The organism is Streptomyces sp. NPDC003300 (assembly GCF_040610915.1).
Lineage (GTDB): Bacteria > Actinomycetota > Actinomycetes > Streptomycetales > Streptomycetaceae > Actinacidiphila.
On the sequence record NZ_JBEXNE010000016.1, the window covers coordinates 1 to 57,671 of the forward strand.

A 57,671-nucleotide genomic window follows, 5' to 3' on the forward strand; every position below is an offset into this window, starting at 1 on the left:
CGGTTACATTCCGAACCCGGAAGCTAAGCCTTTCAGCGCCGATGGTACTGCAGGGGGGACCCTGTGGGAGAGTAGGACACCGCCGAACAATCTTTGTAGAAGGCCCCGGCCCCCGAGTTTCGACTCGGGGGCCGGGGCCTTTCTGCGTTCCCTGCTCAGTCGGTGGTGATGGTGACGCTCGCAGCCGCGTTCGCGTCCGCATCGGAATTCGCGGCCCGCATCAGCTCGATGTCGAGTGCCTCACGGCGGATGCGCTGGTCCATGTACAGCAGCGTGGTGACGCCGGCGCTGATCGGCAGGCTGAGCGTCGCGGCGATGGCGGCGCCGATTCCGCTGATGCCGAGGAACGCCCAGCCCGGGTTGGTGTCGCCGGAGAGGAAGGAGCCGAGGCTCTCACCGGTGATGCCACGAGCGATGAACATGAACGGCGTCTGGATGATGGCCGAGGCGATGTAGCAGAGGATCGCCGCGAGCGCCTGGACGCCGAGGACGCGCCACCAGGAGTTGCGTACCAGCTTCGCCGAGCGCTTCATCGCCGAGACGATGTCCTGCTTCTCGAGCATGAGGGCCGGTGCCGCCAGGCTCCACTGGATCATGAGCCAGAGCACGACGACGGAGGCGCCGATCAGGCCGAGGGAGGCAAGGGCGGCGCCGCCGCTCTCCGCACCCGCCAGGGCGATCAGTGCGCCGGGCAGGACGGCGCCCGCCAGGATTCCGGCGATGGCCAGCGGGATCAGCAGCGCGAGCCCGACCAGTTGGGGCAGTCGCGGGCGGGCTTCCCGCCAGACCTGGGCGGCCGTGACCGGGCGGCCGAGCACGGCGCGGCTGGTGGCCATGGCGACCATCGCGGTCGCGGTGATCGTGCCGATGAGCATGACCAGAATGGTCAGGCCCGAGCTGGCGAAGGCACCGCTGACGGCGTGCATGATGTCGCCGACGCTCGGGTTGGGGTTGTCCCTGAGGTTCTCCAACCGGGTGTCGTTGCTGAGGAAGAAGCCGTCGACCACCACCGCCAGGCCCTGGGTGACCACGGCGATGGCCAGGGTGAAGCCGAGGATCGCGCGCCAGTGCCGCCGCAGTACGGCCAGGGAACCGTCGAGGATCTCGCCCGCGCCGAGCGGGCGCAGCGGGATGACGCCGGGCTTGGGCGCCGCGGGCCTGCTCCAGGGGCCCTGCTGCTGCCAGCCGCCGCCGGGGCCGCCGCCCGGTGCTGTGTTGCCCCAGCGCGGGCCTGAGGGGCCGGGGTGGCCGCCTTGCGGCGGTTGCGGGGGTGACCACCGGGCCCAGCCGGCGCCGGGCGCCTGACCCGTACCCGTACCCGTACCGGAGGATCCGGCGGGGGGCGGGCCTGGGGCCGGTACGGTCGGGGGCCGGGTGTCGTGGGGGGTGTGCTGCCACTGGCCCGCGGGCGGCTGTTGGGCGGACCAGCCGCCGGGCGGCGGTGGCGTCGTGTCACCGGCGTCGGCCGTAGCGGGCCGGTCTCCCGTACCGGGAGCGGATGTGTCGCCGGAGTCGTCACCGGAGCTGTTGTCAGGACCGGCCGCGGACGTATCTGTTGACGTGTCCACGGGGGTGTCTTTCTGTGGTGCGGAGGAAGCGGGGCTGTCGCCGTCTTCCGGCTCGGAGGAGTCGGAGGATCCGGGCGAGGCCCAGCCCGGAGTGTTGGTCATCGGAGGCTGCCCCTTCACGTGGTGCTCGCTGTGGTACTGGCCGCCATCGTGCCATGGGCTGCCTTGGACCGGGCCGGGCAGGGCAGACTGGACGGATGGGTGATCAATACGTGCGACCTGTGACCGATGAGGCCGACGGTGCTTCCCGTACCATCCCCGCGCTGCGGTGGGAGGAACCCCCCGAGGGACCCGTGCTCGTGCTGCTCGACCAGACTCGACTTCCGCAGGAGGAGGTCGAGTTGGTGTGCACGGACGTGCAGGCGCTGGTGCAGGCGATACGTTCCCTCGCCGTGCGGGGCGCGCCGCTGCTCGGGCTCGCGGGGGCGTACGGCATCGCGTTGGCGGCGGCGCGCGGCTACGACGTGAACGAGGCCGCCGACCTGCTGGCGCACGCGCGGCCGACGGCCGTCAACCTCGGGTACGGGGTGCGCCGCGCGGTGACCGCTTTCCACGCGGCGCCTCCGCACCAGGGCGCCGCCTTCGCGTTGGCCGAGGCGCGGGCGCTGCACGAGGAGGACGCGGCGGCGAGCCGGGCGATGGCGGAGTACGGGGAGCGGCTGCTCGCCGAGTTGGTGCCGGGCGGGGGCTACCGGATTCTGACGCACTGCAACACCGGGGCCCTGGTGTCGGGCGGTGAGGGCACCGCGCTCGGTGTGGTCCTCGCGGCGCACAGGGCCGGGGAGTTGAGGCGTCTGTGGGTCGACGAGACCCGTCCCCTTCTTCAGGGCGCGCGGTTGACGGCGTACGAGGCGGCGCGGGCCGGGATGCCGTACACGCTGCTCGCCGACAGCGCGGCCGGGTCGCTGTTCACGGCGGGGGAGGTGGACGCGGTGCTGATCGGCGCGGACCGGATCGCGGCGGACGGCTCCACGGCGAACAAGGTCGGCAGCTATCCCCTCGCGGTCCTCGCCCGCTACCACCATGTGCCGTTCATCGTGGTGGCGCCGACGACCTCGGTGGATCTGAGCACGCCGGACGGCGCCGCGATCGAGGTGGAGCAGCGGGCCGGCAGCGAGGTGACCGACCTCGCGCCGTCACCGCTGGGCACTCAGGCCTACAATCCGGCCTTCGATGTGACGCCGCCGGAGCTGATTACTGCGATCATCACGGAGAACGGTGTGGTTTCGCCGGTCACCACAGAAGCTCTCGTAACTGTGTGTAATCACGAGACTCCCCGGGCAGGCTCTGACTAGGGGAGATCGGGCAGCGCATCTGCGGACATCAGCGGACAATGGTCGCGTAGCGTGACCTCGATCACCAAAGGTCACCGGTAACGATATGCAAATGGGATGATGGTCGGTATGAAGGGACGTGTGCTGGTCGTCGATGACGACACCGCGCTGTCAGAGATGCTTGGCATCGTGCTGCGCGGAGAGGGTTTCGAGCCGTCGTTCTGCGCTGACGGTGACAAGGCCCTGGCTGCTTTTCGGGAGTCCAAGCCGGATCTGGTGCTCCTTGACCTCATGCTGCCCGGACGGGACGGCATCGACGTATGCCGTCAGATCCGGGCGGAGTCCGGGGTGCCGATCGTGATGCTCACGGCGAAGAGCGACACCGTGGATGTGGTGGTGGGGCTCGAGTCGGGGGCTGACGACTATGTGATCAAGCCGTTCAAGCCGAAGGAGCTGGTGGCGAGGGTCAGGGCGCGACTGCGGAGGGCGGAGGAGCCGACTCCTGAGCAGCTCGCCATCGGCGATCTGGTGATCGACGTGGCGGGGCACTCGGTGAAGCGGGACGGGCAGCCGATCGCGCTGACGCCGTTGGAGTTCGACCTGCTGGTGGCGCTGGCCCGCAAGCCGTGGCAGGTGTTCACCCGTGAGGTGCTGCTCGAGCAGGTCTGGGGCTATCGGCACGCGGCGGACACCCGGCTGGTGAACGTCCATGTGCAGCGGCTGCGGTCCAAGGTGGAGCAGGACCCGGAGCGCCCGGAGATCGTGGTGACCGTCCGCGGTGTCGGTTACAAGGCGGGACCGGGCTGACATGTGCGCGTCGTACGAGCGGGAGCGGCTGGAGAGCCGGCTCGCGGACCCCATGCGGGGTCTCGCGCCGGTTTTCCGCTCGTTCGTGCGCTGGGCACGGCGACCGTTGCAGCCGGCGGTCCGGCTGTGGCGGCGCAATCTGCAACTGCGGGTGGTCGCCTTCACGCTGCTGATGTCGGTCGGCGTGGTGCTGCTGCTTGGCTTCGTCGTGATCGGGCAGGTCAAGAACGGCCTGCTCGACGCGAAGGAGAAGGCGGCTGAGAATCAGGCCACCACCGGCTTCTCCATCGCCCAGCAGCAGGCGAACAGGAGCCAGACGCAGGACGCCACCGGGGTCGGCTCGCAGAATCAGGCCGAGGACTCGGGCGCCTGGCTGACGACGCTGGTCCAGCAGTTCGCCAGCGGTGGCAACGGGGTGTACTGGATCGCCACGCTCAGCCCGGGCGCCGACGACGCGCGCTTCGGCGAGGGTGTCGTCAACGCGCACGGGCCGCGCAGCTCCGGCAGCCTGCTGCCGCAGGCGAGCATCCCCAAGTCGCTCAGCGACGCCGTCGAGTCCCACACCGGGGCGCTGAAGCAGTACACGACGGTGGTGACGGACGACGGGAAGGCGCCGCAGCCCGCGCTGGCCATCGGCAAGCGGCTCACGGACATCAACGGGAAGACGTACCAGCTCTACTACCTCTTCCCGTTCGGCCAGGAGGCCAAGACGCTCGGCCTGGTCAAGGGCACGCTGGCGACGGCGGGCATCTTCGTGGTGGTGCTGCTCGGCGCCATCGCCTGGCTGGTGACCCGGCAGGTCGTCACGCCGGTACGGATGGCGGCCGGGATCGCGGAGCGGCTCGCGGCGGGCCGATTGCAGGAACGTATGCAGGTCTCGGGTGAGGACGACATCGCGCGCCTCGGCGAGTCCTTCAACAAGATGGCGCAGAACCTCCAGGTCAAGATCCAGCAGCTGGAGGACCTGTCGAGGATGCAGCGCCGCTTCGTCTCCGACGTCTCGCACGAGCTGCGCACCCCGCTGACGACCGTACGGATGGCGGCGGACGTCATCCATGACGCGCGGACCGAATTCGATCCGGTGACCGCGCGCTCCGCCGAACTGTTGCAGAACCAGCTGGACCGTTTCGAGTCGCTGCTGTCCGACCTGCTGGAGATCAGCAGATTCGACGCGGGCGCCGCGGAGCTGGCCGCCGAGCCGATAGACCTGCGCGAGGTCGTACGGCGGGTGGTGGACGCCGCGGAGCCGCTGGCCGAGCGCAAGGGCAGCCACGTGGCGATACGCGGCGACGCGCAGCCGGTGATAGCCGAGGTCGACCCCCGCCGGGTGGAGCGCGTGCTGCGCAATCTAGTCGTCAACGCGATCGAGCACGGCGACGGCCGGGACGTGGTGGTACGGCTGGCCACGGCCGACGGCGCGGTGGCCGTCGCGGTGCGGGACTACGGCGTCGGGCTGAAGCCCGGCGAGGCGACGCGGGTGTTCAACCGCTTCTGGCGAGCCGATCCGGCGCGGGCGCGTACCACCGGCGGGACGGGCCTCGGCCTGTCCATCGCGGTGGAGGACGCCCGGCTGCACGGCGGCTGGCTCCAGGCGTGGGGCGAGCCGGGCGGCGGGTCGCAGTTCCGGATGACGCTGCCGCGGACCGCCGGCGAGAGCCTGCGCGGGTCGCCGATACCGCTGGAGCCGGACGATTCGCGGCGCAACCGCGGGCTGAATTCCTCGGGGCTGCCGGTCCGCGCCGCGACGGGGTCCGTGCCGGTGCCGCGGACCGCGGGCCCGGCCGGGCCGGGGCACAACGGGCAGCCGGGCTCGCAGATACCGCAGATTCCCCAGCGGCCGCCCGCGGTGCCGCGGTCGCCGTCGGCCGATCCCGCGGCGTTCCCCGGCAGCGGTGCGCGGGTCGTGGGACGGATGGACTCGGTCCGGGAGGACGACAGCTGATGGGTGCGCTGGGGGGCAGGGGACGCCTGCTGCGGAGCTGGCCGGGTGTGGTGTGCGCGGCGCTGTTGCTGGCCGGGTGCGCGGCGATACCCAGCAGCGGTGAGGTGCGCAAGGTCGGCGACGGACAGCACGCCGACGTGGACGCGCAGGTGCGGGTCTTCCCGTCGGCGCCGCACAAGGGCGAAAGCGCCTCCGACATCGTCAACGGCTTCATGGAGGCCACCACCAGCGGCGAGGCGGACTTCGAGACCGCGAAGAAGTACCTGTCCAAGGAGCTGGCCGGACACTGGGACCCCACCGCGAAGATCACCGTGCTCACCGGCACGACCCAGCCCCGGGAGGAGCCGGGCACGAGTCGCAAGGACTACGTGATGGTCGACCTCGCGGGCAAGAAGACGGCCGTCGTCGACGCCAAGCACGCCTACCGGCCGGACGAGGGCAACTTCGACACCTCGTTCCACCTGGTCAAGGAGAACAACGAGTGGCGGATCGACAGTCTTGAAGACGGCCTGGTGATCTCCGATCTGGACTTCAACCGGATATATCACCTGGTCAACATGTACTATTTCGCGGCGCTGGGCCCGGACGCGCATCGCTCGGGGAACGCCGACAAGACCCTGGTCGCCGACCCGGTCTACCTGCGCAAGCAGAGCGACTCGCTGGTGTCCACGGTCTCCGCGCTGCTGACCGGCCCCACGAACTGGCTGGCGCCCGTGGTCGAGACCGCGGCCCCCGAGGGCGCCCGGCTCTACGACAAGGCGCCCGACCACGGGGTGACGCTCGACGACTCCCAGCACCTCAGGGTGCGGCTCGACGCGCCCGCGCAGCGGTTCGCGGGAGAGCGCTGCGTGAAGCTGGCGGCGCAGCTCTTCACCACCGTGCAGGGCCAGGCCGCGCCCAAGGTGGACGCCGTCGACATCTCGGCGTCCGACGGCAGGACGGTCTGCTCCCTGCCCAAGGAACAGACGCTGGCGTTCAGCACGCAGAATCTGGTCGGCTCCTCGGACCACCAGTACTACATCGGCGCGCAGCCGCACCGGCTGCTGGAGGTGCCCTCGGACGGCGCCTCGACCACGGGTACGCCGGTGGCCGGGCCGTTCGGCGGGGCGAAGGCAGACCTGGAGTTGGTCGCGGTGCGCCGGGACGAGCAGATGGCCGCCGGGGTGAAGGGCGAGGGACGCCAACTGGTCACCGCCGGCCTGGACGCGGACGCCCAGCTCAGCGAGCCCGTGCTGACCAGCAAGGCGAAGGACGGTCTGAGCGCGCCGAGCTGGGACGGGCTCGACTACCTGTGGGTCGCCGACCGCGATCCGGGCGACCCCCGCGTGGTGGCGCTGCGCGACGGCGGCGGGCAGCCGATCCCGGTCTCCGTCAGCGGCCTGACCGGCCGTGTGGACGCGCTGCGGGTCGCCTCGGACGGCGTGCGGATCGCGCTGCTCGTCCGGCAGCCCAACGGGCTGGGTAAGTTGCAGCTCGGGCGGATCGAGCGGGGTGGTACGCAGGCGCATCCGACGTTCGCGGTGACGAATCTGCGCACGCTGACCCCCGCGGCCGACGGCGTCAGCTCGGTCTCCTGGGCGGGGCCGAGCCGCCTGGTGGCGCTCGACAGCGAATCCGAGGGCGTGCAGCAGATCAAGTACATCAGCACCGACGGCTCCCCGAAGCTGGCCTTCGAGGGAATCAGTCAGGCATCGGTGGTGGCGGCCTCCGAGGACGTCTCGCGGGCGCTGCTGGCCTCGTACAACCAGAGCGTCTACCGGCTGCCGCCGGACTCCACGGGCAAGCGGGTCGAGCCGAAGGGCGACAGCCCGGTCTACCCCGGCTGAGAAAACCACCGTCAGCCTCCTGACCTGCGAAACCGTGGAGTTATCCACAGGTTGGGAGGGGGGCTGGCGGCGGGCGCCGAAACGGGGCAGAGTGGACGTCATGCGGGGCTGGTGGCAGGAGATCACCGGGCTGGTCCTGCCGGTGGACTGCGCCGGGTGCGGGCGTCCGCGTACGGAGCTGTGCGAGCGGTGCCGGGTACTGATCGGTGGGGCGGCCGAATCGGTGCCGGTGCGGCGCGTGCGTCCGACGCCGGAGCCGCCGGGGCTGCCGCCGGTCTACGCGGCCGGGCGATACGGGGACGAAGTGCGGGCCGTGGTCCTGGCGCACAAGGAGCGGGGTGCGCTGGGTCTGGCCCGACCGCTGGGCACGGCGCTGGCGGCGGCCGTGCGGCGGGTCGGCGTCCCCGGGACGGTCCTGCTGGTGCCGGTGCCCTCGGCACGGCGTGCGGTGGCGCGACGCGGCCACGACGCCACGGCCCGCATCGCCCGTGCGGCGGCCCGGGAGCTGCGCCGGGGCGGCGTACCCGCCAGGGCGGTGGCCGCGTTGCGCCAGCGGCGGCCGGTGGCGGACCAGTCCGGTCTCGGCGCGGCCGGGCGGCCGGCGAATCTGGCGGGCGCGGTGGCGGCGGCCGGCGGGCCGGCGGCGCTGCTGACGGTGGCGCCGGTCGTGCTGGTGGACGACCTGATGACCACCGGAGCCTCACTGACCGTGGCGGCGCGGGCGGTGACGGCGGCCGGGGGCCGGGTCGCGGGGGCGGCGGTCGTGGCTGGTCCGCACGATCCGGAACTCCACTCGGATGCGCGTCGTTGCAGGTAGTAGCGACGCATATTCACTCGGAAGGGGGTATGGCGTCGCTGAGGATGCCGACCTCCACACTCCGGGACTATGTTCGGGGGATAGGGAAGTGAACACCATGGGGTGTTGATCTTCTCAGTGGGGCAGGAGGAGGTGAAAGCCGCAGCTTCGTGGTCCCCGGTCAGCCCCGGGAGGCGAAGCGGCAGCCAACGCAGCGCCGGACGGGACTGGTACCCGAGCTGGCCTCAGCGAAAGGGATCGCCTCCGGTAGCCCGGGGCGATCCGGGAACGGAGTTCTGCGTGGACATCGTCGTCAAGGGCCGCAAGACCGAGGTGCCTGAGCGGTTCCGGAAGCACGTGGCCGAGAAGCTGGACAAGATCCAGAAGCTCGACGGCAAGGTGATCAGCCTCGACGTCGAGGTGTCCAAGGAGCTCAACCCCCGGCAGGCGGACCACGCCGACCGGGTGGAGATCACCCTCAACACCCGGGGCCCGGTCGTCCGGGCCGAGGCCGCGGCGGCCGACCCGTACGCGGCGCTGGACATCGCTGTGTCGAAGCTGGAGGCGCGGCTGCGCAAGGCCGCGAGCAAGCGCCATACCCGTCGTGGGAACGGCCGGATCCCGGCGGCCGAGGTGGCCGCGACCGTGCCGGACGCGGCGACCATCAACGGGGACGGGGAGCTGGCCGTCGACCGGCCGAGCACGGACAGTGTGCCCACCACGAGGTTCGGTCCGCTGGAGGTGCACGGCGAGGGCCCGCTGGTGGTGCGCGAGAAGACCCACGCGGCCACGCCGATGGCACTCGACCAGGCGCTCTACGAGATGGAGTTGGTCGGGCACGACTTCTATCTGTTCGTGGACAGCGAGACCAAGCAGCCGAGTGTCGTCTATCGCAGGCACGGTTACGACTACGGCGTGATTCATCTGAACTCGGACGAGAGCACCGTGGAAGAACCGGCGGGCGCGGGCGGCGTACTGCGCCGCTAGCGGCCACGCCCGAGGGCGTGTCCGCGAAGTCGCGTCGTCCGCCCGGAGGGCGGGGCTGGCGGTGTCTGGTGCGTGCGATCGCAAGGCGGAGGGTCGTCCTCATAGTGGGCCTATTCGGATGAGCCCGACAACGCAGCGAGCGTGCGTGCCAGGCGCCGCCAGTCAGACGAGACTTCGCGGACAGGCCCTAGGGCTGCAACCGGTGCCCCCGGGCCGTCCCGGGGGCACCACCGTGCCTGGACGTGAAATGCTGGACCAGTGGTCAACTCTGGTCTGAGGGGGAGGATCTGATGCCGGAGAGCTTTGAGCGCGGAACCACCGGCGAGCGTGGTCAGATCCCGTACGAGGAACCTGCCGGTCCGGCGCGTGCGGAGCCCATCCGGGTGCTGGTGGTCGACGACCACGCGCTCTTCCGGCGGGGCCTGGAGATCGTGCTCGCGCAGGAGGAGGACATCCAGGTCATCGGTGAGGCGGGGGACGGCGCGGAGGCGGTCGACAAGGCCGCCGACCTGTTGCCGGACATCGTGCTGATGGATGTGCGGATGCCCCGGCGCGGCGGGATCGAGGCGTGCACCTCGATCAAGGAGGTCGCGCCCAGCGCCAAGATCATCATGCTGACGATAAGCGACGAGGAAGCCGACCTCTACGAGGCGATCAAGGCCGGTGCCACCGGCTATCTCCTCAAGGAGATCTCCACCGACGAGGTGGCGACGGCGATCCGCGCGGTGGCGGACGGACAGTCGCAGATCAGTCCGTCGATGGCGTCGAAGCTGCTGACCGAGTTCAAGTCGATGATCCAGCGGACCGACGAGCGGCGGCTGCTGCCCGCGCCCAAGCTCACCGACCGGGAGCTGGAGGTGCTGAAGCTGGTCGCCACCGGGCTGAACAACCGGGACATCGCCAAGGAACTCTTCATCAGCGAGAACACGGTGAAGAACCACGTCCGCAACATCCTGGAGAAGCTTCAGCTCCACTCCCGGATGGAGGCCGTGGTCTACGCGATGCGCGAGAAGATCCTGGAGATCCGCTAGGGCCTGTCCCGCGCCGGGCATCGCGGCCATCACGTGCTGGGCATTGCCGGGTCCGGGCGCGCCCCCGGGCCGCCCGGACCCGGCGCCGCCCGGACCCACCACCTCGGCCCCGCGGGGCCGGACCCGCTCAGCGGCGGTCGTGGGTCAGCTTCAGCGCCGCCTCCAGCGGCTCGCGCAGCGGCTCCGGCAGCACCCGCTCCACCCGCGCCTCCTCGCAGCCCACCCAGCCCGCCGCCTGCGCGATGGCGTCGGCCGCGGGCTGCACGGCCTTCGGGCCGTCGAGCGTGACCTGCCGGGCCACCAGCGTCTTCCCCTCGCGCGCCGGGTCGACGCGGCCGACCAGCCGCCCGCCCGCGAGCAGCGGCATCGCGAAGTAGCCATGGATCCGCTTGGGCTTGGGCGTGTACGCCTCCAGCCGGTGCGTGAAGCCGAAGATCCGCTCGGTGCGCGGCCGGTCCCAGATCAGGGAGTCGAACGGCGACAGCAGCGTCGTACGGTGCCTGCCGCGCGGCTCGCTCGCCAGCGCCGCCGGATCGGCCCAGGCGGGCTTGCCCCAGCCCTCGACCTCGACCGGCACCAGACCGGTCGAGTCGATCACCGACATCACCTGCTCGCCCTTGAGCCGGTGGTAGTCCGCGAGGTCCGCGCGGGTGGCCACCCCCATCGCCGCGCCCGCCTGGACGACCAGCCGCCGTACGCACTCGGTGTCGTCCAGGTCGTCGTGGAGCAGCGCGTCGGGCACGGCCCGCTCGGCCAGGTCGTAGATCCGCTTCCAGCCGCGCCGCCGGGTGCAGACCACCTCACCGGTGTCGAGCAGCCACTCCACCGCGATCTTGGTCTCCGACCAGTCCCACCACGGTCCGCCGTTCTTCGCGCCGCCGAGCTGCGTCGAATTCAGCGGCCCCTCGGCCTTGAGCTGGTCCAGGACGGCGGCGCACGAGCGCTCGGCGTCCTCCAGGACGTGCCAGCGGTGACCGCGGGCCCGCCGCGCCCTGCGCCGGAAGGCGAAGTGCGGCCACTCCTCGATGGGCAGGATGCAGGCCGCGTGCGACCAGTACTCGAAGGCGTGGTCGCCCGACCAGTACGCCTCCTCGACCTCCTCGCGGCCGACCGCGCCCAGCCGCGCGTACGGGATCAGCTCGTGCGAGCGGGCCAGTACCGAGATGGTGTCGAGCTGCACCGCGCCCAGCGAGCGCAGCACCCCGCGCGTCCCGGCCCGCCGGTCGGGAGCACCGAGGAAGCCCTGCGCCCGCAAGGCGAGCCTGCGTGCTTCGTCGGCGGACGGGGTGAGCTGAGGAGGCGGCAGCGGTGTCATGCCGGACAGCGTAGGACCGCCCACTGACAAGCCCCGCTGACCTGCGTCAACCTCGCGCGGCCCGCGGCCCCCCCGCTCCGTACGGAACCCCTCGGGCCCCGCGCCCGCCCCCCTCGTGACGAAGGAGCCTCAAGCGCCCGCCCCCCCGTGACGAAGGAGCCTCAGGCCCCCGCGCCCGGCGGATACGGCTCGTACGGCGTCTTGCCCTCGCGGTCCCAGTCCGTCGGCAGCAGGGAACCGCTCCAGGCGTCGCGGCGGGTGCCCGCGTAAAGGATCTTGGAGCGGACGGTGCCCTCCATGACGAAGCCGATGGAGCGGGCGACGGCGCGCGAGCCGTCGTTGCCCGCCTCCGCGTACCACTCGATCCGCTCGACGCCGAGAGCGTCGAAGGCCCAGGCGCAGACCGCGCGCCCCGCCTCGGCGGTGTAGCCCTTGCGGCGCTGCTCCCTCGCCGTCCAGTAGCCCAGCTCCGCCTGCCGCTCGGGCCCGGTCAGACCGGAGGCGCCGAACCGCAGCAGGCCCATGGAGCTGACGAGCGCGCCGCTGTCGGCGGTGAAGACGCCGAAGTTGTACATGGTGTCGTCGCGCCAGCCCTCGGGGCAGATGCGGCCGACGAAGTCCGCCGCGTTCTCGTGGGTGTAAGGCGAGGGCACCGCCGTCCAGCGCGGAATATCGGGATCCTGGCAGGCCACATAGAGCGCCTCGGCGTCGTCCGGGGTCAGCGGACGCAGCAGCAGACGCTCGGTGGTGAGGGTGATCGGCTCCATGGACGCAGTATTGAGGAGAGCCAACGGCTGTGGAAAACCGTTTTGGCACCTCGGGGCCTCCCGGCCCGCTGGTCTCCTCGCTTACGATGGCCGTTGCAGCGGGGCCATCGGCGGACAGCCACTGGCAGAAAGCCATCGGCAGACATCGGCAGATCAAACCCCGCTGTGCCGGGTGCGGGCCAACCGCGCCAGGCCCGACCGGCAAGGAGCCAGCCTACGTGTCCGTCTTCAACAAGCTCATGCGTGCAGGCGAAGGCAAGATCCTGCGCAAACTGCACCGCATCGCGGACCAGGTCAATTCCATCGAAGAGGACTTCGTCAACCTCACCGATGCCGAGCTGCGGGCCCTCACCGACGAGTACAAGGAGCGGTACGCCGAGGGCGAGTCCCTCGACGACCTGCTGCCCGAGGCGTTCGCCACCGTCCGTGAGGCCGCCAAGCGCGTGCTCGGACAGCGTCACTACGACGTCCAGCTCATGGGCGGTGCCGCCCTGCACCTCGGGTATGTCGCCGAGATGCGCACCGGCGAGGGCAAGACCCTGGTCGGCACCCTGCCCGCGTATCTGAACGGGATCTCCGGCAAGGGCGTCCACCTCATCACGGTCAACGACTACCTCGCCGAGCGCGACTCGGAGTGGATGGGCCGCGTCCACAAATTCCTCGGCCTCGAGGTCGGCTGCATCCTGGCGAACATGTCGCCCGCCGAGCGCCGCGCCATGTACGCCTGCGACATCACCTACGGCACCAACAACGAATTCGGCTTCGACTACCTGCGCGACAACATGGCGTGGTCGAAGGACGAGCTGGTGCAGCGCGGCCACAACTTCGCGATCGTCGACGAGGTCGACTCGATCCTGGTGGACGAGGCCCGTACGCCGCTGATCATCTCCGGCCCGGCCGACCAGGCCACCAAGTGGTACAGCGACTTCGCCCGTCTGGTGAAGCGGCTCAACCGCGGCGAGGCGAGCAGCCTCGGCAAGGAGGAGACCGGCGACTACGACGTGGACGAGAAGAAGCGCACCGTCGCCATCCACGAGAGCGGCGTCACCAAGGTCGAGGACTGGCTGGGCATCGACAACCTCTACGAGTCGGTGAACACCCCGCTGGTCGGCTACCTGAACAACGCGATCAAGGCCAAGGAGCTGTACAAGAACGACAAGGACTACGTCGTCATGGACGGCGAAGTCATGATCGTCGACGAGCACACCGGCCGTATCCTCGCGGGCCGCCGCTACAACGAGGGCATGCACCAGGCGATCGAGGCGAAGGAAGGGGTGGACATCAAGGACGAGAACCAGACGCTCGCCACGATCACCCTCCAGAACTTCTTCCGCCTGTACGACAAGCTCTGCGGCATGACCGGTACGGCGATGACCGAGGCCGCCGAGTTCCACCAGATCTACAAGCTCGGCGTCGTCCCGATCCCGACCAACCGCGCGCTGGCCCGGATGGACAAGCCCGACCTGATCTACCGCACGGAAGAGGCGAAGTTCGCCGCCGTGGTCGAGGACATCGTCGAGAAGCACGAGAAGGGCCAGCCGGTCCTGGTCGGCACCGTCTCCGTCGAGAAGTCCGAGTACCTGTCAGCGCAGCTCTCCAAGCGCGGCGTGCCGCACGAGGTGCTCAACGCCAAGCAGCACGACCGTGAGGCGTCGATCGTCGCGCAGGCGGGCCGCAAGGGCGCCGTGACCGTGGCCACCAACATGGCCGGCCGCGGCACCGACATCAAGCTCGGGGGCAACCCCGATGACCTCGCCGAGGCGGAGCTGCGGCAGCGCGGCCTCGACCCGGTCGAGCACGTCGAGGAGTGGGCGGCGGCGCTGCCCGACGCCCTGGAGCGTGCCGAGCAGGCCGTCAAGGCCGAGCACGAGGAGGTCGTCGACCTCGGCGGGCTCTACGTGCTGGGCACCGAGCGGCACGAGTCGCGCCGGATCGACAACCAGCTCCGCGGCCGGTCCGGCCGTCAGGGCGACCCCGGCGAGTCCCGCTTCTACCTCTCGCTCGGCGACGACCTCATGCGGCTGTTCAAGGCGCAGATGGTCGAGCGCGTCATGGCGATGGCCAATGTGCCGGACGACGTGCCGATCGAGAACAAGATGGTCACCCGCGCCATCGCGTCGGCCCAGTCGCAGGTCGAGCAGCAGAACTTCGAGATCCGCAAGAACGTCCTGAAGTACGACGAGGTGCTCAACCGGCAGCGCGAGGTCATCTACGGCGAGCGCCGCCGCGTCCTGGAGGGCGAGGACCTGCACGAGCAGGTGCAGCACTTCATGGACGACACCATCGACGCGTACATCGACGCGGAGACCAAGGAAGGCTTCGCCGAGGACTGGGACCTGGACCGGCTGTGGGGCGCCTTCAAGCAGCTCTACCCGGTGAAGGTCACCATCGAGGAGCTGGAGGACGCGGCGGGCGACCGGGCCGGGATCACCGCCGAGTTCATCGCGGAGTCCGTCAAGGACGACATCCACGAGCAGTACGCGGAGCGCGAGAAGAGCCTGTCCGAGGACATCATGCGCGAGCTGGAGCGCCGCGTGGTGCTGTCGGTGCTCGACCGCAAGTGGCGTGAGCACCTGTACGAGATGGACTACCTCCAGGAGGGCATCGGGCTGCGCGCGATGGCGCAGCGCGACCCGCTGGTGGAGTACCAGCGCGAGGGCTTCGACATGTTCGGCGCCATGATGGACGGCATCAAGGAGGAGTCCGTCGGCTACCTGTTCAACCTGGAGGTCCAGGTCGAGCAGCAGGTCGAGGAGGTCCCGGTGGACGCCGCCGTCAGCGACGCCCCGCAGGACGCGGCGCCTTCGCTGACCAAGGACGCCAGGCCGGAGATCCGCGCCAAGGGCCTCGACGCCCCCAAGCGCGCCGACCGGCTGCACTTCTCCGCGCCGTCCGTGGACGGCGAGGGCGGTGTGGTCGAGGGCGACTTCGCGGGTGTCGACGCCGCCGACGGCGGTTCCGCCGAGGAGGGCCAGACGCGCGCCGAGCGCCGCAAGGCCGCCAAGGGCGGGCGCCGCCGCAAGAAGTAACGCCTACGGGCGGGCTCGACCGGACACGGCCGCGGGGCCGGACCCCTTTCTCACGGGTCCGGCCCCGCGGCCGTGCCGCGTCCAAGACGCTCACCCGCGGGAGGTCAGCCCGCCTGGACCGCCGTGCACCGCCAGCGGGCCTGCCCGTAGCCCGCCGAGGGCGGCGCGGCGGGCCCCGAGGGTTCGAGCCGGAAGGCCAGGGCGCGGAAGACGTCCTGGTCCAGGGCGACGACGGCCGCCACCTCCAGGGCGCCGTCCGCGGTGCGGAAGCATCGGCACCGGTACACGTAGGGGGTACGGCCGCGGGCCCGCAGCCGCCAGTCGGCGCGGGCGCCGTGCAGCTCCCACAGCCGTTGGTACGCCTCGTCCCTGACGCGTCCGGCCAGCGACGTCACGGGGCTGCGCCCGGTCAGCACGTCGAGCAGGCGCCCGGCGAACCACAGGTGCGGCGCGGGCGGGCGCGGCGCCGTCCCCGGCCGCGTCACGACCGCCACGGACCTCGCCGGGACCGGAACCGAGCCGGAGCCCCCGCTCGCCGCGCCTCCCGCCGGCCTCGCCGCGGCGCCTGGACGCCCGCCTGGACGCCCGCCGGGCCGGCGGCTGTCTCTGCGTCCGGGCGGACCGGCGCCGCCCGCCGTGCGCCGCTCCACGCCCGCCGTACGCCGCTCCACGCCCGCGGCGCGCGGCGGAGGGGGAGCGGGCAGGGGAGGTGCCGGGGTTCCGGGTACGGGCACGGTTACGGGCGGCTGCGGCGGCGTCGTCTGCACGGGTGCTTCCCCTGTGGTCGCTACTGGCGGGTAGGGCGGTGACAGGGCGGTTCTAGGACCCTCGGGGAGGGGCTGGCAAGCGGGGTGCCGTCCGACGGAGGGCGCGGAGGAATTCACCTATTCGCGTGGTGGCGCACGTATGCTTCACGCCATGCGCGTCTATATTCCAACGACCCTGGCCGGTCTCGCCGAGGCGTACAAGGCGGGCGAGCTGGGGCCCGTACCGCTGGACGCCTACGCGGTGACGCCGAGCCTGCGCGAGTGGTACGTCTCGGACGACATCGAGGAGCTGGAGTACGCGGCCCTCAACCGCGCCGCCCAGGCGTCGCTGCGGCTGCTGGCCGTGCACCCGGACACCCCGCGCCGCCGGGTGGTCGTCGCCGTGGACGTGGACGACGCCGCCGTGACGTACGACCCGGACCACGGCCTGGACCCCGGCTCGCTCGGCGAGGTCCGCCTGGCGCGCGCCGTGCCGCTGTCCAGGACGGCCGCGGTGCACGTGGACGCCGACGACGCGCGGACCGATGTGACGGCCGCCGCGGCGGCCGTGGGCGCGGCCGACATGGGCGACGACGACGCGCAGTTCACCGTGGACGGCGCCGAGGACCACGACCTGCTCTGGTACGCGACGCAGGAGATCCCCAACCTCATCTCCTGACCCCGGCGCGCGAGGACCCGAGCGCGCGACCGGTTGAACGCCCGACCGGCTGAGCGCCCCGAGCGCGTGAACGTCCCGACCGCGTGAGCGCCCCGGCATCCGACCGGCCGGGCACCTGATCGGCTGAATCCGTTCGGCCCCCGCCCGGTCGTACGGCGGCCCCGCGTGGCCGGGACCCCACCCTCGGGCACCGGGCTGTCACACCCCGCGAGTACGGTTCGTGGAGTGAGCACGCATTCCGTAGGCACGCATCTGGTGTGGGACTGGAACGGCACCCTTTTCCACGACATCGACGCGGTGATCGAGGCGACGAACGCCTCGTTCGCCGAGCTGGGCCTGGCCCCGATCACCCTGGAGCGGTACCAGGAGCTGTACTGCGTGCCCGTGCCCCGGTTCTACGAGCGCCTGATGGGACGGCTGCCGACCGACGCCGAGTGGGAGGTGATGGACGCCGCCTTCCACCGCCACTACTGGGCGCTGGCCGGCCGCTGCGGCCTCGCCGAGGGCGCGGCCGAGCTGCTGGCCGCGCGCCGGGCCGCCGGGCTCACGCAGTCGCTGTGCTCGCTCGCCCCGCAGGACAATCTGCTGCCCGTGGTGACCTCGCACGGCATCATGGAGCACTTCGTCCGGGTGGACGGCCGTACCGGCCCCTCCAATCAGGGCAAGGCCGCGCAGATGGCCCGCCACCTCGCCGCGCTCGCCGACGTCGCCGCCGACCCCGGCCGGATCGTGGTGATCGGTGACGCGCTCGACGACGCGGTGGCCGCCGCCCACGTCGGCGCGCACGCCGTGCTGTACACCGGCGGCTCGCACAGCCGCGCCAGCCTGGAGAGCGCCGGGGTGCCGGTGGTCGACAGCCTCGCCGCCGCCGTCGTGGAAGCCGAGCGAATAGCCGCGGGCTAGAGCCTGTCCGCCGGACAGGCCCTGCCGCCGGGCTCCCGAATCGACGCTCGGGCCCGGTCCGTGCCCCGCTCCAACGCCGGAATCATCACCTCCGCATCGACTGTTCGCCGTCTCGTCCCGGTCCTGTTCCCGCCCGGTTCCTGTCCAGAGGGGCCAAAGGTGTGCAGTGCATTTGTACGAAGACGTCTCCTGACAGGCACCCGTGAGCGAGCGATAGCCTTGCGGCGTGATCAACGTTGATCAGTTCATCAGGGGCCACCGCGTGCGTACGGGCACGGCGGACCCCTCTTCCGGCATAGCGTCGTCCCGTAGCGGATACCCCGCGTCACGTGACGTCCTGCCATCACCCGACGTCACGCAATGGCGCGCGACAGGAGTCAGAGGACATGCAGACCAAGCTGGACGAAGCCAAGGCCGAACTGCTGGAACGAGCAGCCAAGGTCGCTGAGAACAGCCAGACGGGGGGACTACCCGGCCAGGGCCGCGACACAGAGGCGCTGACGGCGTTCCTCCGGGGTTACTACCTGCACAGCGCACCCGAGGACCTCAACGACCGCAATCCGGTCGACGTCTTCGGCGCGGCAGTCTCCCACTACCGGCTCGCGGAGGTACGCCCGCAGGGCAGTGCCAGCGTCCGGGTGCACACCCCCACCGTCGAGGAGAACGGCTGGCAGTCCAGCCACACCGTCGTCCAGGTCGTGACCGACGACATGCCCTTCCTCGTCGACTCGGTCACCAACGCGCTCACCCAGGCCGACCGCGGCATCCACGTCGTCTTCCACCCGCAGTTCCTGGTCCGCCGCGACGTGACCGGCAAGCTGCTGGAGATCGTCGCCCCGGGGTGCGGACCCGAGGACGGCTCGCTCCCGCACGACGTGCTGGTCGAGTCCTGGATCCACGTCGAGATCGACCGCGAGACCGACCGCGCCGACCTCAAGGAGATCACCGCGGACCTGCGCCGCGTGCTCTCCGACGTCCGCGAGTCCGTCGAGGACTGGGCGAAGATGCGCGAGTCCACCAAGCGCATCGCCGACGAGCTGTCCGCGACCCCGCCGCCGCTGCCCGAGCGCGAGGTCAGCGAGGCCGTCGAGCTGCTGCGCTGGCTCAACGACGACCACTTCACCTTCCTCGGCTACCGCGAGTACGAGCTGACCACCGACACCGAGCCCGACGGCTCCACCGAGGACGTGCTGGTCGCCGTCCCCGGCACCGGTCTCGGCATCCTGCGCTCCGACCCGGTGCACCCCGGCACCGACGGCACCGACCCGGGCCACCACACCCACCTCGGGCACCCCGGCTCCCCGTCGTTCAGCAGGCTGCCCGCCGACGCCCGCGCCAAGGCCCGCGAACACCGGCTGCTGATCCTCACCAAGGCCAACAGCCGCTCCACCGTGCACCGTCCCTCGTATCTGGACTACGTCGGCGTGAAGAAGTTCGACGCCGAGGGCAATGTGATCGGCGAGCGCCGCTTCCTCGGCCTGTTCTCCTCCACCGCCTACACCGAGTCGATCCGCCGGGTCCCGGTGGTCCGCCGCAAGGTCGAGGAAGTCCTCGAAGGCGCCGGATTCACCGCCCACAGCCACGACGGCCGCGACCTGCTCCAGATCCTGGAGACGTACCCGCGCGACGAGCTGTTCCAGACCCCCGCCGACGAGCTGCGGTCCATCGCCACCAGCGTGCTGTACCTCCAGGAGCGCCGGAAGCTGCGGCTGTTCCTGCGGCAGGACGAGTACGGCCGCTACTACTCGGCGCTGGTCTACCTGCCGCGCGACCGCTACACCACGGCGGTACGGCTGCGCCTGACCAACATCCTCCAGGACGAACTGGGCGGCCGAAGCGCCGACTTCACCGCCTGGAACACCGAATCGGTGCTGTCCCGGCTGCACTTCGTCATCCGCGTCGAACCCGGCGCGCCGCTGCCCGACATCACCGACGCCGACGTCGAGCGGATCGAGAGCCGGCTCTCCGACGCCACCCGCTCCTGGGCCGACGGCTTCGGCGAGGCGCTGACCGCCGAGTGCGGCGAGGAGCGCGCGGCCGAGCTGACCCGGCGGTACGCGCACGCGTTCCCCGACGGCTACCGCGCCGACTTCGCACCGCGCGTCGCCGTCGCCGACCTCCAGCACATCGAGGGCCTGGGCGCCGACGACTTCACCCTCAGCCTGTACGAGCCGGTCGGCGGCGCCAGCGACGAGCGCCGCTTCAAGATCTACCGCACCGGCGCGCCCGTCTCGCTGTCCGCCGTCCTGCCGGTGCTCCAGCGGCTCGGCGTCGAGGTCGTCGACGAGCGGCCGTACGAACTGCGCCGTTCGGACCAGACCCGCGCCTGGGTCTACGACTTCGGGCTGCGCCTGGACCCCAGCCTCGGCGACCTCGGCGACGACGCCCGCGAGCGGTTCCAGGCGGCCTTCGCCGCGACCTGGACCGACAAGGCGGAGAACGACGGCTTCAACTCCCTGGTGCTGCGCGCCGGTCTGGAGTGGCGCGAGGCGATGGTGCTGCGCGCGTACGCCAAGTACCTGCGGCAGGCCGGGTCCACCTTCAGCCAGGACTACATGGAGGACACCCTCCGTACCAACGTCCACACCACCCGGTTGCTGGTCAACCTCTTCCAGGCCCGCTTCTCGCCGGACCACCAGCGGGCCGGCAGCGAGCTGACCGACGGGCTGCTGGAGGAGCTGGACGGCGCGCTCGACCAGGTCGCCAGCCTCGACGAGGACCGCATCCTGCGGGCCTTCCTCACCCTGATCAAGGCGACGCTGCGCACCAACTACTTCCAGCGCCGCGACGACGGGCAGCCGCACGACTACCTGTCGATGAAGTTCGACCCGCAGGCCATCCCCGAACTGCCCGCGCCCCGCCCGGCGTTCGAGATCTGGGTGTACTCCCCGCGGGTCGAGGGCGTCCACCTGCGGTTCGGCAAGGTCGCCCGCGGCGGTCTGCGCTGGTCCGACCGGCGCGAGGACTTCCGTACCGAGGTGCTGGGCCTGGTCAAGGCGCAGATGGTGAAGAACACCGTCATCGTGCCGGTCGGCGCGAAGGGCGGCTTCGTCGGCAAGCGGCTGCCCGACCCGGCCGCCGACCGCGACGCCTGGCTGGCCGAGGGCATCGCCTCGTACAAGACGTTCATCTCCGGCCTGCTCGACATCACCGACAATCTCGTCGGCGGCGAGGTCGTGCCGCCCACTGACGTGGTCAGGCACGACGAGGACGACACGTATCTGGTCGTCGCCGCGGACAAGGGCACCGCGTCGTTCTCCGACATCGCCAACGAGGTCGCGGTGTCGTACGGCTTCTGGCTCGGCGACGCCTTCGCCTCCGGCGGCTCGGTCGGCTACGACCACAAGAAGATGGCCATCACCTCCAGCGGCGCCTGGGAGTCGGTGAAGCGGCACTTCCGCGAGATGGGCGTCAACACCCAGGAAGAGGACTTCACCGTCGTCGGCATCGGCGACATGTCCGGTGACGTGTTCGGCAACGGCATGCTGCTGTCGGAGCACATCCGGCTGGTCGCGGCCTTCGACCACCGGCACATCTTCCTCGACCCGAAGCCGGACGCGGCCACCTCCTACGCCGAGCGGCGCCGCATCTTCGAGCTGCCGCGCAGCAGTTGGGCCGACTACGACACCAAGCTGCTGTCGTCGGGCGGCGGGATCTTCCCCCGTACCGCCAAGGCGATCCCGCTCAACGCGCAGATCCGCAAGGCGCTCGGCATCGAGACCGCCACCGCGAAGATCACCCCCGCCGAGCTGATGAAGGCGATCCTCCAGGCCCCGGTGGACCTGCTGTGGAACGGCGGCATCGGCACCTACGTCAAGGCGTCCACCGAGTCGCAGGCCGACGTCGGCGACAAGGCCAACGACGCGATCCGGATCGACGGCGCGGAACTGCGGGTCAAGGTCGTCGGCGAGGGCGGCAATCTGGGCTTCACCCAGCTCGGCCGGATCGAATTCGCCCTGAACGGCGGCCCGGAGGGGACCGGCGGCCACATCAACACCGACGCGATCGACAACAGCGCGGGTGTGGACGCCTCGGACCACGAGGTCAACATCAAGATCCTGCTCAACAGCGTCGTCGCCGAAGGGGACATGACCGTCAAGCAGCGCAATTCGCTGCTCGCGGAGATGACCCACGAGGTCGGCGACCTGGTGCTGCGCAACAACTACGCGCAGAACGTCTCGCTCGCCAACAGCATGGAGCAGGCCCCGAGCCTGCTCCACGCCCACCAGCGGTTCATCCGCCGACTGGTGCGCGACGGCCACCTGGACCGGGCGCTGGAGTTCCTGCCGACCGACCGGCAGATCCGCGAGCGGCTGGCGGCCGGACAGGGCCTGACGCAGCCGGAGTTGGCGGTGATCCTCGCCTACGCCAAGATCACCACGGCCGAGGAACTGGTCCACACCGAACTGCCCGACGACCCGTACCTGCGCTCCCTGCTGCACGCGTACTTCCCAGTGCCGCTGCGGGAGCGCTTCGAGCGGCAGATCGACAATCACGCGCTGCACCGCGAGATCATCACGACCGTCCTGGTCAACGACACGGTGAACTCCGGCGGCACGACCTTCCTGCACCGCTTCCGCGAGGAGATCGGCGCCACCACGGAGGAGATCGTGCGGGCCCACACGGCCGCCCGCGCGATCTTCGGTCTCGCCGAGATCTGGGACGCGGTGGAGGCGCTGGACAACATCGTCGCCGCCGACGTGCAGACCCGGATCAGGCTGCACTCGCGGCGGCTGGTCGAGCGCGCCACCCGCTGGCTGCTCAACAACCGCCTCCAGCCGCTCCAGATCGCCGAGACCATCGACTTCTTCGCCGAGGGCGTCGCCGCGGTCTGGTCCCACCAGCCCAAGCTGCTGCGCGGCGCGGACGCGGACTGGTACCGGTCGCTGCGCGACGAGCTGACCGCGGCGGGGGTGCCGGACGAACTGGCCACCCGGGTCGCCGGATTCTCCGCGGCCTTCCCGGCGCTCGACATCGTCGACGTCGCGGACCGCACCGGCAAGGAGCCGCTGGACGTCGCGGAGGTCTACTTCGACCTCGCCGACCGGCTGGGGATCACGCAGCTCCTGGACCGGATCATCCTGCTGCCGCGCGCCGACCGCTGGCAGTCCATGGCCCGCGCCGCCATCCGCGAGGACCTCTTCGCGGCCCACGCGGCACTCACCGCCGACGTGCTGACGGCGGGCCCCGAAGGGTCCACGCCAGAGCAGCGCTACACGGCGTGGGAGGAGCAGAACGCGGGGCTGATCGGCCGCGCCCGCACCACCCTTGAGGAGATCCAGGGCGCCGAGGAGTTCGACCTGGCGAGTCTGTCGGTGGCGATGCGGACCTTCCGTACGCTGCTGCGCACGCACCGCTGAGCCGTACGCACCGCTGGGCCGTACGGTCGCGGCGGTGCGGCTGAACGCGGGCCCGGTGGGCGGCACTTGTGCGCAAGTGCCCGCCCGCCGGGCCCGACCGCGCTACGGCGTGGGCGCGTCCGGCATCTTCCACACCGTCAGCAGCGTGGAGTACGTCGGCATCGGGTCGGTCATCATGTTGCCGGACGGCGTGACGTCGGTGACCTTCAGCATGGCCAGATTGCCCTCCGAGGTCACCGTGCACAGCACCGTGCCCTTGGCGATGTACGTGTCCTTGGCGAGGTCGTCCCGGTAGATCTCGCCGGACAGCGCGTCGGCGCCGACCCCGTTCCTGCACGCCTGGTAGTCGGTGCCGTCGGCCCGGCCGAAGGTGGTGAGGAACCGCATGCTGCCGTCGGCCCAGTCCTGGTACTCGATCTCGTAGCCGTCGGTGTCGCCGATCTGGCCGTTCGGCTCGACCCTCGCACTGTCCAGGTCCACATGCGTGCCGTGGTTCCAGGCGGGCGAGCGGATGGTGAACTTGCGGTCCTGGAAGATGACTTGCGGCTGCCCGCCGCCGAGTGTGCCCGGGTCGGCAGAGGAGCCGCCGGGGGAGCCGGTCGGGGCGGTGCTCGCGGGGCCGGTGGTCGGAGCGGCGGCGGGGGACTGGGAGGTGGAGGTGCCGGGGCCGCCGCCGAGCGGCGACTTGCCCTGCGGGCCCTTGTCGTCGCCCTTGCCGTCGGAGTGGGTGAAGGCGTAGGTGAGCGTCACCGCGAGGATCACGGCCAGGACGCTGCCGCCGATGGCCATCACCTTCTGCGTCCGGCCGCTGGGGACCCGGCTCTGCCCGTCGTGCCCGTTCCCGTTCCCGTCGTGCCCCTCGTTCCCGTTTCCGGGACCGCGCCCGTGGCCGTTTCCGGGACCGCGCCCTTGCCCGTCTCCGGGACCGCTCTCGGGGCCGCTCGCCCGACCGCTTCCGTCCCCGTGGCCGGTGGCTCCGTGGGCGCCGGTCGCGGGGCCGTCCACATTCGTCGGCCCGAACATGCCCGAGGTGTACGGGCCTGACGCGTACGGACCCGGCGTGTACGGACCCGGCGCGTACGGGCCGGAGGGCGCGGCACCCGTCCCGGCGGGCGGTGCGGCCCGCGGCGCCCCCTGCGGCATCGCGGGCGGTACGGCGGGCGGTACGGCGGGCGCCGGTATGTGCGGCGGCGCGGCGGGCGCGGCAGGCGGTGCCGGGGCCGGCGGCAGGGCCGCGGCGGCCTCCCGCCGGGCTATCTCGGCCGCGAGCGGCTGCGGCAGCCAGCCGCTGAAGTCCCGCAGCGGGCGGCCCGCGCCGCGCTCGCACAGCTCGGCCAGCTCCGCGGGGGTGGGCCGGGCCGCCGGGTCCGCGGTCAGGCAGCGCTCCAGGACGGTCCGCAGCTCGTCGGGGTAACCGGACAGGTCGGGCGGCCGGACGGCGGTGTTGGCTATCTGCGTGGCGAGCGTGATCGCGCCCGCCGTGCCGTACGGGTGCCGTCCGGTGGCGGCGACCGCGGCGATCAGGCCGAGCGAGAACAGGTCGGTGGCCGGGGTGAGTTCGTGCCCGTTGGCGTGCTCGGGCGACATGTACTGCGGGGTGCCGATCAGGCCGCCGCTGCGGGTGAGCTGCGTGGAGTCCGCCGCGCGCGCGATGCCGAAGTCGATCACCCAGGGGCCGCCCGCGCCGAGCAGCACATTGCTGGGCTTGAGGTCGCGGTGGATGACGCCCGCCGCGTGCACCGCGCGCAGCGCCTCCGCCGCGCAGCCCACCAGTTGCAGCGCGGTGGCCACCGGCAGCGCCCCGTACCGGGCGAGCGCGTCGTCCAGCGGCAGTCCCGGAATGTAACTGGTCGCCAGCCAGGGCCGGTTGCCGGTGGTGTCGTGGTCGACGACCGGCACCACGTGGTAGCCCTGCACCCGGCGCGCGGACTGCACCTCCTGCTGGAAGCGCCGCCTGAACTCCTCGTCCTGCGCGTATTCGCGCCGGATCACCTTCAGCGCGACCGGCTGTCCGCCGCGGGTGTGTGAGAGGTAGACCGACCCCATCCCGCCCTCGCCGATCCGGGCCAGCAGCCGGTAACCGGCCACCTCGCGCGGGTCCTGCGGCTCCAGCGCCTGTAATGGACTCCCGCCCGGACCCTGATCAGAACCCGGTCCCGCGCCCGGCACCGGACCCGCACCCGCACCCGCGCCCGGCACCGGACCCGCACCCGCGCCCGGCGCCGGGCCACCGCTCGAACTGCTGTCGTGACTGGAGATTTCGGGCACCCCCCGGTAGGCGAACGGGGCACGATGCTACCGGGGGTGTGTACGAGGCGCGGACGTCGTATCGAACCCGCTGACGCCTTGGTGCCGTTCGGTGACATCACCCGCCGAGGACGGCCCAGGGCCGGAGGCCAGAACAGCATCGGGCCTCGCCCCGTATCCGCCTCAGGACTCGCCCGGCACCGGCGCCAGCCGCACCAGCCGGTCACCCGTCCTGGTCCCCGTCGCCACCAAGGTCCCGCCGGGCGGCACCTTCTGATATTTCGTCAACAGCAACCAGCCGACGCCGTACTGCCGTTGGACCGCGGCGCGCTGCGCCGCCGTCGACTTCGGGTCCAGATACGTGCGCACGGCGGCGAATCTGCGGTCGCGTTCGGCGGCCGGGGTGGACGGGTCGGGCCAGGTGGGGGCGACCAGGAAGAAGCCGTAGGCGGGCAGGACGTGCGTGGCGTAGTACCCGTCGGTGAGGATCACCGCGTCGGCGGGCATGCGGTCCGCGGCCCAGCCGTACCCCGGCCAGCGCACCGGGTGGTCGACGGTCACCGGCAGGAAGCGCTGCGGCACGACGGCGCCGATCTGCGCGGCCACGCCGAAGCAGAGCGCGACGGCGGCCACGGGCGCGAGCACCGCGCGCAGCCGGGTCCACGGCGGGATCGAGGCCAGTTCCACGGCGAGCGCGAACTGCGGCGGCACGAGCAGCAGCGCGAAGACCCGCCCGTAGGTGTAGTGCCCGCTCACCCACCCGTAGGCGACGATCAGGCAGAAGGCGGCGAACATCAGGACCAGCGGGTCGCGGACGCCGCGCCGGGCGCGCAGCAGCAGCGGCGGGAGGCCGACGAGCGCCAGCCCGTACCACTGCCAGGGGTGGATGTAGAGCCGCTTGTGCACCGCGTCGACCGTGGTGTCACCGGCCAGCGAGAACACGTCGTAGTACGGCCACGCCACGGCCACCAGCAGCGCGAGTGCGCCCGCCAGCAGCCAGCGCGCCGTCACCCGCCGCGACCAGCCGCGCTGCCGGGCCGTCAGCACCGCCACGATCCCGACGGCCGCGGCCAGCGCGGTGATCGGGTGGATGAGCAGCAGCAGCCCGCAGGCCACCCCGAGCAGGGCGTAACCGGCCCAGCCGGTGGTACGGCGGCGCGCCAGCCGGTCGGTGAGCGCCCACAGGTGGAAGGTGACGCCGACCGCGAAGGCGCTCGGGTACGAGGCGCCGCGGGTCAGCGACCACACCCCGCAAAAGCCGCTCCACTCCTTGCCCTGCACGCCCCACAGCAAGGTGAAGGCCAGCAGCGCGTAGACCGGCGCCATCGGCCGTCTGCTCAGCGTCCGCGCGTACACGCCGACGCCGGTGACCAGCACCGCCAGATTCACCGGGCCGCACCAGCGCACGACCTCCCGCCCGGCGGCGCCGGTGGCCCGCGCGATCAGGCCGAGTGCCACGATGTACGGCGAGAAGTACGGGCTGCCGGTGCCCGGCAGGTCGAGCAGCGGATTGGCCGGGTGCCGCCAGTCGGCCTTGACCCGCTCCACCGCCGAGGCGTGCTGCCCGAAGTCCGAGGCGATCGGCGTACGCCAGGCCGCCGCGGCGACCACCAGCCAGAAGAGCGTCCCGACGACGGCGTACGGCGTCACCCGCCAGGCCCGCGCCCGCTCCAGCAGCCGGGCCGGCAGACCGGCCCGCCCGGCCGCGACCGCGGCGCCGTCGGCCGTACCGGCCCCCGGCTCGTCGCCCGCGCCGTCGCCCGCGGTGACCTCTCCGGTCGTCAGTGACGGCAAGGCGCGGCCTTGAGGAGGGTGCGGTCGTGCGGCCGCGGCGGGTGTGCGGCGGGGGCCAATTCGCTCGATGTCATGACAAGCTCCGTGTTCCGGCGGCGGTTCGGTCAGGGTGTCAGGGGGTCAGCCGAGCATCAGGTCCGCCACGCGGGCGGCGGCCCCTCCGTCGTCCAGGTGGCAGAAGGCGGCGCGGAAGGCCGCGTAGGCGTCGGCGCGGCTCCGGACGGCGGCCTCCGGGTCGCGCAGCGCGGCGGTCAGCTCGTCCGTGGTGCGCAGCAGCGGCCCCGGCGCCTGGGCCTCGTAGTCGAAGGTGAAGCCGCGCAGCGTGTCGCGGTAGTGCGGCAGGTCGGGCGTGAACAGCAGCACCGGGCGGCCGGTGACCGCGAAGTCGGCGAGCACCGAGGAGTAGTCGGTGACCAGCACGTCGGCGACGAGCAGCAGCTCCGCGAGGTCGGGGTGGGCGGAGACGTCCCGCACGAAGCCGCCGGGCACCGCCGGGAGGGTGTCGGCGACCAGCGGGTGCGAGCGGACCAGCAGCACATGGCTGGTGGTCAGCTCCGCCGCCATCGCCGCCAGGTCGAGCGGCAGGTGCAGCCGGGCGTGCTCGGCGTCGTACGCCTCGTCGTCGCGGACCGTCGGCGCGTACAGCACGACCGTGCGGCCGGGCGGCAGGCCGAGCCTGGCCCGTACCTCCTCGCGCACCTTGTCGCGGTCCTCGCCGCTGAGCAGGTCGGTGCGGGGCAGCCCGGTCTCGGCGACCTCGCCGTCGAAGTCGAGGGCGCGGCGCAGGGCCGGGGTGCTCTGCGAGTTGGGGGAGAGCAGCACGCTCCACTGGTGGCCGAGGCTCGGCTGCGGCCACATGTGGGTGAGGTCGGCGCACAGCGTGCCCGCCAGGTCCTGGCCGATCCGCTTCACGGGCGCGCCGTGCCAGGTCTGGACGACCCGCTGGCCCTCGCGGCGGCGGAACCACGCGGGCAGATGCGTGTTGGTCACCACATGGCGGCCGCGGGCCAGCGCCTCGTACCAGTCGTCGCTGCCGCGCAGCACCGCGCGGGCGGTCGCGGGCACCGCCACGGTGTGGTCGCGCACCACCCACACATGGTCGAACGGGACGCCCCTGCGCACCAGTTCGTCGTGGACGGCGCGCGGCGAGTCCGCGCAGTCGCGGCCGTCGAAGCTGCTGTAGAGGACGGTGTCGGCCAACGGGCGGCGCAGCAGCACCGGATAGCGCCGCTCGCGCAGCATCCGCTGCCGGTACGGGCCGCGGTCCGCCGCGGGCACCGGCGATCCGGCCGCCACGAACAGGTTGTCGTGGAACCGCCGGTCGACCGTCACCGGCCGCGCGCCCGGCGCCGCCGGGAGCCGCAGCGGCAGCTCGGCGAATGCCTCCCGCGCGATCCGCACCGGGGCGTCGCCGCCGTCCGCCGCCCGCAGGTGCAGATACCAGCGCCCGGCGTGCGGCAGCGCCGACACGTCCAGCGCGGCGCTGAACCGGCGTACGGGGCCGGCCGGGCCCCGCCCCGCGGCTCCCTCCGCCGCCACGGCAGACGCCGTCCCCGCCACGGCCTGCGCCGGGGTTCCCGCCGCGACCGGGGCGTCGTCCCCCGCTGCCGCAGCGGCGCCCGCAGCCCCCACGGCCCCCGCCGCCTCGGCGGCAGCGGAGTCCGCGCCCTTGGCCGCCAGCGTCACCTCGACGCCGACCTCGGCCGCGTACGTGCCGTGCCGCAGGACCAGCCGGGCCGGGGGCGGGGTGTCGGCGGGGAGTTCACCGGTGACCAGGAGGGTGCCGTTGGTGGCGCGCGCCACATGGGTGGCCAGCGGCTGGGGCGTACGGTCGCGCAGCAGCAGATTGCCCGCCGCGGTGGCGTCGACGACCAGCTCGCGCCGGGCCCCGGCCAGCAGCGCGTCGCCGCCGAGGTCGTAACGCCCCTGCGGCAGCGGCCCGTCGGCGGCGATCCGCGCGGTGCCGCCGTCGGCGAAGACCGCCTCGAACGACCAGGCCGCGGCCGTCTCCGGCGCGACCTCCTTGGGCAGCCCCTCGACGTCGGGCCGCGCCCCCGCGAGGTCGGCCAGGACCAGGCGCGCCGTCAGCCGCGTCCAGCCGTCGATGCCGGTGCTCTCCGCGTCGGCGGTCAGCGGGTAGTCGAAGGCCGCGCCCGTCGTCTGCTGCGTGGCCCGCAGCGCGACCGGGGGCTTGCGGTCGCGGACGGCGATCCCGAAGACGACCCCGCCGTCGCCGTCCGCCCGGTGACCGGTGATCCGGCGGGTGACCGGCTCGACCGACAGGTGCAGCCGGCCGTCCTTGTACCAGGGCACGAGCCGGGTGTCGTCGTCCAGCGGGAAGGGGACGGGCGAGGACCCGGCGCCCGCGTCGTCGGCGCGCGGCGCCGCGGGGCGGACCACCGAGCCCGCCGCCACGACGATCCCGAGCCGCCACTGCCCGGCCGTCCAGCCCTCCTTGCCCCGCAGCCGCTTGGGGTCGACGGTGATCTCGAAGCCGGACCAGTCGTACGAGTGCCGCTCCTGCGGTCCGCCGTCGGTCACTTCGGGGACCCGCACGGTCCGCACCGGCAGCAGCAGCTTGCGGCGCCCGGACATCAGCACGGCCGTCTTGAGCGAGGTACGGCGCGCGCCCGCGTCCACATTGCGCACATACGCGTGGCCCCGGAGAATCAACTTGCCGTCGCGCCACTCCAGTTGGCTGAGCCGGGCGACCACCGGCAGGTCCTTCGTGCCGATGGCGGTCACCGCGCGCGGCAGCGGCACGGGCGAACCGTCGCCGCGCACGACCACCGCGCGCTTGCGCAGCGGCGGCCCCGCGATGTCGAACACGGTGCGCCCGCCGTGCTGTTCGTGCGCCAGCACCTCCAGCAGGTCCGCCAGCCGCCCTTCCCTGATCAGCTCCCAGCGGATGCGCAGTTCGGCGGGCAGCGCGGGGAAGAGCGTCGGGTCGACGCGGCCGAGGTAGTCGCGGACGCGGTCGAGGAAGACCTGGTGGTATTCCGGTCCCGCCATCGGCAGGGCCTCGATGAAGTACAGCAGGTCGTCGGTGAGCACCGACCGGTCGTAGTCCCGCTTGTGCTTGCTCCAGCGGGTGTTGGCCGGGTCGGCCAGGAACCGCGAGACCCCGTCGACGGCCGCGATCCGGTCGCGTACGCCCTTGACGTCGGTGCGGCGGCGGGTGATCGAGCCCTCGCGGATCCGCCAGTAGTAGACGTGCTCGTGCAGCACGTCCACGGCGTCGGCGAGAAAGTGCGCCGGAATGGTCAGCGGCGTGTCCTCGTACAGCACGCCCTCGGGGAAGGCCAGTTGGTGCTTGTCCCAGAAGGAGCGGCGGAAGACCTTGTTCCACGCCACCCGGTCGGACAGCAGGCCCAGGTCACGGGTGATGTGCGTGCGCCGCACGGTCTTGTCCATGCCCCGGTGCTGCCACGCCTGGCTGCGGCCCTGCGTGGTGAGCCGGTAGACGTTGCCGGTCGCGAAGTCGGAGCCCGACTGGTCGAGCAGGCCGACCAGCTTCTCGTACGCGCGCGGCGGCAGCACGTCGTCGCTGTCCACGAAGGTCAGGTACGACGTCTGCGGCGCCGCGTTCCGCGCCCCGGTGTTGCGGGCGTGGCCGAGGCCGCCGTTGGGCTGCGCGACCAGCCGGAAGCGCGGGTCGCGGTCGGCGAACGCCTGGGCCAGTTCGGGGCCCGAGTCCGTCGATCCGTCGTCGACCATCACCACATCGAGGTCGGTGAAGGTCTGCGCCGCGATCGACCGCAGGCACTCCTCCAGGTACTGCTCGACGTTGTAGACGGGGACGACGACAGTGAGGCGGGGCGTCATGGCGGGCAACGGTCCTTCCGGGACGGCGACGGCATACGGATGACGGCACGCGCGCGACGGCACGTGCACGACGGCATGCGAATGCCGTTCCTTCAACTCGCCGAAGCGCCTTCCGGTCACCGCGAGTGAGCCGAACGAGCGAAAGGATGAACCGCCGCAGGGTGTCCGGTTGGTACGCTCGGACGCTATCCCGTACCGGTACGTCTCGATCTGTCCAGGATGGTCATGCCCCGAATCACCGTCGTCGTCCCCGTCCACCGCGCCCAGGGCTTCCTGCGCGCCTGTCTGGAGTCGGTGCTCGGGCAGTCCTTCACCGACGTCGAGGTCGTCGCCGTCGACGACGCCTCACCGGACGCGAGCGGCGCGATCATCGCCGAATTCGCCGCCGCCGACCCGCGGGTCAAGCCGCTGCGGCTGGACCGCACCGGCGGCACGGGACCGGCGCGCGACGCGGGCGCGGCCCTCGCGACCGGCGACTACCTGCTCTTCCTGGACGCCGACGACCTGATGACGCCCGGCACGCTGGCCGCCGCGGACGCCCGGCTGCGCGCCACCGGCGACCCCGATGTGCTGCTCTTCGACCACGAGCGCTTCACCGTCTGGGAGAACATCCAGGAGAGCGACGACGCCGACTTCCTCGGCGAGGCGGGCGACTCCGTCTTCACCGCGTCCGACCGCCCCGAGTGCCTGGGCACCTACCCCGCGGTCTGGAACCGGCTGCTGCGCCGCGCCTTCTGGGAGGAGCGCGGCTTCCGCTTCGGCGAGGGCGCGTACGAGGACGTCGCCGTCGCCTCCCGCGTCCTGCTCGCCGCCACCGGCATCGCGTGCCTGGACCGGGTCGGCGTGCGCTGGCGCAAGCGGCGCGGGATCAGCGTCGGCACCACGCCCGGCCGCCACCACCTGGCCGTACTCGACCGGTACGAGGCGCTGTTCGCCGAGATCGACGGCGGTGACGAGGCCGAGGACCGCAAGCGGGAGCAACGCGCCGCGCTGTACGGGCGGATGGCCGTCCTGCTCGCGGCCGTCGGCGAGGACGGCTCGCCGCTGACGCCCGACGCCCGGCCGGAGTACGTGCGCCGCGCGGGACGGCTGCTGGGCCGCTACCGGCCCGCGGGCTGGACCGCGCCCGACAGCAACGAGGGCCGCTGGCTGCGGGCCGCGGGCACCGGCAGCTACGGCCGCTACCGCGCGGCGCTCGGCGGCCAGGCGTGGACGCGCAAGCTGGCCCGCAGGATCAGGGCACGCAAGAACGCGCTGGGCCGCGCGGTCTACCAGCGCTACTACCGGCTGCGGCTGCGCCGCCCCGTCGACCCCAACCTCGTGGTCTACGCGGCCTATTGGAACCGCGGGGTGTCCTGCAACCCGGCGGCCGTCTACTACAAGGCCCAGGAGATCGCCCCGCACCTGCGCGGGGTGTGGGTGGTCAACAAGAAGGACCGCGAGGCGATGCCGCCCGGCGTCGACCACGTCGTGGTCAACTCCCGCCGCTACTGGGACGTGCTGGCCCGCGCCAAGTACCTGGTGAACAACGCCAACTTCACCGGCCAGGTCGTCAAGCGCCCCGAGCAGGTCTACCTCCAGACCCACCACGGCACACCGCTCAAGCACATGGGCATGGACCTGCGCGCCCGCCCGGCCGTCGGCAAGGGCATGAGCTTCGGCCGCCTGCTCGACCACGCCGACCAGTGGGACTTCTCGCTGGCCGCCAACCAGCACTCCGCGGAGGTCTGGGAGCGGGTCTACCCCAGCGGCTACGAGACGCTGCCCAGCGGCTACCCGCGCAACGACGTGTTCCACACCGCGGGCGCCGACGAGGTCCGCCGCGCCCGCGAGAGCCTGGGCCTGGCCCCCGCCACCACCGCGATCCTCTACGCGCCCACCCACCGCGACTACCAGCGGACCTTCGTCGTCCCGCTCGACCTGGAACGGCTCTGCCGCGAACTGGGCCCCGGCTACACGCTGATGGTCCGCGCCCACTACTTCTACGGGCAGAACGACGCGCTCGAGGCGCTGCACGCGGCGGGCACCATCATGGACGTCTCGCAACACCCGTCCGTCGAGGAACTGAGCCTCGCCTCCGACGCGTTGCTCTGCGACTTCTCCTCGCTGATGTTCGACTACGCCAACCTCGACCGGCCGATCGTCGTGCACGCCGCCGACTGGGAGGCGTACCGCGCCGCCCGCGGCGTCTACTTCGACCTGCTGTCCGGGCGGCACGGCGAGACGCCGGGCGTGGTGGCGGGCGACGAGGCGGGACTGGCCCGCGCCTTCCGTTCGGGGGCCTGGCGCGGCCCCGAGGCGGCGGCGCTGCGGGCCGCCTTCCGGCAGCGGTTCTGCGCGTACGACGACGGGCTCGCCGCCGAGCGCGTGGTGCGCCGGGTGCTGCTCGGCGAGCCCTCGCTGCTGCCGTACCGCCCGCTCCAGGACCGCCGCCCCGCCCCGGCCCCGGCCGGTGCGCGGGACGCGGACCCGACGGCGGGACCCGCGGGGGAGCGCCCGGCGGTCCCGCTCGGCTGAGGCGCGGGGGCCGCTGGAGCCAAGGCCGATCGCGTGAACCGCCCGGCCCGCGTGAACCGCCCGGCCCGCGGGAGCGGCCCGACCGGGTGAACCGCCCGCGCCGCCGGGGCCCTTGGGGCCGCTACACGCTGCGCGGGTCGGGCCCCGAGGGCTCCAGCGGCGGCGGGCCGGACGGATCGGAGGCGTCCGCCGCGAGCGGGGCCAGCGCGCGGGCGCGGGACGGCGGCGGGGCCAGGTGCCGGTCCTCCGGCGGGATCACGGGCGGCAGCCCGCCGTCCTCGCGCAGGAACACCCGGCGCACCACGCGCTCGGCGGCGAGCCCGTCGTCGTAGGGACAGAACCGGCGCCGGAAGGCGGCCCGCAGTTCGGCCGAACGCGGGCCGCGCCAGGCCCCCGTGGCGAGGATGTCGGTCAACTCGTCCTCGCCGCGCGCCACCAGGCCCGGCGGGTGCGCGGTGATGTCGAAGTACGCGCCGCGGGTGGCCCGGTAGGTCTCCCAGTCCGCGGCGTGCAGCACGATCGGCCGGTCGAGGCCCGCGTAGTCGAACATCAGCGACGAGTAGTCGGTGATCAGGCCGTCCGAGGCCAGGCACAGCTCCTCCGCCGACGGGTGCCCCGACACGTCGATGACCCGTGGGTGCGGGGCCCGGTCGTCCAGACCGTCGCGCGGGTCGCCCGGCGGGTAGAAGTGGTGGGTGCGGCGCAGCAGCACCACGTCGGGGCCCAGCGCGTCGGCCATCCGCGCCAGGTCGAGCGCGGGCCGGTAACCGCGCTGGTAGTCGCGGTGCGTGGGCGCGTAGAGGAAGGCGGTGCTCTCGCGCGGGATGCCGAGTTCGTCGCGCAGCCGCAGCACGTCGCGCGCGGTGGCCCGGTGGAAGATGTCGGTGCGCGGCTGGCCGTACTCCAGGGCCGTGAAGCCCGACGGGTAGGCGCGCTCCCAGACCAGCGTGGAGTGGCGGCTCGCCGAGAGGCTGTAGTCCCAGCGGTCGACGTGCCGCAGCATCCGCTCGAAGTCGGTGGTGCCCGCGGCGGCCGGGTGCTCCTGGAGGTCGATGCCCATGTGCTTGAGCGGCGTGCCGTGGTGGGTCTGCACATTGATCTGGCCGGGCCGCTTGGCGTACCTGCGGTGGAAGTTGACGTTGCTGACCAGGTACGAGGCGCGGGCCAGCGCCGTCCAGTACGCGGCCGAGCCCGGCTCCAGGCGCCGTACGCCCGGCGGCAGGGTGTGCGCGTGCTCCGCGGTGGTCACCCACGCGGTCCGCATGTGCGGCGCCAGTTCGCGCAGCCGCTCCTCGACGGCCGCCGGATTGCAGGAGTAGCCGCGGTCCCAGTACGCGGAGAACACCGCCAGGTCCGGGTCGAGCGCGCGCCGCCGCTGCACCCGGTAGTGCGCGTGCAGCGCCGTCGTCCGCAGCCTGCCGTACAGCGCCCTCGCCCGGTGGGTGGCGCGCAGCCGCAGCCGGTGCGCCCGGCCGAGCGCCTGGAAGGTGCGCCGCGCGCCCAGCGCGACCAGCAGGTACCGCACCCCGCTGCGGCCGGTGGGACTGGCCCGGAAACCGCTCGGCCGCAGCCGCCGGTACTGGGCACGGCAGCGGCGGAAGTACTCCGGGCGCGACGAATTCGGCAGCCGGTCGGGGAAGTTGAAGACGGTGGTGAGGTGATCCAGTATCCGGCGGAAGAGCACCGGCCGCCACCGCTCCAGCTCCGGGTGGCTGTCGAGGAACGCGAACAGCAGGTCGTACTGCTTGAAGATGTCGAAGTGCCGTCGGCTGGTGGTGTGCAGGATGCCGCTGCCGCGCCGCTGCCGGTAGTGCACGCAGACCCGGTCGAGCAGCGCGATCGACCCGGCGGCCATCAGCACCGGATACGTCCACGGGGTGTCCTCGTAGTAGCCCGAGGGGAAGGCGATGTCGGACTTCTCGATGAAGTCGCGGCGGTACGCCTTGTTCCAGGCCACCATGATCAGCCGCAGCAGCTCGGGCCGGTCGTCCAGCGTGCAGACCTCGGGGCCGGTCTCGCTGAGGATCGCCGCGAACTGATTGCGGTGGACGTCGCCGTTCCAGTACGTGCGGGCGTAGTCGAAGACCAGCACGTCCGGCTCGCCGGTCCGCTCGATCCGGGCGGCGACGGCCTCCAGCGAGCCGGGGACCATGGTGTCGTCGGAGTCGAGGAACAGGACGTAGTCGCCGGTGGCGCGGGCGAGACCCGCGTTGCGGGCCCGGCCGAGGCCGATGTTCTCCGGCAGGTGCAGCACCTCGACGCGGGCGTCCCTGGCCGCGAACGAGTCGGCGATGGCGCCGCTGCCGTCGGGGGAGCAGTCGTCCACGACGATCAGTTCGACATCGGCGAAGGACTGGTCGAGCACGGATTTCAGACAGGCGTGCAGATACGCCTGCACCTGGTAGACGGGGACGACGACGCTGAAGCGGGGCACAGCACATCCAGGTTCGACACGGGGGCGAGGGGCGCACGGGCGCCCATGGCTTTCGCGCGGAGTGCCCGTTATATCCAGGGAACGCGTGGCCGCGCCGCTGGTTACGCTCCGGCGCGTCGCGAGTCGCGGATCCGTACAAGTGCTTTGGTGATGATCGGCGGCAGGACGTTGACCAGCAGACGGCGCGCCCGGGAGCGGCGCGGCGCGGGGGCGGCGGGGGAGGCGGCCGTCGGGGCCTGCGACTCGGCCCGCCCGGCGGGCCCCGCGGTCCGCGCGGCGGCGGATTCGGCGTGCTCAGCGGTCCGGGCCGCTGTCTGGGCCGCGGTCTGGCCTGCGGTCTGATCAGGGTCTTGTGCGGCGGCGGGCGCGTGCCGGGACGGCGGCTGCGACGGCGACACCGTACGGTCCCGGTCGCCCTTGACCCGCAGCAGCGGCGCGCCCGCCACCGTCTGCACCTCGTGCCACAGGTCGGCGCGGCCCGACACGTACGCCAGCAGCTCCGCGCGGATCTCGGCCGGATCCCCCCAGGTGGCGTACATCTTGCTCTCGGTCACGCAGATCGCGTGCAGCCCGCCGGAGGTGACCGCCTGCCAGACGGCGGCGGCCACGCCGGGACAGTGCGCCGAGCGGTAGTCGTCCAGCGCGACCACGCCGTGCGGGTGCAGCAGCTCGCGCGAGGTCTCGATGTCGGCGTGCACGTGCTCGTACAGGTGCGAGGCGTCGATGTGCGCGAACCGGCACGACACCGGCTGGACCCGGTCCCTGACCGTCGAGGACATGCCCTGGACGACCTCGGGCAGCTCGTCGTGGAAGGAGAGGTAATTGGCCTCGAACGAGTGACGGGTCAAGGTCGGGTACGACTTCTTCATCTCGGCGGAGTTGGCGTTGTCCTCGGCCGGGGCGTCGAACAGGTCGCAGACGGTGAAGGTGTCGCCCTCGCGCAGGTAACTCCCCATGAAGATGGCGCTCTTGCCGAGATAGGCGCCCACCTCCAGCAGGTCGCCGGGCTCGGTGCGGCTGACCTGCCGGGTCAGGAACCAGTCGAAGAGGACCTGGTCGACGGGGAAGAACCAGCCCTCGACCTGGGCCAGTTCGGTGGGCGCGGGAAGCCGGTCCTCGGCGGAGGTCATGGTCATGGGGGGATGTCCGTTCGGTACGGGTGTGGGGGGCGTCAGTGTAAAGCGCCCGACGCCCCCCGTTTCATACCGAATATCCCGCCGCCCCGCGCGTGCGCCGCTCCCCGGTGGCCACCCGGTGGCTCCCGGGCGGCTGTTGGACGGCCGCTGGACGGCTCCGTGGCGGCTACTTGACGGCGCCCGCCATCACACCGGACACGAACTGCCGCTGGAAGGCGAAGAAGACCACCAGCGGGACCACCATCGACACGAAGGCGCCGGGCGCCAGGATGTCGATGTTGTTGCCGAACTGCCGTACCTGCTGCTGGAGGGCGACCGTGATCGGCTGCGCGTCGCTGTTGGCGAAGATCAGCGCGACCAGCATGTCGTTCCACACCCACAGGAACTGGAAGATGCCCAGCGACGCGATGGCCGGGCCGCCCAGCGGCATGACCACCCGCACGAACAGCCGGATCTCGCCCGCGCCGTCCAGCCGCGCGGCCTCCAGCAGCTCGCGCGGGATCTCCGCGAAGAAGTTGCGGAGCAGGAAGATCGCGAAGGGCAGTCCGAACGCGGTGTGGAAGAGCACCACACCGGAGATGTCACCGAAGATCCCGATGTCGCCGAAGAGCCGCGCGACCGGGATCAGCGCCACCTGCACCGGCACCACCAGCATCGCCACCACGGCGATGAACCACCAGTCGCGGCCCGGGAACTCCATCCAGGCGAAGGCGTAACCGGCGAGCGAGCCGATCACCACGACCAGCAGCGTCGCGGGCACGGTGATCAGCGCGGTGTTCACCAGCGAGTCGGTGATCGCGTGATTGTCCAGCAGCGTGCGGTAGTTGGAGACCGTCAGCTCCGACGGCGAGGTGAAGACCTTCCACCAGCCGCTGGCCGAGATGTCGCTCGGCGTACGCAGCGACGACAGCAGCAGCCCGATCGTCGGCATCAGCCAGAACAGCGCCACCACCAGCAGGAAGACCCGTACCAGGCCGCCGCTCGCGCGGGCCGCGATCCGCGCGGCCACACTCTCCTTCGGCCTCGGCGCGGCCTCGGGCACCGCGTCGCCCTTCGCCGCCTGGCCGCCCGTCTCAGGACCGCCCGCCATGGCGGCCGATTCCGCGCTCATCGCCGTCCCTCCCTGCGCAGCCGCCGGATGTTGAAGATCATGACCGGCAGGACCAGCAGCAGCAGGATCACACCGATCGCGCTGCCCACCCCCTGGTTGTCGCCGCCGCCGAAGGACGACAGATAGAGCTGGAGGGCCAGGACGTTCGCGTCCGACTGGGTGTTGCCGGGCGCGATGATGTACACGAGGTCGAAGATCTTCAGCACGTTGATCATCAGCGTGACCGTGACGACCACCAGGACCGGGGCCAGCAGCGGCACGGTGATCCGGCGGAACACCTGCCACTCGTTGGCGCCGTCCACCCGCGCCTGTTCCATCAGCTCCCGCGGCACCCCGGCCAGACCGGCCGCGATCAGCACCATCGCGAAGCCCGCCCACATCCAGATGTAGCTGCCGATGATCGACGGCGTGATCAGATTCGGGCCGAGCCAGTTGACGCCGTTGTACTTGCCGGAGAAGTTCGAGGCGGGCAGCCGCAGTTGGGCCCCGGCGGCGGACGCGGGCAGCTTGTACGTGCCGTCCTTCCCGGACTTCGCCGTCGCCACCACCTTGCCGTCCTTGACCGCCTGCACCTTCACACCGGACAGCGCCTTCTCGCCCGGATCGATCACACCGGGCTTCCCGGTGCCGCCGGGCCTGAAGTCCAGCCATACGGTGCCGGTCACCGAATCCGGCTGCGAGGGCGCGGGCTTGGCGTCCACGGCGTTCGAGGGCAGCTTGTTCTGCGGGATGCCGATCAGCGGCAGATCCGCGGGACTGCCCTGCCGGGCCGTGGACTTGGTGGTGAAGGAGCCGCCCGCGCTCGGCGCGAGATCGCCGCCGGGCCGCGGCCTGGCGCCCGGATAGGCCGCGTTGTCGGTGAACGTGTCATGGACCGCGACCACCACGGCGTTCGCGACGCCGCGCCCCGGGTCCTGCTCGTACACCAGCCGGAAGATGATCCCGGCCGCCAGCATCGAGATGGCCATCGGCATGAAGATGACCAGCTTGAACGCCGTGCTCCAGCGCACCCGTTCGGTGAGCACGGCGAAGACCAGACCGAGGGCGGTCGCCACGGTCGGCGCGACCACCACCCAGATCGCGTTGTTGCGCACGGCGGTGAGGATGCCGTGGTCGGTGAAGACCGTGCCGAAGTTCTTCAGACCGACGAAGGCGCTGCCGTCGGCGTCGAAGAGGCTGCGCTGGACGGTGTAGACGATCGGGTACACCACGAGCGCGCCCAGCAGGATCAGGGCGGGCAGCAGGAAGAGCGCGGCCACCCAGGGACGGGTGCCCATCAGGCTCCTGCGGCGGCCCGGTCCCTTGGTGGGCGGCCCGGGCAGAGGGCCGGGCGGCGGCGGCACCGTCACAGCGGTGCCGCCGCCTCCCGCCCCCGCGGCGGAGTCAGCCATCGGGGGCATCTCGCCTCAGTTCCCGTACGCCTTGGCGGCGTCCGCTTCGAGCTTGGCCTGCACGCCCGCGACATCGGACGGCTTGGAGAGGAAGTCCTGGAGGTCCTTCCACTCGCCCTGGCCCTTGGTCCCGCCGAAGGCGGCCGGAGCCTGGTCCGACATGTCGAAGCGGAAGTCGTCGCCCGCCGCGATCAGCGCCTGCGCGATGGACCGCTGCACGTCGTCCGGGTACGCCGCGAAGTCCAGCGACTTGTTCGGCGACAGGTAACCGCCGCCCTGCGCCCAGATCTTGGCCGCCTCCGGCGTCGCGATGTACGTCAGCAGCGCCTGCGCGGCCGGGCTGTCCTTCAGCGCCACGCCCACGTCACCGCCGCTGACCACCGGCGCCTTGCCGCTGCCCACCGCGGGGAACGGGAAGACCTTCGCGTCCGTGCCCACCTTCGCCTTGGTGTTGGCGGCGATGAACGCGGAGACGAAGTCGCCCTCGTAGACCATCGCGCCGGCCGGCGGGTTGCCGGTGAAGACCTGCGTCACCGACTTCGGGAAGTCGGCGGCGAGCGCGCCGCTGTTGCCGCCCGCGAGCAGGTCCTTCTTGCCGAAGAGCTGCCCGAGCGTGGTGAGCGCGTCCTTCACCGACGGGTCGGTCCACTTGATGGTGTGCGCGGCGAGCTGGTCGTACTTCTCGGGTCCGGCCTGCGAGAGGTAGATGTTCTCGAACCAGTCGGTGAGCGTCCAGCCGTCAGCGCCGCCCACCGAGACCGGCGCGGTGCCCGACTCGAAGACGGTCTCCGCGGTCTTCAGGAAGTCGTCCCAGGTCTTGGGCACCGAGGCGCCCGCGGTCTCGAAAGCCGCGCTGTTGTACCAGATCAGCGACTTGTTGGAGACCTTCGCGTAGATGCCGTACTGCTTGTCCTTCCACGCCCCGAGCTTCTGCCATCCGGGCGAGAAGTTCTTCTGGAGTTGCGCGGTCGCCTCGGGGCCCAGCGGCTTCAGCCAGCCCTTGTCGGCGAATTGGTGCAGTACGCCGTTCTGCGCGAGGAAGGCGACATCCGGCGGGGCGCCGCCCTCGATCTTCGTGCCGAGGAAGGTGGACTGGCTGTCGCCGGTCGGGACGAACGTCGATTTCGCTCCGGTGAGCTTGTCGAACTCGTCCAGCACCTTCTGGAAGTTCTTCTGCTCCGGCCCCGTCCACACGGCGGCCACTTCGAGCTTCTGCCCGTGCAGATCGGGCAGCTTGACCCCCGAGGCGGAACTCGTGGCGGACGCGCTCGGCGATTTCCCGCCGTCGTCCTTCTTGTCGCTGTCACCGCCGCACGCGGCGGCGGTCAACGCCAGCGCGGTCGCCGTCACTGTGGCGAGCGCTATGCGCGTAGTGCGGTTGTTTCGGCTGGTGCGCGGATTCTTCAGCGTACGCATCTGGCCATCCCCTCAGTCCCGTGGCGTCTGTCCTATGCCTTCGCGAACCCCAGCCGCAAGGGAGTACGGGGCTCCGTGACAGCTATCGTGACCATGACGTGATCTTGAGCCAAACGCTTTAACAGGGACGGCTGTTGGAATATCGCCGCTTGTCCGTCACGCGCCTCCCGAATGCCGGGGCACGGGTGTGCCGCATGACGGGGCGTTGGCCAACGCCCCGTCAAATCGGCCTATCCGCACGAGAATCGACGGACGGCGTGCGCGATGACCGTCGGAACATCGCAGATCAGCCGTCTGACGCGGGCCAGTTGACCGCCGTCCGCCACCTGACCGGTTCAGACCAATGACGGTTTCCGCCCGCCGGACGGAATCGGATCGCCGTGCGGGTACGAATTGGCGGACGGGGCAGGATCAGGGCATCCGCGTGAAATCCGCGCGCGGACGCTTCGGACGCTTCCGACGCGTCGGTACGGGCGGATTCGGCGGGATGCCCGTCCGACGGGCCGTCCGACGGGCGCGCGATGTCAGATCAGCGGGCCGGGGGCGGAACCCGGCGCGCTCGCGGACGCGGCGCCTTCCGCGGCGCGCGCGCCCGCCTCCTCGGGCGCCGACTCCGCCGCCCGCTGCAAGGCACTGGCCAGCAGGGCGAGATCGGTCGGGCCGTTGCCCAGCTCGCGGACCTGGCGGCGGGCCGGAGGATCGCCCATCCGCTCCCACTCCAGCGCCACGACGGTCGGCCGGAGCGTCGCCGTACGCGGGATACGGCCGCTGACCCGGCCCGCCTGGAACGCCGTCACCGCGCCGCCGGGCCGCCGCAGATAGCCGCGCCCCGGCACCGTGTCGTCGAGCCCCGCCGGGTCCTCGACATGCACCAGCAGCGCCGCGGACTCCGCGTCCGGCATGCGCAGCGCGATCCGCAGCCGGGACCGCTCGTCGGCCTCGGTGGCCGCCGTACGCTCCGGGCGGCCGGTCGACGCGATGAGGTGCACACCGAGCCGCGCGCCCTCCCTGGCGACCGCCTCCAGCGCCCGGACGACACTGCCCGCCGCCGGTCTGCCGGTGCTGCCGAGACCGGGCGCGACCAGCTCGTCGAAGTCGTCCACGACCACCACGAGCCGGGGCAGCACGGGCTGGGTCCGCGCCGTCACCGCGCCCTGACCGGTGGGCTTGCGCGCCCCCGTCTCACCGGCGCGCGCCTCGTTCCGTCCGTCGGACCGGCCGCCTTGGTGCGGCCCGCCCTGGTGCGGCACGGTCGCGGCGACCAGCCGGTCCCCGTGCCAGGCCGCGAAGTCCTGCCCGTCGAGCAGCTCCGCGCGCCGCTTCAGCTCCGCGCCGAGCGCCTGCGCGAACTCCCGCATCCGCAACGGGTCCGAGGCCACCAGATGCGTGCTCACATGCGGCAGGTCGGCGCAGGCGCGCAGGCCCTCGCCGCGGTCCTGCCCCGCCCCGTCCACCAGCACCAGGGACAGCCGCTCGGGGCGGTCGCCCGCCGCGAGCGCCGCCGCGACCGACCGCAGCAGCTCCGTCTTGCCCGAGCCCGGCGCGCCGCCGACCATCGCGTGCGGCCCCTCGGTCACCAGGTCCACCGCGACCCGGCCGCCCGCGCCGACGCCCAGGACGGCCGTCGCCGCCCCGACCGCCGCGGGGGCCGCCGCCCACCGGTCGGCGATCTTCGCGGGCGTGGCCAGCGCCAGGTCCAGCTCGTCGAGCAGCCGTACGGTGCCGGGCAGCGCGTGCCGCGAACGGGCGCCGGACACCTCGCCGTCGGCCTCGCGCAGCGGCGCCAGGGCGCGCGCGAAATGCTCGGCCCACGCGGCCGACACGGCGTCCAGCACGATCTCGTCGGCGGCCGGTTCCGGCGGCGCGCTCGCGGCGGCCGGGCCCGCGGGCTCGATCCGCAGCGTCGTCGCCACGTCGCCCGACAGCCGGGCCACCACCCCGGTGTCCACGGCGGGCCGCTCCCCGCTCTCGGCCAGGCACAGCACATGCACCCCGACCGAGGGTCCGGCGACAGCGATCCGCGCCACGGTCTGCCGCAGCGTCGTGGACCCCGGATCGCCGTCCACCACCAGGAGCGTGAAGGGCCCTTCGTACGAGGCCGCCGCCGCCGAAGCCGCCTCGGGGGTCGCGGCGGCCCAGCCCGCGCCCAGCGGACCCGCCTCCAGACGGCGCGCCAGCTCGCCGGTGCGCGCGTCCGCCTGGTCCCGGTCGAAGGCCAGCAGCAGCCGGCAGTCCTGGCCGTGCGCGGGGCGCAGATGCGGCAGCCAGTTCAGCCAGGACCACTCCTCGGCGCGCTGGTCGGCGGTGCGGGCGCGGTCGGCGCTCAGCATCACCAGCTCAAGAGCGGCGGGGGAGTGCAGCGCGCAGAGCTGTGCCAGGACGGCGCGCGCCAGACCCGCCAGCCGCGGCCGGGGCCCGGCCAGGGTCAGCGCGGCCGTCCGCGGCGCCAGCAGGTCCACGGTGAACGGCACGGCCGTCAGCAGCCGCGTCCCGTCCTCGGACGGCAGATCCGCCGTCCCCAGCCGTACGGTCAGCGCGTCCGGATGGCCGGGACCGCGCTCCCACAGCCGCCGCCCCGGGCCCAGCGCCGTCAGCAGGACGGCCGCGGGATCGGGCCACCGCTCCCGCAGCGACTCGGCCTCCCCGCCGTCCCCGTCGTCCGCGACGCCCTTCGCCGCGCCGAGCCGCCGCCGCGCCCAGGCCCCTATCGACCCGACGACGCCGCCGCCACCGGGGCGCCGCGCGCTGTCGAATCCGGGCGCCCGGCGCTCACCGGTGGCCCGGCGGCCACTGCCCAGGGGGGCGTCGTCCTCGTCGCCGTCGTCGCCGTACACGTCGGCGGCGGCGCCCGGCGCGTCGTACGGGGCGCCGGGCGTACGGCCGTAGGCGTCGGCCTCGGGTGCCGCCGGGGGACGGCTGTGCGCCGTGCCGGACGTACCCGCGCCGGGGAGGCCGTCCGGCCGCGTACCGCCGAAGGCACCGGGGCCGGTGGCGGCACCCGCGCCTGCGTCGACGGCCGCGCCCAGGGCCAGGCCCGCGCCGTGCGTGACGGTGGACGAGGGGTCGGCGACCGGGAGCGGCGCGGAGGGCTCGCGCAGCGAGACGCGCAGGTGCCCGTCGGCGTCGGGCTCGGCGGCGAGCGCGGAGGGCCCGGTGGGGCTTCCCGACTCCAGGCGGAGCGTCGACTCGCCGATCCGGAGCAGGGCGCCCGGGGGCAGCGCGAGGGGGCGGGGGCCGACGGGCCGCCCGGCGAGGGTGGTGCCGTTGGTCGAGTCGAGGTCGGCGACGGTGATGAGCCCGTCCGCGCCGAAGGCGACCTCGCAGTGCAGACGGGAGACGTCCGGGTCGTCGAGCGGCACGTCGGCGTCGGCCGAGCGGCCGATCCTGGCCTGGCCGCCCTGGAGCAGGTGCACACCGCCCGCGTCGGGGCCGCCGACCACATGCAGCCTGGCCGTCTCGGCGGGCGGCTGCCCGTACTGCCCGAACCGGCCGTACTGACCGTGGTCCGCGACATGGCCGCCGCGCTGCTCCGCGGGCGCGTGCAGCGAGAGCAGGGCGCCGTCCACCAGGGGCGGCACGCCCAGCGGCGTGGTCGGCGCGAGCCGCAGCGTCCCGGCGAAGAGCGCGACGGACGCCCCGGCGGACCTGCCCGGCTGCCCGGACCCGGCCGCGGAGGCGAGGGCACCGGCCACCGCGCCCAGCGTGGTCCCCGCGGGCGCGGTGATGAGCACGTCGCAGGCGCGCACGGCCCGACCGCTGCGCGGCCCGAGGACGGTCAGCCGGATCTGCATCTCGTCCGCGCTCCCCTTCTGCCCTGACCCGCGGCGGGAAGTCCCCTCCCCGGCCGCGCGCGGGCGCGTCGACACGTACAAGCACGAGCGGTGGAGCCCCCGTTGCCCCAACCGGACCGTACGGGTGCATCCTCCCACCCGCCACTGACACCCCGTCCCCGGTCCCGCCCCGAGTGATCTTGAAAGTACGGCAGATGATCATCCCGCGACGGAAACCGTCCGGAAAGAGCGCCGCATCCGACCGGAAAGCCGCCGCTCGCGGCCGATCGCCGCCACAAACCGGGCGCGGGCCCTCCGTGCGCGATTCACCGCGCGCCACGGCACATGCCCGTGACACCACGTGACGCAACCAACAGCCCGGTCCTCGCGTCCTAGGTCGGACAACTGTTCTCGGACGTTCTCGGGCGTTCCCGGACCATCCGCGGGCCCTCGCCGGGCCGTCGTCCGGCCGACGGCGGGCTGGCGGCGGGCCGGCGGCGGGCCGGCGGCGGGTCGTGGGCGGGCCGGCGGCGGGTCGTGGGCGTGACACCGGGCACGGCACGGAACGCCGGACGGAACGCCGGACGGAACGCGGCACGGGCCGATTCCCGTGGCGCGGCCAGGACGCGGGTCCGCCCGGCGGCACTACGCTTGGCCGGAATCAGGGCGAGCCCGCCATGAGTACGGCCATGAGCACCGCCGCGCACGTGCCGGCGGCGCGCATGGTCAGGGCGGACACACTACGGAGCAGGGAGCGCATGACGTGCGGCCGGTAGGCAGCAAGTACCTCCTGGAGGAACCGCTGGGACGCGGCGCCACGGGCACCGTCTGGCGTGGCCAGGTGCGCGGCGAGCAGGGCAGCGCCGTCGCCGTCAAGGTGCTCAAGGAAGAGCTGGCCGGCGACCCGGACGTGGTGATGCGCTTCCTGCGCGAGCGTTCCGTGCTGGTCCGGCTGCGCCACCCGCACATCGTCCGGGTCCGCGACCTGGTCGTCGAGGGCGATCTGCTCGCCCTGGTGATGGACCTGATCGACGGCCCCGACCTGCACCGCTACCTGCGGGAGAACGGGCCGTTCAGCCCGGTCGGCGCCGCACTGCTCACCGCGGCCGTCGCCGACGCGCTCGCCGCCAGCCACGCCGACGGCGTCGTGCACCGCGACCTCAAGCCCGCCAATGTGCTGCTCGCCACGGTCACCGGCGAGGACGGCAATCCGCAGATGCACCCGATGCTGACCGACTTCGGCATCGCGCGGCTCGCGGACTCGCCGGGCCTCACCCGTACCCACGAATTCGTCGGCACCCCCGCCTACATCGCGCCGGAGTCCGCGCAGGGCCGCCCGCAGACCTCGGCCGTGGACGTCTACGGCGCGGGCATCCTGCTGTACGAGCTGGTCACCGGGCGTCCGCCGTTCCGCGGCGACAGCGCCATCGAAGTGCTCCAGGCGCACCTCAACCAGGAGCCGCGCCGCCCCACGACCGTGCCGGAACCGCTGTGGACGGTGATAGAGCGCTGCCTGCGCAAGGAGCCGGGGCAGCGGCCCAGCGCCGAGAACCTGGCCCGCGCGCTGCGCGTGGTCGCCGCGGGCATCGGCGTGCACTCCTCGCCCGCCGCGGCCGAGGCGGCCTTCGCCGTCGGCGGCCTCCTGGCGCCCGACGCGACGCCGACGCTGGTCCCCGGCACCGGCCAGGGCTCCGCCTCCGCCTCCGGAGACGCGGAGCCGACCCAGGTGCTGCCCTCCCGCCAGGGCGCGACGCCTTCCACCTACGACCCGAACGCCTCCACCACCGAACTGCCCGGCGACCCCGGCCCCGGCGGTGCCGCCGCCGAGGGCACCCGCGTCCTGCCGCCCATCCCGGACGAGGGCCCCGGCACCCCCCAGGGCCCGCACCCGTGGGAATCCCAGCTCAGCGCCCTGCGGCACCGCAACGAGCAGACCGAGCTGCGCTACCTTTCCCCCGAACAGGACCCCCTGCGCCGCGAGCCGCGCCGCCGCCCCCAGCCCCAACCCCAACAGCCCCCGCGCCAGCCGCACCAGGGCCAGGGGCAGGGTCGCCAGGGCCAGGGCCAGGGCCAGGGTCGGGGGCAGCAGGGCGGACAGGGCTACGCGCAGCCGTACCAGCAGCCCCAGCAGCAGCGCCCTCAGCCCCCACAGCCGCGCTACCAACAGCCGCAGCCGCAACGCTACGAGCCCCAGCGCCCGCCCGCCCCCGCGCCCGAGCCCCGCCAACGCGAGCCCCGCCAGCGCAGCGCCAACCCCATGAAGATCCCGGGCCTCGGCTGCCTCAAGGGCTGCCTCACCGTCATCCTCGTGATCGTCGTCATCTTCGTCGTCGTCTGGTACACCACCCCCCTCCCCGACTGGGTCAACAGCACCCGCAACCTCTGGGACGCCTCCTCCGGCTGGGTCAGCACCGTCTACGACAAAATCTCCTCGATCACGGGCGACTCCAACGGCAACTAACGGGCTCCGCCCGCCGGTTGACGCCGGGGTGCGCCGCCGGGGTGCGTTTGCGCAGGGGCTGCGCCCTTACGGCAGCGCTGGGCGGTGGGGTTCGCCGCTCGGGTGCGTTTACGCAGGTGGGGTTCGCCGGTAGCCAGCGAGCCGAAGGCGGCGCCGGTGTTGAAAGGGAGAACGCGCACAGCGACCGAGGAACGAGGGAGCGAGCACGATCGACCGTCGACACCGGATTTAAGCCGCCGGAGGCGAGAGGGCGGCAAAAAAGGGGATCGCGGTGAGCTGACGCAAGAGGGCTCGCACGCACGGTGAGGATGCGCGAGGCGGCTCCCCGCGCGGTGGGCTCCCGCAGAAGGGCTCCCACGCGCGGTTCGCCGTGGGTGGGTGCCGTCTCGCGCGGGCTCACCGTATGCGCGAACCCCCTCCCGTCGGCTCAGCGTTGCGGGTGAGGTTAGGTGGGTGCCGTCTCGCGCGGGCTCACCGTCCGCGCGAACCCCTTACCGTCGGCTCAGCGTTGCGGTGAGGGTAGGTGGGTGCCGTCCTGTGTGGGCTCACCGTCGTGCGAACCGCCTCTCGCATCCTCACCCTGCGGGGGAGCCGTCCTTTCTATGCGCACCCCGATCCCCTTTTTTTTGCCGCCCTTCCGCCTCCGGGCGCTTAGACCCGGTGTCGACAGTCGATCGTGCTCGTTCCCTCGTTCCTCGGTCACTGTGCGCGTTCTCCTTTTCAACACCGGCGCGCCCTTCGGCTCCATGGCTACCGGCGAACCCACCTGCGCAGCCGTACCGCAGGGGCGCAGCCTCTCGCGCAACCGGACCCCAGCGGCGAACCCCCCTGCGCACTCGCGCCCCACCGGCGAACCCTCCTGCGTAGCAGCGACCTTGGGGCGCAGCCCCTCGTGCAACCGGACCCCAGCGGCGAACCGTCCTGCGCGGCGGTGACCTGGCGGCGAACCCTCCTGCGCACCCGCGCCCCACCGGCGAACCCTCCTGCTTAGCAGCGACCTTGGGGCGCAGCCTCCTGCGCAACCGGACCCCAGCGGCGAACTCCCACCCCGCAGCCGCGCCCACCCCGCAGCCGCGCCCACCCCGCAGCCGCGCCCACCCCCTGCGCACCCACCCCCCCGGCACCCACCCCCGCCGCACCCCCCGCACCCACCCCCGAAGGCGGCGCCCTCTCGGCGAGGCACCCTTGCACCGGTGGGGTGCTTGGGGTGGGGATTTGTCGACTTCTGGAGGGTGATTTCTGTGGCGGAACGGCGCGTGAGGGGGCTCGCGTACCCCGAACGGCCCCTGATCCGCGTAGCTTTGTCGCCAACACGACGGACTGTCGGAGGAGTCGGAGCAAGCCTTGGCCAGGAAGATCGGCAGCCGGTACACCGCGCACCAGGTGCTCGGGCGGGGGTCCGCGGGCACGGTGTGGCTCGGCGAGGGCCCCGAGGGCCCGGTCGCCATCAAGCTGCTGCGCGAGGACCTCGCCTCCGACCAGGACCTCGTCGGCCGCTTCGTGCAGGAGCGCACGGCGCTGCTCTCCCTGGACCATCCGCACATCGTCGGCATCCGCGACCTCGTGGTGGACGGCACCGACCTCGCCCTGGTGATGGACCTGGTCCGCGGCACCGACCTGCGCTCGCGGCTGGAACGCGAGCGGCGCCTGGTGCCGGAGGCCGCCGTCGCGATCGCCGCGGACGTGGCGGACGGGCTGGCCGCCGCGCACGCGGCGGGCGTGGTCCACCGCGACGTGAAGCCGGAGAACGTGCTGCTGGACTCGGCCGTGGCCACGGGCCCCGGCGGCGCGCCGCCCGCGCTGCTCACCGACTTCGGCATCGCGCGGCTGGTCGACACCCCGCGCCGCACCCGTGCCACCCGGATCATCGGCACCCCCGACTACCTGGCCCCGGAGATCATCGAGGGCCTGCCGCCGCGCGCGTCGGTCGACATCTACGCGCTGGCCACCGTGCTGTACGAACTCCTCGCGGGGTTCACGCCGTTCGGCGGCGGCCACCCCGGCGCGGTGCTGCGCCGGCACGTCACCGAGACCGTCGCGCCGCTGCCCGGTCTGACCGACGACCTGTGGCGGATTCTCGCGGCCTGCCTGGCCAAGGCCCCCGCCTCGCGGCTGACCGCGGGCGAGCTGGCCACCCGGCTGAGGGACCTGCTGCCGCACCTCGCGGGCCTGCCCGCGCTCGATGTCGCCGCCCCCGGCACTGACGACGGCGGACCGGGCGCGGACGACCAGGACACGTACGACGACGGCTTCGCCGACCTGCCGCCCGGTGCACCGGAACCGCCCCGCGGCCCCGGCGCCGACCGCCCGCGCGGCGCCGTACCGCTGGTCAGGGGCGCCGCGCCGGACTCCAGCCGGGACACCCACACCAGCATCAAGCTGCCCACGGCGGAGGAGCTGGCCGGTTACGGGGCCGCCTCCCGCAACGGCAAGGGCAGCAAGGCGGCCCGCGACAGCCAGCGCCGCGCCTCGGCGCCGGGCCGCCCGGCCAGCCCCCGGCACCGCGCGGTCTCCGACGCCGTGCGCCAGCGCCGGATCAAGTTCGCCGCCGCGGCCGCCGCCGCGCTCGCCGTCGCGGGCATCGGCGGCTGGGGGATCGCCACCGCGGGCTCCGGCTCGGGCAACGACTCCGGCGGCACCTCGCGGGACGACGCCCCGCCCAGCCCGACGCCGACCGCCACCCGCGGCACCCCGACCGCGCCCACCGCGGGCGCCGCCTCCCCGCAGGGCCGCACCGGCGCGCCCGTCACGCTCCCGCAGTGGTCGTCGTACAAGGACGTACCGGCCGCGGGCGTCAAGCTGCTCGGCGGCCCGCGCGCCCTCACCATGGACGGCGCCACGTACGTCTTCGCCCGCGGCGCCGACAAGAACGTCTGGTACGTGATCCGGGACGGCTCCGGTTACGGCGCGTGGCACAAGCTCACCGGGATAAGCGTGGACGACGACCCGGCGGTGGCGTCCGCGCACGCCGGGCGGATCGACCTGTTCGGGCTCGGCACCGACGGGCTGCTCTACCGCCGCACGCTGACCGACGGCTACTGGAACGCCTGGTCGCAGGTGGACGAGCGGACCCGCTTCGACGCGGCGCCCGCCGCCGCGTCCTCGGAGTCCGGCCGGATCGACCTGGTCGGACGGGTCGGCGGCGACCTGGTGACCGCCTCGCTGGTCGGCGACCGCTGGAACGCCTGGGCGCTGGTGCCCACCGCGGGCCGGATCACCTCGGCCCCCGCGCTGATCTCCCGGTCCCGCGGCTCCCTGGACGCCTTCGTGGTCCGCAAGGCCGACGGCGCCGTGCTGCGGCTGCCGTACTCCGGCGGCGCCTGGCGGCCCAGCGAGGTCATCAAGGGCCTGGACACCTCCGCGCGCCCCGACGCGGTCGCCGCCTCGGGCCGGCTCTTCGCCTTCACACCCGGCACCCAGGCCGCCGCCGCGCTCGACGGCGACGCCGCCTCGCTGGACGGCGACTGGGCCACCGCGCCCTTCACCGCGCCCACCGACGCGGCCCTGGGCGCCGCCGCCTCCGCGCACACCCTGGAGCTGTACTCCAGGACGCCGTCGGGCACCCTCACCCGCACCACGGCCCACATCTGACGCGATCCGGCCCGCCCGGCACCGGATCGCGGGCCCTCCCGGCGGCCGGCGGGCTCCCGGCCGGGGCGGGTCCGCTCGACCAGCCGGTAGGCTGGAGCCGTGGCGATCGTCGATGTTTCCGAAGAGCTGAAGTCCCTGTCCTCGACCATGGGGTCGATCGAGGCCGTCCTCGACCTCGACCGGATGCGGGCCGACATCGCCGCGCTGGAGGAGCAGGCCGCGGTGCCGTCCCTGTGGGACGACCCGGAGAACGCGCAGAAGATCACCAGCCGGCTCTCCCACCTCCAGGCGGAGCTGCGCAAGGTCGAGGCGCTGCGCGGCCGGATCGACGACCTGTCCATCCTCTTCGAGCTGGCCGAGAGCGAGGACGACGCCGACGCGCAGACCGAGGCCGAGGCCGAGCTGGAGTCGGTGCGCAAGGCGCTGGACGAGATGGAGGTCCGCACCCTGCTGTCCGGCGAGTACGACGCCCGTGAGGCGCTGGTCAACATCCGCGCCGAGGCGGGCGGTGTCGACGCCGCCGACTTCGCGGAGCAGCTCCAGCGGATGTATCTGCGCTGGGCCGAGCGGCACGGCTACCCGACGGAGGTCTACGAGACCTCGTACGCGGAGGAGGCCGGCATCAAGTCGACCACCTTCACCGTCAAGGTCCCCTACGCCTACGGCACCCTCTCCGTCGAGCAGGGCACCCACCGCATGGTGCGGATCTCGCCCTTCGACAACCAGGGCCGCCGCCAGACGTCCTTCGCGGGCGTCGAGGTGCTGCCGGTCGTGGAGCAGTCCGACCACGTCGAGATCGACGAGTCCGAGCTGCGCGTGGACGTCTACCGCGCCTCGGGCCCCGGCGGCCAGGGCGTCAACACCACCGACTCCGCGGTCCGGATCACCCACATCCCGACCGGCATCGTCGTCTCCTGTCAGAACGAGCGCTCGCAGATCCAGAACAAGGCGAGCGCGATGAACGTCCTCCAGGCCAAGCTGCTGGAGCGGCGCCGCCAGGAGGAGCAGGCCCTGATGGACTCCCTCGGCAAGTCCGACGGCGGCAACTCCTGGGGCAACCAGATGCGTTCGTACGTCCTGCACCCGTACCAGATGGTCAAGGACCTGCGCACCGAGTACGAGGTCGGCAACCCCCAGGGCGTCCTGGACGGCGACATCGACGGCTTCATCGAGGCGGGCATCCGCTGGCGCAAGTCCCGCGAGAAGGCCACCGCGTAATCGGGAGCGGATCACCGCGTGATACGGCCCCGCGCCGTACGGCTGAGAGGGCGATACGGCCCCGCCGTACGGCCGTTGCCTTGATCCCATCTGTCTGCCGTGTCACAGACGTGTGCTGAAGTGCCGGGCAAGACGGGACAGTTGGGGCACTTTGCGCTTAATGACCTTGACGCTCCCGGTGAATGCCACAAAGGTGATGTCCGGCATGCGCGCGAAAGCGGCGTAATCGACCGTGCCCGCAGCGGCGCGTGCTTCAAGCCGACGTCTACCGGGGGTAGTTGAGACATGACCAAGCAGAGCACGAGGGTACGCGTCACGCGCGTGGCGGCCGTCGCGGTGATCGCGGCCGGTGCGTCCCTGACCGTGGCGGGGGCTGCTCAGGCGGCGGTGAGCAGCGACGCGCCGCCGTCGGCCGCCGCGGTGGTGGACCCGCCCACGACGGACCCGACGGACGAGCCGACCACGCCGCCGACCGACGAGCCGACCACGCCCCCCACCACGCCCCCGACGACGCCTCCCACGACGCCGCCGACCACGCCCCCCACCACCCCGCCGACGACGCCTCCCACGACGCCGCCGACCACTCCGCCCACCACGCCTCCGACGACCGCGCCCGGCTCCATCGCCGGTGTCAGCGGCGGCAGCGACGACGGGGGTCCGAGCGGTTCGCCGAGCCCCAGCGTCAGTCCGAGCGCGACGGGCAACAACAACACCTGCACCCTGACCGGTGACAGCGTCGACTGCGGGAACAACAACCCCGGCACCGACAACACCCAGCAGGTCCCGCAGAGCCAGACGACGCAGCAGCTCGCCGAGACCGGCTCCGACGGCACCACGTACATGCTCATCGGCGCCGCAGCCCTCGTGGCGGGCGGCGTCGGCTTCAAGCTGGCCCCGCGACTGAAGGAGCGCCGCGACGCCTCCTGAGGCGCCGCGCGACCGCACCTGACGCGCACGACGGAGGGCCCGGAACGCGATGCGTTCCGGGCCCTCCGTGCTGTCTCAGCTCGCCCACCCGTGAATGTGACGTACCTCTCACGTATTTCTCACGTGCCGCCCGCGGGACTGCTCTACGCGGTCGCGTGCTCCACCACGAGCACCACCGTCAGCAGGGCCACGAGCAGGGCTATCAAGGTCGCGGGGGAGATGTTGGACCAGGGATTCTCCCGCTCCAGGCGGGCGCGGTTCGCCCGGCAGACGGGGCAGCGGCCCTCGCTCACCGGACCCGCGCAGTTGGCGCACACCAGCCGGTCGCACGTCATGCGATCTCCTCCTCGTCCGGTGAACGCCCCGGGAGGCCGAAGTGTTCCTTGTTCCACTGTGCCAGCTTCCGCCGGATTCGGCGCGGCCCCCGGTGGACCGGCGGCCCGTACGGCGGCTCCGGCGGGGTCCGCGAGAGCGGGGCGGGCGGGGGAGCGGACCTCCGGTGGCGGCCGGCCGCGCTGAGGTGTAAGGGGTCAATGACGGGTTTGTCCGCGTGTGCCCTGTGGGCAAGCCCACCAACCCTCCCCGGCGACTGCGCACCCCTGGCTCGGTCGCGTAGTGTCGCCCCCACATCCCCTGTCCACCCGTCCCCGCAAACCTGGTGCGAACGTGATCCGATTCGACAGCGTCACCAAGACCTACCCCAAGCAGAACCGTCCTGCACTTCGGGACGTCTCGCTGGAGATCGAGAAGGGTGAGTTCGTCTTCCTGGTGGGCTCGTCCGGCTCGGGAAAGTCGACCTTCCTGCGGCTGATCCTGCGCGAAGAGCGCACGGACACGGGAATGGTGCACGTCCTCGGCAAGGACCTCAACCGGCTGTCGAACTGGAAGGTGCCGCAGATGCGGCGCCAACTCGGCACCGTGTTCCAGGACTTCCGGCTGCTGCCCAACAAGACGGTCGCGGAGAACGTGGCGTTCGCCCTCGAAGTGATCGGCAAGGCCCGCGGCACCATCCGCAAGACGGTGCCCGAAGTGCTCGACCTGGTCGGCCTCGCGGGCAAGGAGGACCGGATGCCCGGCGAGCTGTCCGGCGGTGAGCAGCAGCGCGTCGCCATCGCCCGCGCCTTCGTCAACCGGCCCATGCTGCTGATCGCGGACGAGCCGACCGGAAACCTCGACCCGCAGACCTCGGTCGGCATCATGCGCCTGCTGGACCGGATCAACAGGACCGGCACGACCGTGGTGATGGCGACCCACGACCAGAACATCGTCGACCAGATGCGCAAGCGCGTCATCGAGTTGGAGAAGGGGCGGCTGGTGCGCGACCAGTCGCGCGGTGTCTACGGCTACCAACACTGAGAGCCGCGCGTACGGCGTACGTACTGCCGTACAGCAGTAGTCACCACCCCCCTGAAAGGACAACCAGAGACCATGCGCGCCCAGTTCGTCCTGTCGGAGATCGGCGTAGGACTCCGCCGCAATCTCACCATGACCTTCGCGGTGATCATCTCCGTCGCGCTCTCCCTCGCCCTGACCGGTGGCGCCCTGCTGGCCAACAAGCAGGTCAAGTCCATGAAGGGCTACTGGTACGACAAGGTCCAGGTCACCATCTACATGTGCAACAAGGGCGACGCGTCGACGACGCCCAGTTGCGCCAAGGGCGCCGTCACCGACGACCAGAAGGCCCAGATCAAGGCCGACCTGGAAAAGCTCCCGATCGTGGAGAAGGTCTACTTCGAGAACGCCGAGCAGGCGTACAAGCACTACCAGGAGCAGTTCAAGAGCTCCCCGCTCGCGGCCTCGATCACCCCGGACCAGATGCAGGAGAACTACCGGGTCAAACTCAGGGACCCGACGAAGTTCACCGTCGTCGCGAGCGCCTTCGACGGGCGTCCGGGGGTGCAGTCCGTTGAGGATCAACGGGCCGTGCTGAAGAACCTCTTCTCGCTGCTGAACGGTATGACGCTGGCCGCCTGGGTGGTGCTGGCCTTCATGCTCACCGTCGCGATGCTGCTGATCGTGAACACCGTGCGCGTGTCCGCCTTCAGCCGCCGCAGAGAGACCGGCATCATGCGGCTGGTCGGCGCCTCCAGCTTCTACATCCAGATGCCGTTCATCATGGAGGCGGCCTTCGCCGGACTCGTGGGCGCGGGGCTGGCGTGCGGAATGCTGCTCGGCGGCCGGTACTTCATGATCGACGCGGGTCTGAAGCTCCAGGAGAAGATCCCGCTGGTCTCCTTCCTCGGCTGGGACTCGGTCGTCGCGGTGCTGCCGCTGGTGCTGCTGATCGGCGTCGTGATGCCGTCGATCGCCGCCTTCATCGCGCTGCGCAGGTATCTGAAGGTCTGACGCCCGCGGGCCGGGCCCGGCCGTCGCGCCGGGCCCTTCGCGGGGCCGTACGGCGGGGGACGGGTCCCAGGGGGGCGGTGTACCGGGTTGCGGATCATGCCCCGCCGAGGTAGCGGCAACTATCCGTATGCCGCCCGTTTCTGTCCTAGACTTCCGGCCATGTCCGGCCCGTCGCTGTTCGGGACGCCCCGCCGCTTGCGCCGCGGGGCCACTCTGACGTTGGTGTTCAGCACTCTGCTGGCCACCGGTGCGGCGGCCAGCGGACTCACCGCGCCGGACGCGCGGACCGCCGCCCGCGCCACCCGTATCGCCGCCGCGCCGGTCGCCGACGGGCGGCAGGACGACGGCAAGCCGCCGGCCCCGGCCCACGGCGGCGAGCCCGCACCGTCGTCCCCCGCGGCCTCCGAGACCCCCACGGGCTCGCGGGCGAAGCCGGACGGGACGAACGGCGACCACGTCGACACCGGCCGGATCGCCGAGGAGATCCAGGACGGCAAGGTCGGCTCGCTCGCCGCCGCGAAGCTCGTCAGCCGCAGCGGCGACCGCTGGTCGTCCTTCTACACCGCCCGCGAGTACGCGGGCCTCCAACAGGCGCTCGACGGCCGCTACGTCGGCGTCGGCCTGTCCGTGCGGCGAATCGACGACGGCCGGATCCAGATCGCCCGCGTCCAGCCCGGCAGCCCCGCCGACCGCGCGGGCCTGCGCGAGGGCGACCTGCTGGCCACCATCGGCCCGGTCAAGTGCACCGGCCTCGCGGTCACCGAGGTCGTCGCAGACCTGCGCGGCGACAACGTCCCCGGCAGCGTCGTACAGCTGGGAGTCCAGCGGGCGCAGCGTAGTTGGACGGTCACGGTACGTCGCGCCACGCTCGACACCGACGCCGTCACCGTGACGCGGTCCGCCGACGCGCCCACGGTCGTCAAGATCGACGCCTTCACGCTCGGCGTCGGCGACCAGGTGCGCGACGCGGTACGGGACTCCGAGCACGGCGTGCTGCTCGACCTGCGCGGCAACTCCGGCGGTCTGGTCACCGAGGCGGTCGCGGTGGCCTCCGCCTTCCTCGACGGCGGCCTCGTCGCCACCTACGACGTCCACGGCGAGCAGCAGGCCCTCTACGCGGCCGAGGGCGGCGACACCACCGTCCCGCTGGTCATCCTGGTCGACGGCGGCACGATGAGCGCCGCGGAACTGCTCACCGGCGCCCTCCAGGACCGCGGCAGGGCCGTCGTCATCGGCTCGCGCACCTTCGGCAAGGGCTCGGTCCAGATGCCCAGCACGCTGCCCGACGGGTCGGTCGCCGAGCTGACCGTCGGCCACTACCGGCTGCCGGACGGGCGCAGTGTGGACGGGCGCGGCATCGACCCCGATGTGACCGTCCCCTCCGGTGAGGACCCGCTCGCCGAGAGTCACGAGGTATTCGCTGGCCTCGGACCCCCCTCCTAGTGGGACAATGGCCCGGTTATGGCAAAAGAGACGGGTCGCAAACTGATCGCGCAGAACAAGAAGGCGCGGCACGATTACCTCATCCTGGACACCTTCGAGGCCGGGCTCGTGCTGACCGGCACCGAGGTCAAGTCCCTGCGCCAGGGACGCGCCTCCCTGGTGGACGGCTTCGCGCAGCTCGACGGCGGCGAGGCGTGGCTGCACAACGTGCACATCCCGGAGTACACCCAGGGCACCTGGACCAACCACTCCGCGCGCCGCCGCCGCAAGATGCTGCTGCACCGCGCCGAGATCGAGAAGCTGGTCCACAAGACCCAGGAGACCGGGCACACGATCGTGCCGCTCGCCCTGTACTTCAAGGACGGCCGCGCCAAGGTCGAAATCGCCCTGGCCAAGGGCAAGAAGGAGTACGACAAGCGGCAGACCCTGCGCGAGAAGCAGGACCGCCGCGAGTCCGACCGCGCCATCTCGGCCGTGCGCCGCAAACAGCGCGGCTGAGCCGCCCCCGGCCGCCGGCCTCGACGTGCCCGGGGGAGACGCGGGTGACACGACGTCACGACGTCGGCTCGCCCTGAAACGACGAAACGGCACCCTCCCGAAGGAGGGTGCCGTTGTCACATGGGGTGGTGGAGATGGCGGGAATCGAACCCGCGTCCTGTGGTGCGGAATCAGGGCTTCTCCGAGCGCAGTCCGCTGTGCTTTTCTCGGCCCCGGCTGTCACGCGGACAAGCTGCCGACGGGCTCAGTCACTGTTTGATTTCCTTCTGGGGCCCGTGACCGGCCCTAGAAGTTTAGATCCCTTGATGATGCCAGGATCCGGGTCGGGATCACCCCCGGGCTGACACTTCGCAAGTCGCTACTTAGGCAGCGAGGGCGAAGGAATCGCGCTTGGTGTTGGCGATTATTGGTTGCGACATATGGTTAACGAGATCATTGCCGCTTCCTCGGCTCGCTTCCCCTGCTTCGACATCCCCAGTCGAAACCGATCATCCCCATGTTGATTTTTCAAGGTGC

At 72.3% G+C, this 57,671-nt stretch carries 33 protein-coding genes, 1 rRNA gene, 1 other RNA gene and 1 pseudogene; 21 read left to right on the top strand and 15 right to left on the bottom strand.

Annotated features, from left to right (window positions below; genetic code table 11):
• Window positions 1-88, top strand: a 5S ribosomal RNA gene (rrf, locus tag ABZX65_RS22755); the annotation flags it as partial.
• A gap of 67 nt (window positions 89-155) precedes the next feature.
• Here the strand turns inward: rrf and ABZX65_RS22760 are convergent.
• Window positions 156-1,670, bottom strand: a complete 1,515-nt coding sequence (locus ABZX65_RS22760) for a hypothetical protein (protein ID WP_355342896.1) — start codon at window positions 1,668-1,670, stop codon at window positions 156-158.
• A gap of 95 nt (window positions 1,671-1,765) precedes the next feature.
• On the opposite strand from ABZX65_RS22760, the gene mtnA reads away from it, so the two are divergent.
• The 7 genes from mtnA to ABZX65_RS22795 all read left to right on the top strand — a co-directional run bounded on the left by mtnA (window position 1,766) and on the right by ABZX65_RS22795 (window position 10,231).
• On the top strand, window positions 1,766-2,863 hold the full coding sequence (mtnA, locus tag ABZX65_RS22765; protein WP_355342899.1) for an S-methyl-5-thioribose-1-phosphate isomerase: 1,098 nt from the start codon (window positions 1,766-1,768) through the stop codon (window positions 2,861-2,863).
• 96 nt (window positions 2,864-2,959) lie between these two features.
• Complete coding sequence (gene mtrA, locus ABZX65_RS22770) at window positions 2,960-3,649, top strand: MtrAB system response regulator MtrA (protein WP_188283097.1); 690 nt, start codon at window positions 2,960-2,962, stop codon at window positions 3,647-3,649.
• 52 nt (window positions 3,650-3,701) lie between these two features.
• Window positions 3,702-5,591 (top strand): MtrAB system histidine kinase MtrB, encoded by a 1,890-nt coding sequence (mtrB, locus tag ABZX65_RS22775; RefSeq protein WP_355343268.1) that lies wholly within the window; start codon window positions 3,702-3,704, stop codon window positions 5,589-5,591.
• Window positions 5,591-7,417 carry an LpqB family beta-propeller domain-containing protein gene (locus tag ABZX65_RS22780; protein ID WP_355342902.1) on the top strand — a complete coding sequence of 609 codons (1,827 nt, stop codon included), beginning with the start codon at window positions 5,591-5,593 and terminating at the stop codon, window positions 7,415-7,417. Before mtrB ends, ABZX65_RS22780 begins: the two co-directional genes overlap by 1 nt.
• Window positions 7,418-7,517: 100 nt before the next feature.
• Window positions 7,518-8,234 (top strand): ComF family protein, encoded by a 717-nt coding sequence (locus ABZX65_RS22785; protein ID WP_355342905.1) that lies wholly within the window; start codon window positions 7,518-7,520, stop codon window positions 8,232-8,234.
• A 279-nt stretch (window positions 8,235-8,513) separates the two neighbouring features.
• Entirely contained in the window at window positions 8,514-9,200 is a 687-nt protein-coding gene (raiA, locus tag ABZX65_RS22790; protein WP_355342907.1) for a ribosome-associated translation inhibitor RaiA, read from the top strand.
• A gap of 335 nt (window positions 9,201-9,535) precedes the next feature.
• A complete protein-coding gene (locus ABZX65_RS22795; RefSeq protein ID WP_355343271.1) occupies window positions 9,536-10,231 on the top strand; it encodes a response regulator transcription factor in 696 nt (231 codons plus the stop codon).
• A 127-nt stretch (window positions 10,232-10,358) separates the two neighbouring features.
• Here ABZX65_RS22795 and ABZX65_RS22800 read toward each other — a convergent pair whose 3' ends face one another.
• Both ABZX65_RS22800 and ABZX65_RS22805 read right to left on the bottom strand, forming a co-directional pair.
• Window positions 10,359-11,546 (bottom strand): crosslink repair DNA glycosylase YcaQ family protein, encoded by a 1,188-nt coding sequence (locus tag ABZX65_RS22800; protein WP_355342910.1) that lies wholly within the window; start codon window positions 11,544-11,546, stop codon window positions 10,359-10,361.
• Window positions 11,547-11,707: 161 nt separating this feature from the next.
• On the bottom strand, window positions 11,708-12,313 hold the full coding sequence (locus ABZX65_RS22805; protein WP_355342913.1) for a GNAT family N-acetyltransferase: 606 nt from the start codon (window positions 12,311-12,313) through the stop codon (window positions 11,708-11,710).
• A 218-nt stretch (window positions 12,314-12,531) separates the two neighbouring features.
• Here ABZX65_RS22805 and secA point away from each other — a divergent pair, with 218 nt between their 5' ends.
• Window positions 12,532-15,342, top strand: coding sequence for a preprotein translocase subunit SecA (gene secA / locus ABZX65_RS22810; RefSeq protein ID WP_355342916.1), 2,811 nt, complete (start codon window positions 12,532-12,534; stop codon window positions 15,340-15,342).
• Between the two features lie 104 nt (window positions 15,343-15,446).
• On the opposite strand, the gene ABZX65_RS22815 is transcribed toward secA, so the two are convergent.
• Window positions 15,447-15,836, bottom strand: a complete 390-nt coding sequence (locus ABZX65_RS22815) for an Rv3235 family protein (RefSeq protein WP_355342919.1) — start codon at window positions 15,834-15,836, stop codon at window positions 15,447-15,449.
• A gap of 424 nt (window positions 15,837-16,260) precedes the next feature.
• On the opposite strand from ABZX65_RS22815, the gene ABZX65_RS22820 reads away from it, so the two are divergent.
• From ABZX65_RS22820 to ABZX65_RS22830, 3 genes are all read left to right on the top strand, one after another.
• Window positions 16,261-16,767, top strand: a complete 507-nt coding sequence (locus ABZX65_RS22820; RefSeq protein ID WP_355342922.1) for a hypothetical protein — start codon at window positions 16,261-16,263, stop codon at window positions 16,765-16,767.
• 225 nt (window positions 16,768-16,992) lie between these two features.
• Window positions 16,993-17,670, top strand: coding sequence for an HAD family hydrolase (locus ABZX65_RS22825; RefSeq protein WP_355342925.1), 678 nt, complete (start codon window positions 16,993-16,995; stop codon window positions 17,668-17,670).
• Window positions 17,671-18,056: 386 nt separating this feature from the next.
• Entirely contained in the window at window positions 18,057-23,030 is a 4,974-nt protein-coding gene (locus tag ABZX65_RS22830) for an NAD-glutamate dehydrogenase (protein WP_355342928.1), read from the top strand.
• A 102-nt stretch (window positions 23,031-23,132) separates the two neighbouring features.
• On the opposite strand, the gene ABZX65_RS22835 is transcribed toward ABZX65_RS22830, so the two are convergent.
• From ABZX65_RS22835 to ABZX65_RS22845, 3 genes are all read right to left on the bottom strand, one after another.
• Window positions 23,133-25,118, bottom strand: coding sequence for a protein kinase (locus tag ABZX65_RS22835; protein ID WP_355342931.1), 1,986 nt, complete (start codon window positions 25,116-25,118; stop codon window positions 23,133-23,135).
• Between the two features lie 342 nt (window positions 25,119-25,460).
• The gene (locus ABZX65_RS22840; RefSeq protein ID WP_355342934.1) at window positions 25,461-27,071 is read right to left on the bottom strand and encodes a hypothetical protein; all 1,611 of its coding nucleotides are present in this window, start codon (window positions 27,069-27,071) and stop codon (window positions 25,461-25,463) included.
• A 120-nt stretch (window positions 27,072-27,191) separates the two neighbouring features.
• Window positions 27,192-30,896, bottom strand: coding sequence for a CDP-glycerol glycerophosphotransferase family protein (locus ABZX65_RS22845; RefSeq protein WP_355342937.1), 3,705 nt, complete (start codon window positions 30,894-30,896; stop codon window positions 27,192-27,194).
• Between the two features lie 225 nt (window positions 30,897-31,121).
• Here ABZX65_RS22845 and ABZX65_RS22850 point away from each other — a divergent pair, with 225 nt between their 5' ends.
• Window positions 31,122-33,413: a CDP-glycerol:glycerophosphate glycerophosphotransferase gene (locus tag ABZX65_RS22850; RefSeq protein ID WP_355342940.1), complete on the top strand. Its 2,292-nt coding sequence runs from the start codon at window positions 31,122-31,124 to the stop codon at window positions 33,411-33,413.
• A gap of 121 nt (window positions 33,414-33,534) precedes the next feature.
• Here the strand turns inward: ABZX65_RS22850 and ABZX65_RS22855 are convergent, their stop codons facing one another.
• The 6 genes from ABZX65_RS22855 to ABZX65_RS22880 form a co-directional block, all read right to left on the bottom strand.
• On the bottom strand, window positions 33,535-35,847 hold the full coding sequence (locus ABZX65_RS22855; RefSeq protein WP_355342943.1) for a bifunctional glycosyltransferase family 2 protein/CDP-glycerol:glycerophosphate glycerophosphotransferase: 2,313 nt from the start codon (window positions 35,845-35,847) through the stop codon (window positions 33,535-33,537).
• A gap of 101 nt (window positions 35,848-35,948) precedes the next feature.
• Window positions 35,949-36,983 (bottom strand): class I SAM-dependent methyltransferase, encoded by a 1,035-nt coding sequence (locus tag ABZX65_RS22860; RefSeq protein WP_355342946.1) that lies wholly within the window; start codon window positions 36,981-36,983, stop codon window positions 35,949-35,951.
• Between the two features lie 166 nt (window positions 36,984-37,149).
• On the bottom strand, window positions 37,150-38,073 hold the full coding sequence (locus ABZX65_RS22865; protein WP_355343274.1) for a carbohydrate ABC transporter permease: 924 nt from the start codon (window positions 38,071-38,073) through the stop codon (window positions 37,150-37,152).
• Window positions 38,074-38,090: 17 nt separating this feature from the next.
• Window positions 38,091-39,371 (bottom strand): sugar ABC transporter permease, encoded by a 1,281-nt coding sequence (locus ABZX65_RS22870; RefSeq protein ID WP_355343277.1) that lies wholly within the window; start codon window positions 39,369-39,371, stop codon window positions 38,091-38,093.
• Between the two features lie 129 nt (window positions 39,372-39,500).
• Window positions 39,501-40,901, bottom strand: a complete 1,401-nt coding sequence (locus ABZX65_RS22875; protein WP_355342949.1) for an extracellular solute-binding protein — start codon at window positions 40,899-40,901, stop codon at window positions 39,501-39,503.
• 524 nt (window positions 40,902-41,425) lie between these two features.
• Window positions 41,426-44,692 carry an FtsK/SpoIIIE domain-containing protein gene (locus ABZX65_RS22880; protein ID WP_355342952.1) on the bottom strand — a complete coding sequence of 1,089 codons (3,267 nt, stop codon included), beginning with the start codon at window positions 44,690-44,692 and terminating at the stop codon, window positions 41,426-41,428.
• Between the two features lie 742 nt (window positions 44,693-45,434).
• On the opposite strand from ABZX65_RS22880, the gene ABZX65_RS22885 reads away from it, so the two are divergent.
• The 4 genes and pseudogenes from ABZX65_RS22885 (at window position 45,435) to ABZX65_RS22900 (ending at window position 52,868) form a co-directional block, all read left to right on the top strand.
• Window positions 45,435-47,132 (top strand): protein kinase, encoded by a 1,698-nt coding sequence (locus tag ABZX65_RS22885; RefSeq protein WP_355342955.1) that lies wholly within the window; start codon window positions 45,435-45,437, stop codon window positions 47,130-47,132.
• Window positions 47,133-48,476: 1,344 nt separating this feature from the next.
• Window positions 48,477-49,742 (top strand): annotated as a pseudogene (locus ABZX65_RS22890) (serine/threonine-protein kinase); the annotation flags it as partial.
• A gap of 1,080 nt (window positions 49,743-50,822) precedes the next feature.
• Entirely contained in the window at window positions 50,823-51,941 is a 1,119-nt protein-coding gene (gene prfB / locus ABZX65_RS22895) for a peptide chain release factor 2 (protein ID WP_355342958.1), read from the top strand.
• 285 nt (window positions 51,942-52,226) lie between these two features.
• The gene (locus tag ABZX65_RS22900; RefSeq protein ID WP_355342961.1) at window positions 52,227-52,868 is read left to right on the top strand and encodes a hypothetical protein; all 642 of its coding nucleotides are present in this window, start codon (window positions 52,227-52,229) and stop codon (window positions 52,866-52,868) included.
• A gap of 143 nt (window positions 52,869-53,011) precedes the next feature.
• Here ABZX65_RS22900 and ABZX65_RS22905 read toward each other — a convergent pair whose 3' ends face one another.
• Complete coding sequence (locus tag ABZX65_RS22905; RefSeq protein ID WP_355342964.1) at window positions 53,012-53,203, bottom strand: hypothetical protein; 192 nt, start codon at window positions 53,201-53,203, stop codon at window positions 53,012-53,014.
• A 331-nt stretch (window positions 53,204-53,534) separates the two neighbouring features.
• On the opposite strand from ABZX65_RS22905, the gene ftsE reads away from it, so the two are divergent.
• From ftsE to smpB, 4 genes are all read left to right on the top strand, one after another.
• Window positions 53,535-54,224, top strand: coding sequence for a cell division ATP-binding protein FtsE (gene ftsE / locus ABZX65_RS22910; RefSeq protein WP_188284086.1), 690 nt, complete (start codon window positions 53,535-53,537; stop codon window positions 54,222-54,224).
• 72 nt (window positions 54,225-54,296) lie between these two features.
• Window positions 54,297-55,214: a permease-like cell division protein FtsX gene (ftsX, locus tag ABZX65_RS22915; protein ID WP_188284085.1), complete on the top strand. Its 918-nt coding sequence runs from the start codon at window positions 54,297-54,299 to the stop codon at window positions 55,212-55,214.
• Window positions 55,215-55,373: 159 nt separating this feature from the next.
• On the top strand, window positions 55,374-56,657 hold the full coding sequence (locus ABZX65_RS22920; protein WP_355342967.1) for a S41 family peptidase: 1,284 nt from the start codon (window positions 55,374-55,376) through the stop codon (window positions 56,655-56,657).
• 18 nt (window positions 56,658-56,675) lie between these two features.
• Window positions 56,676-57,155, top strand: coding sequence for an SsrA-binding protein SmpB (smpB, locus tag ABZX65_RS22925; RefSeq protein WP_355342970.1), 480 nt, complete (start codon window positions 56,676-56,678; stop codon window positions 57,153-57,155).
• 126 nt (window positions 57,156-57,281) lie between these two features.
• Here smpB and ssrA read toward each other — a convergent pair.
• Window positions 57,282-57,651, bottom strand: a transfer-messenger RNA (tmRNA) gene (gene ssrA / locus ABZX65_RS22930).
• Window positions 57,652-57,671: the final 20 nt, after the last annotated feature.

Coding starts and splice junctions, on each gene's coding strand:
- ABZX65_RS22805 (WP_355342913.1), bottom strand. CDS start 12,313: ATGGAGCCGATCACCCTCACCACCGAGCGTCTGCTGCTGCGTCCGCTG.
- ABZX65_RS22875 (WP_355342949.1), bottom strand. CDS start 40,901: ATGCGTACGCTGAAGAATCCGCGCACCAGCCGAAACAACCGCACTACG.
- ABZX65_RS22830 (WP_355342928.1), top strand. CDS start 18,057: ATGCAGACCAAGCTGGACGAAGCCAAGGCCGAACTGCTGGAACGAGCA.
- ABZX65_RS22780 (WP_355342902.1), top strand. CDS start 5,591: ATGGGTGCGCTGGGGGGCAGGGGACGCCTGCTGCGGAGCTGGCCGGGT.
- ABZX65_RS22760 (WP_355342896.1), bottom strand. CDS start 1,670: ATGACCAACACTCCGGGCTGGGCCTCGCCCGGATCCTCCGACTCCTCC.
- ABZX65_RS22820 (WP_355342922.1), top strand. CDS start 16,261: ATGCGCGTCTATATTCCAACGACCCTGGCCGGTCTCGCCGAGGCGTAC.
- ABZX65_RS22850 (WP_355342940.1), top strand. CDS start 31,122: ATGCCCCGAATCACCGTCGTCGTCCCCGTCCACCGCGCCCAGGGCTTC.
- ABZX65_RS22845 (WP_355342937.1), bottom strand. CDS start 30,896: ATGACGCCCCGCCTCACTGTCGTCGTCCCCGTCTACAACGTCGAGCAG.
- ftsX (WP_188284085.1), top strand. CDS start 54,297: ATGCGCGCCCAGTTCGTCCTGTCGGAGATCGGCGTAGGACTCCGCCGC.
- ABZX65_RS22880 (WP_355342952.1), bottom strand. CDS start 44,692: ATGCAGATCCGGCTGACCGTCCTCGGGCCGCGCAGCGGTCGGGCCGTG.
- smpB (WP_355342970.1), top strand. CDS start 56,676: ATGGCAAAAGAGACGGGTCGCAAACTGATCGCGCAGAACAAGAAGGCG.
- ABZX65_RS22905 (WP_355342964.1), bottom strand. CDS start 53,203: ATGACGTGCGACCGGCTGGTGTGCGCCAACTGCGCGGGTCCGGTGAGC.
- mtrB (WP_355343268.1), top strand. CDS start 3,702: ATGCGGGGTCTCGCGCCGGTTTTCCGCTCGTTCGTGCGCTGGGCACGG.
- ABZX65_RS22865 (WP_355343274.1), bottom strand. CDS start 38,073: ATGGCGGGCGGTCCTGAGACGGGCGGCCAGGCGGCGAAGGGCGACGCG.
- mtrA (WP_188283097.1), top strand. CDS start 2,960: ATGATGGTCGGTATGAAGGGACGTGTGCTGGTCGTCGATGACGACACC.
- ABZX65_RS22860 (WP_355342946.1), bottom strand. CDS start 36,983: ATGACCATGACCTCCGCCGAGGACCGGCTTCCCGCGCCCACCGAACTG.
- mtnA (WP_355342899.1), top strand. CDS start 1,766: ATGGGTGATCAATACGTGCGACCTGTGACCGATGAGGCCGACGGTGCT.
- ABZX65_RS22870 (WP_355343277.1), bottom strand. CDS start 39,371: ATGGGCACCCGTCCCTGGGTGGCCGCGCTCTTCCTGCTGCCCGCCCTG.
- ABZX65_RS22800 (WP_355342910.1), bottom strand. CDS start 11,546: ATGACACCGCTGCCGCCTCCTCAGCTCACCCCGTCCGCCGACGAAGCA.
- ABZX65_RS22785 (WP_355342905.1), top strand. CDS start 7,518: ATGCGGGGCTGGTGGCAGGAGATCACCGGGCTGGTCCTGCCGGTGGAC.
- ABZX65_RS22920 (WP_355342967.1), top strand. CDS start 55,374: ATGTCCGGCCCGTCGCTGTTCGGGACGCCCCGCCGCTTGCGCCGCGGG.
- ABZX65_RS22900 (WP_355342961.1), top strand. CDS start 52,227: ATGACCAAGCAGAGCACGAGGGTACGCGTCACGCGCGTGGCGGCCGTC.